The organism is Rhodoferax sp. LS1R11, from assembly GCF_056521395.1.
This window is the reverse complement of sequence record NZ_JBWMAW010000014.1, coordinates 1-54913: the sequence shown is the minus strand read 5'-3', so window position 1 is coordinate 54913 and position 54913 is coordinate 1. Positions and strand designations below refer to the sequence as shown.

Below are 54913 nucleotides of genomic sequence, written 5' to 3'. Positions count from 1 at the left end.
CCCAGACTCAAGCTGGCTCGAACCAGGTTGTGGTTAAAGCCTTGCAGTGTGGCCAGCACGGTGGTCAGGACAAACGGCGCGCCAAGGGCTGCGTGAACCAGCACCAAACCGGTGTAGGTATCAGCGAGCCCGATTTTGGCGAAGAATAGATAGGTGCTGACACCCACCACCACGATGGGCACCACCATCGGCGCGATCAGCAGGCTCATCAGCAAGCCTTTGCCAAAGAACTGAACGCGTGCCAGCCCCACCGCTGCCAGGGTGCCCAACACCGTGGCCAGCAAGGTGGCCAAAGGGGCCACGATGAAGCTGTTGCGGGTGGCACGGCCCCAGTCGTCAGAGCTGAATAAATTGTCATACCACTGCAAGGACCAGCCCGGTATGGGATATGACAGGAACGAACTGGAGCTGAACGAGAGGGGAATGATGACCAAAATCGGCAACAGCAAAAACAGCAGCACACCAATACCCAGCACGCGCAGGGCATACCAGCCGACTTTGTCGGCAAGCGTCGAGTAGGCGGGGAAGATGGGGAGGGAGAAAAAGTTCATCAAGCTCATCCCATGCTCAGTTCAGACTTCACCACACGCCGGTACAGCGCATACAGCACGAGGGTGGCGGTCAGCAGGACGGCGCCCAGCGCACAGGCCATGCCCCAGTTGACGTTGACATTGGTGTACTGCGCAATGTAGTAGCTCAGCATTTGGTCATCCGGTCCGCCGAGCAGCGCGGGGGTGACGTAGTAGCCAATACTCAAGATAAACACCAGCAGGCCGCCAGCACCGACACCTGGGTAGGTTTGCGGCACATACACCCTGAAGAATGCAGCCAGGGGTGAACTGCCCAGCGACACGGCCGCACGCAAATAGGTCGTTGGCACTGATTTCATGACGCTGTACAAAGGCAGGATCATGAACGGTAGCAGGATGTGCACCATCGCGATGATCACGCCCAGCCGGTTGAAAAGAAGTGGCAGCGGTTCATCGAAAAGCCCGATGCCCATCAAAGCCCGGTTCACTAGGCCGTTGGATTGGAGCAAGACGATCCAGGCCGCTGAGCGCACCAGAATCGAGGTCCAGAACGGCACCAGCACCAGAATCATCAGCATGTTGGCTTTGCGGGCCGACAGCGTGGACAACCAGTAAGCCAGGGGATAACCCAGTAACAGGCAAAATAAAGTGACGACCGCACTGATCTTGAAAGTGCGCACCAGAATCTTTCGGAAAGCCGCTGAGTCAGCATCAACTTGCTCAATATGGCCTTGCACGTCTCGCTTCAGGTCGAGCGCGGTCAAAAGGTAGTCCGGCGTCCAGCGCGACCCGTTCTTGGCAATGGCTTGCCAGTAGTCCAGCTCGGCCCAGCGGACATCCAGCGCCAGCATGCGGTCTTTCACCTGGGGCGGCGTCATACCGCTCTCCAGTGGCAGTGCACGATAGGTCGTCATGATCAGGGAGCGAGCGCCGCTGACCTCGCTGTTGAGGCGGCGTGCCAGTGCGCCAGCGTCCGACTGCTCTTTGATGGCAGACAAGTCTTCAATCATGGCCGCGTAGGCCGCGTCTGGCGGTGCCGTGGTGCGGTTCCAGGAGGAAAGCGCCTGAACCGTTCGGCTCAAGGTACTGGCCACTTCGGGGTTCTCTACGGCACGTACCAGCAAGGCACCAATGGGCACCAGAAACGTCACCAACAGAAACAGCAGCAGGGGCAGTGTCAGCGAGATTGCGAAAGCACGTTTGCGGCGCTCAGCGCGCCGCAGTTGGCGCGTCAAGTCACCGTTTGCCAAAGTCATGGTCTGTGCCATCGCAATCCTTCTTTTTCTACTAGGCTAGATTTACTGGGCCGCCCAAGCGGCAAAACGCTTTTCAAGCGCTTCGCCCTGGTCTGCCCAGAAGCTCACGTTGAACTGCAATGCGGTCTTGGAGTTGGCAGCCGAAGTAGGCAGATCGCCCAGCACTTTGGCGTCGAGCTTGGCCAACGCCTTGGTGTTGGTGGGACCGTAGGAGATGTTCTTGGCGTACTCAGCCTGTGCGTCCGCACTGCTGGCCATCGCGATGTATTTCATCGCTACATCCTTGTTGGGAGATCCTTTGGGGATGACCCAGAAGTCGAGGTCATAAATGCCACCGGTCCAGGTAATCTTGAGGTTTTTTCCCTCGCGCTGGGCTGCGTCAATACGGCCGTTGTAGGCAGTGGTCATGACCACATCGCCCGCTACCAGAAACTGGGGCGGCTGCGCACCTGCTTCCCACCATTGGATGTTGGGCTTGAGTTCGGTCAGCTTCTTGAAGGCGCGCTCGGCACCTTCCTTGGTGGCCAGGACCTTGTACACATCTTGCACAGCCACGCCGTCGGCCATCAGGGCGAACTCAACGTTGTAGCGGGCGCCTTTGCGCATGGCGCGTTTGCCCGGGAATTTCTTGGTGTCCCAGAAGTCGCCCCAGGTGACGGGTGCAGTTTTCAGCTTGTCAGCGTTATAGGCCATGACGGTGGACCAGACAAAAGTGCCCACGCCGCACTCGTGGACAGCCGCGGGCGTGAAGTCAGCTTTGTTGCCAATCTTGCTGAAGTCCATTTTTTCGAATAGACCTTCGTCGCATCCGCGGGCCACGTCCGGGGACTCAACCTCCACCACATCCCAGCTTACTTTTTTGGCTTCTACCATGGCCTTGATCTTGGCTTGCTCGCCGTTGTACTCAACGCCGACAATCTTGGTGCCCGTGCTTTTCTCGAAGGGTTCGAAGTACGCTTTCTTCTGGGCGTTGCCGTTGGCGCCACCGAAATTCACGACCGTAATTTGGGTCTGGGCATAGCTTGCAAATGAGGCGATGACCGCAACAGCCGCCACGATAGGTTTGAGTTTCATCGACGAGGTCCTTCTGGATGGGTAATAAATCAAGGAATCAAAGTTTGCAATCGGATCAAAGATAGATCCGGAGGTGCTCGGGGGGCAAATGCAGCCAGGCGGTTTGTCCGGGCTGGGGGATGGCATGTGCGGATAAGGGAATCTTGACGGTGGCATCCACCTGGTCTTTGAGCGTGCAACGCAGCCGCAGGTGATCACCAAAATAGATGACGTCGGCCACGCGAGTCTCGATGCAATTGCTGCCGGGCTTTGTGTCCGCCAGGTGCACCAAAATGCGTTCCGGCCGGATACAGGCCTGTACGGTGTTGGTGCTTGCAGCTGCATTGACATTCAAACCCGTCAGCACGGTACCGCAAGGCAAATGCACGTCGCACTGGGTGCCGTTCACTGCAGAAACACGGCCGTCAAAGACCGTGTTGTCACCGACAAAGCCGGCCACAAAGCGGTTGACCGGGGTTTCATACAACTGGGTCACCACATCGATTTGCTGGATGGCACCGTCATTGAAAACCGCCACGCGGTCTGACATGGTCAGTGCCTCCGACTGGTCGTGTGTGACATACACAAACGTCAGCCCAAGCTGGCGGTGCAGGGCCTTGAGTTCAATCTGCATGTGCTCGCGCAGTTGCTTGTCCAGCGCGCCCAGGGGCTCGTCCATCAAGACCAGCTGGGGGTTGAACACCAGCGCGCGGGCCAGCGCTACACGTTGTTGCTGGCCGCCCGAGAGCTGTCCCGGAAACCGATCGCCCATGCCACCCATTTGAACCATGTCCAGCGCGCGTTTGGCCTTGGCTTCCCGGTCTGATTTGCCGAGTTTTCGAACGGTCAACGGGTAGGCCACGTTGTCGGCCACGGTCATGTGTGGAAACAGTGCGTAATTCTGGAACACCATCCCGAAGTTGCGCTTGTGGGGCGGTGTTTTCGTGATGGGTTTGCCCGCCAGGAAAATTTCGCCGGCGGTTGGCGACTCAAACCCTGCCAGCATCATGAGGGTGGTGGTTTTGCCGGAGCCCGAAGGCCCTAGCAATGAGAGAAATTCCCCGCCTTGAATCTCGAGGTTGAGGTCGCGAACCACGAGCGTTTTCCCGTCGTAGGTTTTCTGAACTCCCGCAAACTTCACAAGTTCTTTGGATGACATGTTGGGCAGGGTTCTTTCGGTGTTCAATTCAGGTCAAAATAAATGGGACTAATTTACAGATTGCAATAAATATGCCTGATTTTGTCCCAAGGAAGTCAAACGGCCTGAATGGCGGTCAGCGAGGCGTCGATGATGGCCAGACCTTCATCCACAATGGCGTCACTGGCGGTCAATGGCACCAGGATGCGAATGACATTGCCGTAAGTGCCGCATGACAGCAGGATGAGCCCGCGTTGCGTGGCTTCCACGCACAGGCGTTTGGCCAGATCGGCGTCAGGTTGTTTCAGATCGCCACCCTTGCACAGTTCGATCGCCACCATGGCACCAATACCGCGCACATCGGCAATGCAGGTGTTTTTGCTTGCCATGGTTTTGAGGCTGGCAATCAGCCGTGCGCCGAGCTGGCGGCTGCGTTCCAGCAGGTTTTCTTTTTCGAAAACATCCAGCACGGCCAAGGCTGCGGCGCATGACAGGGGACTGCCTGCGTAGGTGCCGCCCAGGCCGCCCGGCGCCGGTGCATCCATCACGTCGGCGCGACCGACCACCGCAGAGATCGGGAAGCCACCGGCCATGGACTTGGCCATCGTGATCATGTCGGGCGCTACACCGCTTTGTTCCACCGCAAACCAGGTCCCGGTGCGACCTGCCCCCGTCTGGATTTCGTCGGCAATCAGCAGGATGCCGTGTTGGTCGCACAAAGCGCGCAGGCGTTGCAGGAACTCTTTCGGTGCCACGTTGAAACCGCCTTCACCTTGTACCGGCTCGACGATGATGGCCGCCACGCGGCTGGCTTCCACGTCGTTCTTGAAGATGGATTCCACCGAAGCGATAGAGTCACCAATGCTCACACCGTGCAGTTCATCGGGAAACTGTGCATGAAAAATCTCGGCAGGAAAAGGCCCGAAGCCGGTCTTGTAAGGGGCTACCTTGCCCGTCAAACCCAATGTGAGCAAGGTGCGGCCGTGGTAGCCGCTGGTAAATGCAATCACGGCGGCCCGCTTGGTGTAAGAGCGGGCAATCTTGATGGCGTTCTCTACGGCTTCGGAGCCGGTGGTCAGAAACAGGGTCTTCTTGGCAAAGTCACCGGGTGCCAGTGCATTGATGCGCTCGGCCAATTCCACATAAGGCTCATACGCCAGAACCTGAAAACAGGTATGGGTGTAGAGATCAAGTTGTGCCTTGACGGCCGCAATGATCGCCGGGTGACGGTGTCCGGTATTGAGCACCGCAATGCCACCCGCGAAGTCGACGTAGCGCTTGCCTTCGACATCCCAGACTTCGGCATTTTCGCCGCGTGCAATGAAAACTTCGTGGCTTTGGCCGACTCCACGGGGGATCGCGGCTTGACGACGGGCCATGAGGGAAGCATTTTTCAGGTGAGGTTCGCGTTGCATATCACTCCAGAAGGTCATTGAGGCGGTTAGGAAACTCCCGTGAATGTAGAACCTGACTGCGACGGCTACCATATACAGATGACATCCTTTTGAGGATGCACTGTGCAGTAAACGGCACCTATACAGACAAACCCTTGGCTTTCTTCATGTTTTCTCTCAATCCCCAGAGTTCGACGCCGCTGGTCCAGCAGATCGTCGAGGGCTTTCGCCTGATGATTCAGGACGGTTCGCTGCGACCGGGTTCCAAAGCGCCGTCCATCCGCCAATTTGCCCATGCCCACGAGGTCAGTGTGTTCACGGTGGTGGACGCCTATGACCGTCTGGTGGCGCAGGGCTACTTCGCCTCACGACCCCATTCGGGATTTTTTGTGAAACACCGGCCCGTCTCGGCTACCGAGGTGCCCGGTCATGGCCCCAATTTCAGCTTTGACTCGATGTGGTACCTGCGCCGGATTTTCGAAAACCGTGCGTTGCGCATGAAACCCGGCTGCGGCTGGATGCCCAGCGACTGGCTGTTCCAGGAGGGGGTGCGCCGCAGCCTGCGCAGTCTGGCTGCGGACAACGTGGATTTGGGGGGCTATGGTGAGCCCAAGGGTTATCCGCCGCTGCGCCAGTTGGTGCGCGACCTGCTGGCCGAGCAGGAGATTGCCGTGACCTCCGAGCAGGTGCTGCTGACCCACGGCTCCAGCCAGGCCATGGACCTGGTCGCCCGGCGTCTGGTGCGACCAGGTGACGCTGTGCTGGTGGACGACCCCGGTTACCCCAATCTGCTGTTTTCGTTGCGATTTCTGGGGGCTCGCCTGATTGGTGTGCCACGTACCCCGGCCGGGTATGACCTGGTGGCGCTGGAGCGCCTGATTCTGGAGCACCAGCCCAAGGTCTTTTTCACCCAGCCCCGGCTGCAAAGCCCGACTGGCTCCATAGCGCAACTGGCCCATCTGCACCGGGTCATGCAGTTGGCGGACAAGCATGATTTTTTGGTGGTTGAAAATGATATTTACGCGGATCTGGACCCCGAGCCCAGGCCCTCGCTGGCCAGTCTGGACCAGTTGAACCGGGTGATCTACATCAGCAGTTTTTCAAAAACCATTTCACCCAATATCCGGGTCGGGTATCTGGCCACCAACCCCGACTTGCTGGAAGATCTGGCCCAGCTCAAGATGATTTCCGGGCTGACGTCCTCCGAATTCAGCGAACGCCTGGCTTATGGGGCCTTGATCGACGGGCGGTGGAGAAAGCACATCAAGAGCCTGCGTGAGCGTCTGGCCAAGGCGCATGAAATGGCAGCCCATGCGTTGCTGAAAATAGGGTTCGAGATTTTTTTCGAACCCAAGGCGGGCATTTTCCTGTGGGCCAAACACCCGGACATCCCCAATGCTGCGGAACTGGCCTACAAGGCCGCCGAGCAGGACATCTTACTGGGCCCCGGGCATCTCTTCAGCCCGGATCTGCAGCCCAGCCCCTGGTTACGTTTCAATGTGGCGTTTTGCGACGACCCGGCCGTGTTCGCTTTTCTGGAGAGCCAGCGGATGGCCAAGTCCGGCTGAGTGGCCAGCCCCGACTATGAACGCTTTTAAAGGGCTGGAATACGCAGTTTCTGGCCTGGGTAAATTTTGTCAGGGTGGCTCAGCATGGGCTTGTTGGCTTCAAAAATAGCCATGTACTTGCCAGCGTTGCCATAGTATTCCTTGGCAATACCCGACAAGGTGTCGCCGCGCACCACGTCGTGGAACCGGGACTCGCTGGCCGCCTCGGTCACGGCCAGCATGTTGTCCACGCTGGATACACCGCTGACGTTGCCGCAGCACAGGGCTGCTTTTTCGCTGGCATCCTGGGTGGGTGCGCTGCCTTGCAGGGTGACGTTGCCGCTGGCACCGTCAAAGGCCACATTCAAACCCTCGATGCCCAGGTTTTGTGCTTCGATATAGGTACCGATGGCCGAGGCGGCGGAGGCATTGAGCTCGTCCAGCTTGGCTTTGGCAGAGTTGTCCGTGGCGGCGGTGGCCGCAGCAGCTTCTACCTCTTTGTGGCCAAACAGTTTTTCGCCAGCTTCCTTGATAAAGCTAAACATGCCCATGAGAACACCCCTTAAGTAGTTTGTGGTTACAGAATTTGACCCAAGTGACTCTACTCCAATGCCATGACAAGTCGTCGTGTTCGTCACCCTCGCAGGCGCTCGTGCAGTGAACTATTACGCAGTCTTCTGAAAACAGGGGCGGTCGTAGAATTCAGCGATAACGTTGTCCCGGGCTCACAAAGCCCGGAAAGTGGCTTTTTATAGGTTGAGCCTCATGATCAAGTCCATGCCGGACCTGTTGCTGGGAACCGAGTCCAAACAGCGTTTGCGTCTCATGCGCACGCTGGGTGCCAGTGGTGTTTTTTTGATTTGTCTGGTGATTCAATTTGCCGCCGTGGTGGGCGGTAAGGCAGAGTTGTCAGCGGCGCCGCTGTCGCCAGCTTGGCTGGCTGTCGGTTGCTTCCCTGGCGGTTGTGATGCTGGCTTGTTCGCATCGGTGGCCAGAGACATTTGACCCCACGACTGAGGCATTTAATTTTGTGCTCAGTGCGATTGTGCTGCCGGCGATTTCTTTTTTGGCTGGCGAGCTGAGTGCACTGCGCCACCAGTTGCAAACGCAGAAGAAGGAACTTCGCGATGTGTTGGAGAAAGTTCGGCAATTGGCCTCGCATGACGAACTCACCGGGTTGCCAAACCGGCGCCAGGCTTTGGAGGTATTTGCGCAGGAGGACCGCAAAGCCCACCGCCAGCAAGCCACGTTGTGTGTTTGCATCATTGACATCGATCACTTCAAACACATCAACGACACGCGAGGTCATCAGGCCGGAGATGATGCTTTGCGCATGTTTTCAAATATCCTGAGCACGCCGCTTCGCGCGGGAGACATGCTGGCGCGCTGGGGTGGCGAAGAGTTCATGTTGCTGTTGCCATCGACCTCGGTCGACGAGGCCATTCACGTCGTCGAGCGCCTGCGCCAGTGTTGCGCCGACCCGAAAAACTGGTCTCAACATCCCGAGTTGCAGGTGACCTTTTCGGCCGGTCTGTCCGCCCATGTGCTGGCCGAATCCACTGACCTGGCCGTGGCGCGAGCCGATGCGGCACTGTACGAAGCCAAAAAAACGGGTCGCAATCGTCTGGTTGTTGCCTAGTCTGGTCAATCAGGGCCCCATGCCTGGATGGCGAGGAACAATTAGCGTCGATACAGTGCCGCTATTTCGGCGGCAAAGTGCGTCGCCAGGTTGTTGCGCTTGATTTTGAGCGTGGGTGTCAGCAGCGTGTTCTCAGGGGTCCACGGGATCGAGGTCAGGTGCACGGCCCGGGGCTGTGCGTAGTGCGGAAAGCCACGGGTCAGCAAGCTGATGTGTGCCAGTACCGCAGCCCGGGCTTCGCTGTTCTCCAGACTGCCCGGCAGCAAAGGGTCGAGTTTCAAGCGGGTGGCCAGTCGCAACCACTGAGCCCAGTTGAGGACCACGACGCAGGCAATGAAGGGACGGTTGTCGCCGAACACGTAGGCCTGCTCGAACAAGGGGTCCCCGGTGATGCTCAACTCCAGGTCAGCGGGGGCAATTTTTTCGCCCGTGGAGGTGACGATGATCTCCTTGATCCGGCCCAGAATACGCACGCGCCCGTTTTCAATAGCTGCCTGGTCACCGGTGCGAAGCCAGCCATCGACAAAAGCAAGTGCGGTGTCATCGTCACGCTTCCAGTAACCGCGCATGACGCCGGGGCCGCGCACCAGCAGTTCCTGGTTGTCGCCGATGCGCAGTGCCACGCCCGTCAGGGGGCGTCCCACGGTGTCCGGGTTGTTGTCGTCCGGCGCATTGGCCGTCACGATCGGGGATGTCTCGGTCATGCCATAGCCCTGCACAATGGGCAGACCCAGCCCGAGGAAGCTGCGCGCGATGGGCTGCGACAAAGGCGCGCCGCCGCTGACCGCCACGCGCAGGCGGCCGCCAAACTGAAGCAGCATGCGCTGGGCGACAAGCGGTTCCAGCACTTGCCAGGCCAACTCATCGAACACCTTCAGACCCCGCTTCGGGACAGGCAGTCCTTGCTGGCGGCAGAAACGGCGCCACCCAACAGTCTCTGCCATGTTGAAGAGGCGTGCCCGCAGAGGGGCGCCCGCCAGCACTTCCTGCAGTTTGTCATGCACCCGCTCGTAGATGCGGGGCACAGACACCAGGATGGTCGGTCGCACGGTTTTGAGATCGTCGGCCAAGAGCGCCACTGAACGCGCAAAGGCGACACAGCAACCCGCCGCGATGGGCAGGTAATAGCCGGCAGTGCGCTCAAAGGTGTGTGACAGTGGCAGGAAAGACAGGAATATGTCGCTGGCCAGTGGCGCGACCCGGTCGAGTGTGGCGTCCACATTGGACACCACGTTGCCGTGCGTGAGCATGACTCCTTTGGGTTTGCCCGTGGTGCCTGAGGTGTAGACCAGCGCAGCGAGTTCGTCTTCGGCAGGTGGCGTCCGCGTTGTCGGGGCTGAGTTCAAGCCACCTTCAGCGGATGCCAGCCAGTTGCTGAGGGAGCGCACACGCGGGATCTCAAGCGCGTCGGAATTCTCTGGTTCATGGCGCACCACCACGACCTCACGCAAATGGGGTAGAACCCTGCCCGCTGACGCAATGGCTTGCCACTGCTTGTCAGACGCGGTAACCAGCATCGCGGCTTCGCTGTCGTCCAGGATGTAAGCAATGCTCTCGGGGTTGTCAATGGCATGCAGCGGCACCGGGACACAGGCCAGGGCAAGGGCCGCCTGGTCGATGCAGATGGCATCCAGACCATTGGGCAGCAGAATGGCAATGCGTGCGCCGCGGGGCAAGTCCAGCCGGACCAGGGCCTGCGTACAGTGCTTGACCAACTCACCCGCCTCGGCCCAGCTGGTGCTGATCCAAACCGCTGTTTGCGGGTTGAACTGACGATAGGCCTCGGCTTGCGAGGTTTGGGCTACACGCCAGGAAAATAGCTGTGCAAGCGTTCGAATGCCATCAGGCAGGGTGCGCTTGGGGTTCGAAATCATCGGCCCATGGTAGGCCGATGGCGGCTGGCCGAATTGATGAAAGTCATCTTTTGCAACGGCAGGTCAGGGCTGGTCCACACCCAGAAAATCAGCCAGCGCAGCCGTCGTCATGGCGCCCGTGTTGGTCACGAGCTGCCCCGTACGCAGGTTTTTGGCGAGGATGTAAGGTACCGACTCCACGGCCATGCTGTTAAACAGGACCGTATTTTTCTTGATGGCTTGCTCCAGTTCAGCCGGGGCGCTGGCCGAGGCTGCGGTGCCGCCGGTGCCGGCCAGAATCGATTTCTCATGCTCGGTCATGGCTTGCGCGGGATTGGCGGCTGACAGCAAGGCTGCCCCTTGAGGCGCGCTCTTGGCGTTGATGAACGCCACCGGGACCCACACGAACTTCACCTTCTTTTGCAGCGGCACCGATGCCTCCCACAATTGGCCGCAGTGGGGGCACTGGGGATCGAACATCACGTACACGGTATTGGCACTCATCAGCGCGCCTACCGCAAAGCCCTTGCCCTGGGCGGCCACAGCTTCCATGGGTTGAGCCGGCTTGCTGACGGCCGCGGTGTCCGTGGCGGGTTTTTCGGTAGACGCGTCTTTGGAGCAGCCTGTCATGAACACGGACAGCGCGACGACGAGGGGCGCGGCAAGTGGGGTGAGATTCATGTTGATTCCTTTTCTTGGGGACGATTCAGGCCGCTATTGTGGCAACCACAGATCATGGCGTGGTCTCGCGCTTGCTGCGCCGCCAGAAATAGCCCATCAGCGGTTTGACGCTGACGCCGTGCAGCAGGATGGACAGGGTCACCACAATCAGCGTCAGCTGGATCAATTGCAGTGCCAGCGATTCCTCCAGACCGTGCTGTATTGCGTACATCAGGTAATACAGCGAGCCAATGCCGCGCACGCCAAACCAGCCCGTCATGCCGCGTATGCGCCAGGTGGTGCGCGTGCCCATGAGGCCCATCAGCACGCTGATCGGGCGCGCCACCATGAACAAAAACAGGGCCAGCCAGACCGCCTGCCAGTTCCATGAGTTGATGAAAAGGGTGCCGCCTACCAGCAAGATCATCACGACTTCAGACAGGCGCTCCAGATGTTCCTTGAACACCAGCGAGCCTTCGCTTACGGTGTGCAGGGGCTCGGCGTCTGCGGCGGCATCGCGCAGGCCTTGGGCAGACTGAGAAAGTTTCAGCTCCGTCTGGCGCAGCGACACGGCGGCAAAAAACACGGCCAAAAACCCCCAGGCGTTGACCATCACGCTGAGGCCATACACAAGCCCGATCAACCCGAGGCCGAGAAAGTCGTCCATCAGTTCGTGCTTGTGGGGCTCCCGGCGCAGCGTCCATCCGACACGGGCCAGCGCAACACCGGCGGCGATGCCAATGGCAATGGCGCCCACGGTGGCCCACACCACGTCGACGAAAATCCAGCGCAACCCTGAGTCGCCCAGGTCATGCAGACCCAGCAAACCCAAGCCCAGCATGACAAAGGGGAACGCACTGCCATCGTTCATGCCGGCCTCACAGGTCAGGGTAAAGCGCAGGTGGTCCCGGTCGCCGGGGTGGCGAATTTGTACATCGGTGGCCAGCACCGGGTCGGTAGGGGCCACGATGGCGCCCAACAACACGCCAGCCCCCAGCGGAAGGCCCAGCACGTAGTAGGCAAAGGCCGCGACCATGCCCACCGTGACCGTCATGGACACGGTAGCCAGCAGAATGGGCGCCTGCCAGCGCGCGAAAGTGAAGGGTACCGGCATCTTCACACCGGCAGAAAACAGGGAAATCAGAACCGCCACCTCGGTCAGGGCTTCCAGCAGTGCAGATTCCTTGAGCGGATTGAAGTGAAAGACATTGAGCACGCTGGGACCCACCAGGATGCCCACGGCCAGGTAGATGATGGCGGCGGTCACGACTGAGTGTTTGAGAACGGTCGTTGTCAGCCCCCGCACCATCAACAGTCCTCCCACCAGCAGGAACCATTGCGCGTTAGACATGAAGGAGTGTCACAGACATGGCGGGCAGTTTAGTCCGGTAAGTTTGATGATAAACGTCAGCCAACGTAAACGGCCCCTTGTCCTACAACCTGTCGCCCCATGCGGGCGAATAATGAGCCATGCAAATCCAAATCAATACCGACCATCACATTGAAGGTCACGAGGCGCTGGCCGCTTGGGCTACCAGTGAAGTAAGCAACGCCTTGATTCACCACAAGGGGCACATCACGCGGGTTGAGATGCACCTGAGTGATGACAACGGGCACAAGACCGGCCCAACCGACAAACGCTGTGTGATGGAAGCCCGCATTGAAGGTCGCCAGCCACTGGCTGTGACCCACCATGCCGGTACCCTTTATCAGGCTATCACGGGCGCGGCGGACAAGCTGAACCGCTTGATTGAAAGCACGCTGGGGCGCGTTGGCCGGATGACCGCTGCGCCAGACCCTGTTGCCTCTGACGACGCGGACTCCTGATCGAGGCACGTTTACTTACAAGAAACTGGTGTTAGTGCGGGCAGGGCCCGCCATAATTTCAGGCTTTGCCACCCTGGAAATCACGCCATGACCGCCCTGCAAATGACACGATGGACGAATGCCTTGACGGGCTCCTTTTGGGCTGGCACCTTGGTGGCCTGTGGCGGTGGGTCTGGTGGCGATGCAGCCAGTCCCACTGCTTTGGTACCTGCCCCCGTGGTGGTGACCACGCCCGCCACAACGACCGTGACGGTGCCCGTCGTCAGCTCGCCAACGCTTGATGCCAACTGCGGGCTGAACGGCTCCGCCGGTATCCAGGCCGAGATATTGCAGAGAGTCAACGCCTTTCGGGCGGCTGGCGCCGTGTGCGGCTTTGTCACCTACGCGCCCGCAACGGCGTTGGTCTGGAACACGCCGCTGTTGCAGGCGGCGACCGGTCATTCCAGCGACATGGCGACCAACAATTATTTTTCACACACCAGCCTGGATGGCCGAACGCTGGTCCAGCGCGTACTCGCCACCGGCTATAGCTATTCGGCCGTGGGTGAGAACATCGCGGCAGGGCAGTCCAGCGTGCAAAGCGTTGTCACCGGCTGGATCAACAGCCCCGGCCACTGCCAGAACCTGATGAACCCTACCTTCAGGGACATCGCTGTGGCTTGTGTGCGCAATGATGCTGCGACCTACCGCCTATACTGGACCATGGACTTGGGCCGCAGCTGATATTTTTCAGGCGCTGGCCTTTAAAAAGACGAACCCGGCTGCTTCAGGAACGACTGCTCAGCCAGTGTCGATACCCGCCCCAAAATGGCGTTGCGGTGCGGGTAGCGGCCAAACCGGGCGATGATGGCTTGGTGTCGGTGCTCAAAGTTCAGTGCGTTTTCCAGGCCCGGCTGGGCAAAGAGTTCAGCCGCCTGCCTGTGGATAAGGCGCGACTCACTGTGCATATAGGGCATGTAGGCGAAGGTGCGTTGCGCCAGCGTCAGGGTTTGGTCTTGACCGCTGGCAACCAGTTCTTGCGCCAGCGTGAGGGCTTGTGCATCCTGCGCAAACGACTGGGGTGTGCCCCGGTAGAGGTTGCGAGAGAACTGGTCAAGTACCACAATCTCGGCCAAGCGGCCCAGGGGCGTGGCCCGCCAGCCAAACAACTCCCCCCGGCCCGCCATGATCAAGGTGGCGCCAAAGCGCTCCAGCATCATGGCGTCCAGCGCGGCATCTTTGGCGAAAAGCTGTTTGTTGTTCAGTTCTTCGAACCAGAAATGAATGATGTCTTGCGCTTGCATGAGGGGGATTGTCGACGGCCGACCGCTCTTTATCCAAGTTGCCCAGAAATTTATAAGAAAAAGCCCTCTAGCCCCCGTGTAGCGTGCGCAAGCAGCTATAAAAACAGGAGCTAAAAAGGCTGGGGCGGTACGTCAGACTGTTGAGATATCGGCAAACGAACCGGGCAGGGGAAAGTTTGTTTTCATCCATTCGGGCCTCAGGAGCAGGGCTTGCACCACGTCCTGGGGCAATTCGTCCAGCATCTCGACCCCACCGGCTGGCATATCAGCCAGCAGCATGGCCAGGTGCACGATGCCGCCCAGGCGGTCAAAGGGCCGCACCTCCATCGGGTGGGATGAGGCGTCCAGCGCGTGAACAATCTCCTTGGGGAAGTTCCAGCGGCGAGCCAGTTCGGCGGTAATCTGACCTTCGCTGAAGCCGGTCAGGCGTTCTTCGCGTTCCCATCGGCCACCGGGCAAATGAGGCAGTTTTTCTATTTCCTGGACGCTGGTGGGTTGGGCCTGGGCAATCATCAGTTCACCCAGTCGGACCATCATGCTGGCCAGCCAGGCCTGGCTGCCATCCATGCCCAGGTGCGCCGACATCCACTGGGCGTACCCGGCGCTGACCATGCAGCTGCGCCAAAAATCGGCCCGGTCCAGGCCGGGGGCCACGGGAAACGCATCGCCCATGGCGGCGGCCAGCCCGAGTGTGCGGACCCGCGACATGCCCACCAGGCTCACCGCGTCATTGAGCGTGCTCACACCGCGTGGCAGGCCAAAACTGGCACTGTTGGCCAGGCGCAGCAGCTTGGCCGTCAGGGCCGAGTCCTTGGCAATGATGGTGGCGACTTGCTCGCCCGTTGCATCTTCTGCATTGAGCGTGCGTATCAGCGAATGTGCTACCTCCGACATAACGGGCAATTTGACCGTCTGAAAAAAAACGGAGATATCTGGCATGAAGCGTCCTTTGGTTGGGGTTGTCGAGCTGATTTTTTACTATATCGGCAATTTCACGGCAAACCGTAGCGTCCATCGGACGCTGGTTCCCTCACACCAGCTGCAATGAGTTCAACTGGTTGCGCCCGCCGCTCTTGGCGTCATACAGCAACTGGTCGGCGCTTTTGATCAGCTCGTAAAGCGTGATGCCCTTGCTGGTGTTGGAAAAGTCCACACTGGCTATGCCGAAACTGGCGGTTGAACGGATGCTTTGTTCGTCAACCACGGTGACCGATGAGGCAAAGCTGGTGCGCAGCCGCTCGGCCAGCAGTTCTGCGCCACCGAGGTCGGTCTCGGGGAGGATCAACAAGAACTCCTCTCCGCCATAGCGCACGAGGCTGTCGACGCCTTCCCGCGTCATTTTCTTCAACAGGTGGGAAAAGTTTTGCAACACGGCGTCGCCTGCCGGGTGGCCGAACTGGTCGTTGACCGACTTGAAGTGGTCCAGGTCACACATCACCACACTCAGGCAAAGACCGTAACGCTGGGCACGGGAGATTTCACCGTGGAGCAGTTTTTCATGCAGAAAGCGCCGGTTGTAGCAGCCGGTCAGGGGGTCGCGAACGGCCAGGTTTTTGAGCGATACCTGTGCCCGGAACTCCTCGCGCCACAGGCGATTCTGCCGGCGTGCGGCCACGCTGCCAAAGGTGTTGGCCAGGAGCAGCAGCATCGACATGGTGAACATCTCGGCCAGCTTCAGGCTCCCTTCGGCCCAGGCCAGAAAAATGAAGACGCCGGTGGAGCTCAGCGCGATGGTCTGTGCGTACAAAAGCCGGTTGGGAATAAAGAGGTAGACCACGATGAGCATGATCGCCATGGACATCGCATGCCAGGGCAGCTCACCCGGGCGACAGCTGGCGATCAGCATGAAGGTGCCCATGCCCACCACCTCCACCGCGGTGGAGGCAAGGTGCGTGATGGCCACGGACAGGCGCGCCAAGAACAGGGTGAGCGCCGTCGGGCCGTAACCCAGCACGGCAACATCCGTCAATGAAAAGAGCAGGTAGAAGAACGAGCACAGGAGCAGGGTGGTGCGCAACTGCGCTTTTGTGCCTTCGAGATGGTGGGTCAAAAACCGTACCTCGGTGGCAGCGTCGGCAAACTCGCTGGTGCGGCGGGTCAGCGCAAAGGTGGCGGGTGTGACAGACCCGTCTTGAAGAGGAAAATTCATGGGGGTTCCTGTTGCCGCCAGACTGCGGGAGGCAGTCCCTCCAGCGTGTAGGGGCCAATGGCGGCCCGAATCAGGCGCAGCGTGGGCAGGCCCACGGCCGCCGTCATGCGCCGTACCTGGCGGTTGCGTCCCTCGCGAATCGTCAGTTCGATCCACGCGGTGGGCTTGTCTTTTCGCACCCTGATGGGCGGCACGCGCTCCCACAAGGCGGGTGGTGGGTCCATCCTGCGGGCGCGGGCGGGCAGGGTGGGGCCGTCATTGAGTTGCACGCCCTGGCGCAAGGTCTGCAGCGCGGCGTCATCGGGTACCCCGTCTACCTGCACCCAATAGGTCTTCTCCATCTTGAACCGCGGGTCTGCAATGCGGGCCTGCAATGGGCCGTCGTCCGTCAGCAGCAACAGGCCTTCGCTGTCGGCATCCAGCCGACCTGCCACATAGACCTCGGGCAAGGCGATGAAGTCTTTGAGTCCTTGCCAGCGCCCCTCGGGCGTGAACTGGCTGAGCACCCCGTAGGGCTTGTTGAAGCAGATCAGCATCGCAAGGCGGCCTAGTTGGCCTGCCGCAACGCCGCGCCCGAACCGATGAACAGGCCGCCCAGCAGATCGTGCTGCCAGCCAAGGGGAAAGAGTGAGAGATTCATGGCGATGGATTATCCGGGACGCCGGGGTGCGCCAGCGCACGGACGGAATCGGTCGGGCGATTTACAAACGGTACAGCGGCTACAGGGTAGGCCTGCCGCCCGGTTTCCCTCATCTTCTTGAAAGCAAAATCCCATGGAAAAACAACTCCTTGCCGTCGCACTGGCTCTGGCTGGCCTATTGACCGTGATGGTACCTGCCCAGTCCCAGGTGGCCGGAACCACCACTCTGAGCGTGGCCACGTTTGACCTGACCCAAGTGGCGCAGGGTTGGAGCGTCAAGAAAAGCATCATGGGCAAGACGGTCTACAACGATGCCGGAGAGAAGGTGGGCAAAGTCGAAGACCTGATCATCAATCCTGCCCAAAACATCTCTTTCGTGATCATTGGCGCGGGCGGGTTTCTGGGCATGGGGCGCCATGACGTGGCTATTCCTGTGGCGCAGATCGTCAACCAGAACGGCAAAATTATGTTGCCCGGCGCCACCAAGGCAGCGGTCAAGGCCATGCCCAAATTCGACTACGCCAGTACCTCAACCACGCAGGCGCAATTTGTCGCCAAGGCGGACAAGGAGCTGCTGGCAGCGCAAGCCAACATCGCCGACATCGAGCGCAAGGCCGCCCTGGCCACGGGTGAGGCCAAAACCAAAATGGACGAGCAAATCGTCATCCTCAAACAGGAACTGAAAGTGGCCCAGGACAAACTCGCTTCACTCAAGGCCGCCGGTGCTGAGAAGTGGAAAGAGTTCGAGGTGGATGTGAGCAAGGCCATCGAGCGCATGCGCGCGGCCATTCACAAAGCTTCCAGTTAACTGGCCGCGAGAAACAGTGCCGGGTCCACCATGGCGCGGTTGAGCATCACGCTCCAGTGCAGGTGCGGGCCGGTCACGCGCCCGGTGGCGCCCACGGCGCCCAGCCTCTCGCCGGTTGTCAGCGTGTCGCCGGGTTTCACATTGATGGTGCTCAGGTGGCAATACATGCTGAGCAGGCCACCGCCGTGGTCCAGCCAGACCGTGCCGCCATTGAAGAAATAGTCACCCGTGTCAATCACCCGGCCTGGCAGCGGCGCCCTCACGGGTGTGCCGGTGGCGGCAGCAATGTCCATGCCGCTGTGCGGGTTGCGTGGCTGCCCGTTGAAGATGCGGCGCAGCCCGAATGAACTGGAGCGCCGCCCCGGCACTGGCACCTGCATGCGCAAGGACGAGGTTGACAGCGCAGTCGGCAGGGGCTCGGTGAAGGTGGCCATCACCTGCTCCAGATGCGCGTGCTCGCGCACGTAGCGCGCCTCGTTGTCGGGTGACAGATCGACCGTACCGGGCGCCACTTTCAGGCGCTGCTCCACATAACGTTTGGGCGCCACGGTGTAGCGCACCTGCCGTTGGCCACCGTCCTCGGTCTTCACGGAAATGCTGGCTTCGCCGGGCGCGGCGGCCAGCGGAATGCCGACCACCGCCGTCCACTCAATCACATCGCCCAGCACCAGCAAGGGCACCTCACCTGCAGATGCGACGGGCCGCACCGCCGCCGGGCCGAGTGACAGGCGGGCAATGCCGCCCGGCACTTGCGACGCCTGGGGCCAGACGCCAGAGGGTGGCGCCATCGGTGCCGCCGCATGACTTGACGCGGGCAGCGCCAGCCAACCCAGGGCGCCGAGCAGGGTGTAGCGGCGGGTGAGTGTGGGGGGCGTGAAAGGGATGAGGCGTGTGTTCACAGTGTGCAAGACCGAGTGATTTATAAGAATAATGGCTTTAGTCCAGCATCTTCCACACCATGGCAACCCCAACGGCCCACAGGTCGATGCCCTCCATGGCGTTGCTGGTGAACAAGGCGCCGCGTTGGGCCTTTTCTTCGCGCAGCGCCCGCTGCCGGTCGCGCTCCACCATCACCAGCGCGTCGGCCAGTTCGGGCAGCTTGATGCCGGTGGGCCCGTGGGCGGCGGCCGCGTAGCCTTTCATGGCTTGCTCCACCGCCTGCGGGTCAATCAAGGAGAAGGCTGACCGGCAGTGCGGGCAGGCGTGGTCCTTGCGGATGTCCACCGGCGCACCGCAGCTGGTGCAGTGAATGACCGCCACGCGCCGGGCAATGTCATCAATCTCGGGGCGGGTTAGCAGCCGCACAAAGCCCTTTTCAATCATGAACGAAGAAAACGTGCTGAAGCGCCCATGCTTTTTGGCGCAGCGGTAGGTGATGTAGCGGCCGCTGCGCACCAGATCAAAACCCTGCGTCAGCGCGCTGCTGCAGCGCGGGCAGCTGATCTTCAGCGCCAGCGGTTGCCGCACTTCGTCACGGTGTTCGTGCAGCACCCGAAACAACTCCACCACTGCAGCGGGGGCGAGTTTCAGGTTCTCCTGCGGGTCAAACCAGATGCCGTGGCAGTGGTAACACAGGTCCAGCTCGACTGTGCCGCCGTTGACACTGGGCAAGACATGAACCTCCATGGGGGCCCGGCAGGAGGGGCAGGGGGGGGCGCTTGGCATGGTTTTAGGTGATGAAAATAGCACAGGCTTCGATCCTAATAGGTGCGCGCCATCAGCTTCCCAACCCGTACTTGCGCAAGCGCGTGGCGATGGCCGAGTGGGAGGTGCCCAGCCGCTCGGCCAGTTTGCGGGTGGACGGGTATTGGGGCAACAGGCGCTGCAGCAGCACCCGCTCAAAGCCCGCCACAGCGTCCTCCAGGCTGCCCACCTCGTCGGCCATCATGCCCTCATGGCTGCTGGTGGCAACACCGGCCAGTTCCAGATCGCCGGTGTCGATCACCGGCGCTTCGCTCATGGTCACGGCCCGGAACACCACGTTTTGCAACTGGCGCACATTGCCCAGCCAGGGGTTGGTCAGCAGGGCTTCACCAGCCGCCTTGCTCAGGCGCGCACGCGGCCGCCCGATTTGCGCGCAGGCTCGCTCCAGAAACACCTGCGCCAGCGGCAAGATGTCTTCGGTGCGCTCGCGCAGCGGCGGCAGCTTGAGCTGCAGCACATCGAGCCGGAACAGCAAGTCTTGCCGAAATTCGCCAGTGGCCACCATGTCTTCCAGCGCGCGGTGCGTGGCGCTGATGATGCGCACATCGGCCTTCAACTCGCGGTCACCCCCCACGCGGCGAAAGCTGCCGTCGTTCAAAAAACGCAAGAGCTTGGCCTGCAGGTAGGCCGACATCTCGCCCACCTCGTCCAGAAACAGCGTGCCGCCGTCGGTCAGTTCTAGCAGGCCGGGGCGGCCACCGCGCAGCGCGCCGGTGAAGGCGCCGGGTGCGTAGCCAAACAGCTCGCTCTCGGCCAGGCTCTCGGGCAATGCCGCACAGTTGAGCGCAAAAAAGGGCTGCTTGTTGCGCCGGCTGCCCGCGTGGCAGGCGTGCGCCACCAGTTCTTTGCCGGTGCCGGTTTCGCCGCGAATCAACAGCGGGGCATCCACCTGCGCCACGCGCATGGCGCGCTGCTTGAGCTGGCGGATGGCGGGCGACTGGCCCAGGAGGGTCTCGAACCCGCCCGCGCTGTAGTTCTGCAGCGCGCTCAGCCGCTCGCCAATGCGGTGCGGTGCGTGCAGCGTCAGCACGGCACCGGCCACGCTGCCACCCACTTCGTGCAGCGCCACGGTCTCCGGCTGGTAGCGCACGCCGCCCAGCTGCACCTCGCTGGCGGGCAGGCGCTGGCCTCGCTGGCTGGGGTCGGCGCCCATCAGCGTGTCCACCAACTGCGGGTCGCCTGTGAGCTCCTGCAGCGACATGCCGGTCAACTGCTGCTCGGTCACGCCGCTGGCCAGCACGGCGGCGGCATTGGCCACCACCACCACGCCATGCCCGTCCAGCGCGAGCACCGGGTCGGTTTGCGAGGCCAACAGGGCGTCCAGGTACAGGCGCCGCCGCGCGCCCGGCAGCATCTCCAGCTCGGCCACCGTCTGCACGCCGTCCACCTGCATCAGCTCGCCGCGCAGCGCCGCCAGGTCCAGCGCCCCCAAAGCGGGGGCTTCGAGGTAGATGTGGGGCGGGTCCACCTCCACCGCCGAGACATCCAGCGCACGGTGGGCCAATTTGGCCAGTATTTCCTGGGCGATGCCGACGCGGTCGGCGAAGCAGACATCAATTCGCATGCGGTTTTGTATTGAAGTTGATACGTTGTATCGATATTAATACGAATGGGCCAAGTGCTTGTCAATATTGGGTATTTTCTGAATGGCAAGGCTTGTGAATTGATTTTGTATTGATTTGAATACAGCCGCTTCATACAGACGCAGGCAAGCTCACGCTCCAAGTCTTTGTTTCTATTGCAGTTTTCAGGTTGAGCCGCCGATGGCACGGGCTTTGCTCATGCCTCTGGCATCGGCCCACACACGCTGCGCCTCCTGCGCGGCACCGGGCCTCATTGGAGCAACGACATGCGTGTACTCATTCTGGGCAGCGGCGTCATCGGCACCACGGTGGCCTACTACCTGGCCCGCGCCGGGCATGAGGTGGAGGTGGTGGACCGCCAGCCGGGTCCGGCCATGGAGACCAGTTTTGCCAACGCCGGTGAGGTGTCGCCGGGTTACTCGTCCCCCTGGGCTGGGCCTGGTGTGCCGCTCAAAGCCATTCAGTGGCTGCTGATGCACCACAGCCCGCTGGTCATCAAGCCCATGCTCGACCCCGCCATGTGGCGCTGGGGCTTGTCGATGCTGCGCAATTGCACCGAAGCCCGCTACCGCGTCAACAAGGGTCGCATGGTGCGCCTGGCCGAGTACAGCCGCGATTGCCTCAAAGAACTGCGTGCCGAGATCGGCATCCAGTACGACGACCGCGACCAGGGCACGCTGCAGCTGTTTCGCACCCAAAAGCAATTGGACAGTACGGCCAAAGACATCGAGATACTGAAGGAATACGGCGTGCCTTTTCAGCTGCTGGACCGCACCGGTTACCTGCAATACGAGCCCGCGCTGGCCGACGTGCAGGACAAGTTCCTCGGCGCCTTGCGCTTGTCCGGCGATGAGACCGGTGACTGTTTCAAGTTCACCAACGCGCTGGCCGACAAGGCCAAGGCACTGGGCGTGAAGTTCCGTTTTGGCGTGGACATTCAAAGCGTGCAGCGCAGCGGCGGGCGCATCACGGGCGTGCAAACAGACGAGGGCCTGCTGACGGCGGACCGCTACGTGCTGGCGCTGGGCAGCTACTCCACGCGCATGCTGGCGCCGCTGGGCATTCGCATTCCGGTGTACCCGGTCAAGGGTTTCTCCATCACCGTGCCCATCACCAACGCTGCCAAGGCGCCTGAGTCCACCGTCATGGACGAATCGCACAAGGTGGCCGTCACCCGCCTGGGCGACCGCATCCGCGTGGGCGGCACGGCGCAGCTCTCGGGCTTTGACCTCGCGCTGGATGAAGAGCGCCGCCGGACGCTGGAGTTTGTGGTGAGCGACCTGTTCCCCCAGGGCGGCGACGTGAGCCAGGCCGAGTTCTGGACCGGCCTGCGCCCCATGACGCCCGACGGCACACCTATTCTGGGTGAAACGCCAATTGAGAACCTTTATCTGAGCACCGGCCACGGCACCCTGGGCTGGACCATGGCCGCAGGCACTGGCCGCGTGATGGCCGACCTGATCTCCGGACGTCAACCCGAGATCAGCATGGAAGGGCTGACGGTCGCGCGCTACGGCTGACGCCCTGCCTGGCCGGGACGACCATCCATTCAATCCGCGCCCCATAATTCGATGCAGCAGCAACATGCGAGAATTCAAGCGCAGGGACCGTGCCGATAATTCAATAATAAAAAAAAAGGCTTTCATTCCCTTAAAAACATGATTCAGAGCCGGCTTTTTTTTCTGGCCCTGGGCTACCTGGTGACGGGCTGGCTGGGGCTTCAGATGCCTTATACGGAAGCCCACATCACGCTCGTCTGGTTACCGACAGGTATTGCGGTTGCCGCATTGCTCTTGTGGGGGCGTGAGGTCTGGCCTGGCGTCTACCTGGGTGCATTGCTTGTCAATCTGGCGATTGGTTCGCCCTGGTATCTTGCTGCCGGGATTGCCGTGGGCAATACGCTCGCCCCGCTCATGACCATGAGATGGCTCCACCGCGTTGGATTCGAGCCTGCATTCAACCGTCAGGCTGACGTGGGTTCGTTCGTCATCGCCGCGGGTGTGGGCATGGCCGTGTCGGCCACACTGGGCGTTGCCAATCTCTATGTGGCCGGTTTGATGCCCTTCACCGCGCTGGGGTCAGCATGGCTGTCCTGGTGGATGGGAGACACCGTCGGGGTCCTGTTGATTGCCCCCCTGTTGCTGAGTTTGACCCGCAAAAACATCGAGCAACTGGGTCGCGGTCGCCTGGCCTTGCTGGGTTGGCTGTTGGTTGCTGGCCCGGTGATGTGGCTGGTGTTCATCCATGACTTTGGCCCGCAGGGCCGGTCTTTGCCTCTGGCATTCCTGACCTTTCCGTTGTTTGCATGGGCCGCGCTGCGGTTTGGGATTACCGGCGCGGCCATGGCCGGATTGATTTTTTCAGTGGTTGCTGCCTGGGGAACCATCACGGGCCACGGGACTTTCTCATTGCCCGACACCCATGTCAGCCTCTTTCTGCTCTGGAGTTACATGGCCAGTACTGTGGTCACGGGGCTGCTGATCACCGCCTTGCAGGCCGAGCGCAAGGTGGCTGAAGAAGTGGCGATGAATCTGGCCTTTTACGACCCGTTGACCCAGCTTCCAAACCGGCGACTGCTGATGGACCGGCTCTCACAGGCGATGGCTTCCAGTGCACGAAGCGGGCGCCCAGGGGCCATGCTCCTCATTGACCTGGACAATTTCAAGACGATCAACGACACCCTGGGTCACGACATGGGGGACCTGCTGCTGAAACAAGTCGGGCAACGGCTGGTTGCCTGCATGCGCGTAGGCGATACCGTGGCGCGTCTGGGCGGCGATGAGTTCATCGTGATTCTTGAAGTTTTAAGTGAGAACGCCGAAGAAGCGGCCAACCAGACGGAGGCCGCGGGTGCCAAAATTCTCACGACGCTCAGTCAGCCGTATCGGCTGGCCGGGCACGCGCACCGCAGTACGCCCAGCATTGGCCTCACGCTGTTTTCAGGCCACCAGAACTCTGTTGATGAACTGCTGAAGCAGGCCGATCTGGCGATGTACCAGTCCAAGACGGCAGGGCGCAACACGCAGCGTTTCTTCGATCAAAAGATGCAGGCCGTCGCAACCGACCGTGCTGACCTGGAAACCGACTTGCGCGAGGCATTGCGACAGCAACAGTTCGTGCTTTACTTCCAGCCGCAAGTGGTCGATGCGGGTCGCCTGACCGGTGCCGAAGCCCTGGTTCGCTGGCAGCACCCACAGCGCGGCCTGGTGTCCCCCGCCGAATTCATTCCCATGGCCGAAGAAACCGGCCTGATCCTGCCATTGGGGTACTGGGTATTGGAAACCGCCTGCGCCCAACTGGTGAACTGGGCCGCCCAGCCCCACATGGAGCATCTCACGCTGGCGGTGAACGTCAGTGCCCAGCAGATGCAACAGTTGGACTTTGTCGATCAGGTGCTGGAAGCACTCGGCAAAACCGGGGCGAATCCGCAACGACTCAAGCTGGAACTGACCGAGAGCTTGCTCGTCTCCAATGTGGAAAGCACCATCACCAAGATGGCCGCACTGAAGGCGCACGGCGTGGGTTTCTCACTAGATGACTTTGGTACCGGCTACTCGTCGCTTTCCTACCTGAAACGATTGCCGCTGTACCAACTCAAAATCGACCAGGGTTTTGTGCGGGACATTCTGACCGACCCCAACGACGCTGCGATTGCCAAGATGGTCATTGCGTTGGCCGAGAGCATGGGGCTGGCCGTCATCGCAGAGGGCGTGGAAAACGAGGCGCAACGACACCTCCTTGCGTACATGGGCTGCGTTGCCTATCAAGGCTATCTTTTTAGCCGCCCGCTGCCCATCGAAGAATTCGAGCTGTTTGCACAAAGGGTTCGTCACCGCTAGATGGCCCCGCGAACCTTGCTGAAGCTGTCCCTGTGCTAGAGTGAATTTCAAACACAGGAGCACCCCATGAGTCCCCATCCCACCCCCGCAGGGCTTCAGCTTCGGTCGCTGGTCAAGCCCGATGGCGAGCTGGAAATATCACTGCTCCAGGTCGAAACCCCCAGTCCCGCGCCAGACGAAGTGGTGGTGCGCATGGAAGCCACGCCCATCAACCCCTCGGACATCGGGCTGCTCTTTGGCGCGGCCGACATCAGCACGGCCAGGGTGTCCGGCACGCTCGCCAGCCCGGTGGTCACCGCCCACATTCCTGCGCGGCTGATGAAAAGCATGGCGGGCCGACTGGGCCAGTCGCTGCCTGTGGGCAATGAAGGTGCCGGTGTGGTGGTTGCAGCGGGCTCTTCGGAGGCGGCACAAGCCTTGGTGGGCAAGACCGTGGCCGTGCTGGGCGGGGCGATGTATGCGCAGTACCGCGTCATCAAGGCTGACCAATGTCTGTTGCTGCCCGAGGGCACCACGCCAGCCGAAGGCGCCTCCTGCTTCGTCAACCCGCTGACCTCGCTGGGCATGGTGGAGACCATGCGGCGCGAGGGTCACACCGCCCTGGTGCACACGGCCGCGGCGTCCAACCTTGGGCAGATGCTCAACAAAATTTGCATCAAGGACCACATCGGCCTGGTCAACATCGTGCGCAAGCCTGAGCAGGCGGCGCTGCTCACGAGCCTCGGTGCCCCCTATGTGTGCGATACCTCCTTGCCCACCTTCATGGAGGACCTCACCCAGGCGCTGGTGGACACAGGGGCCACCATGGCCTTCGATGCCACCGGCGGCGGCAAGCTGGCGGGGCAAATTTTGACCTGCATGGAGGCGGCTTTGAATCGCACCGCTACAGAGTACAGCCGCTACGGCTCCACCACCTATAAGCAGGTTTACATCTACGGCGGGCTGGACACCGGCCCAACCGAGTTTGTGCGCAACTTCGGATTTGCCTGGGGTATGGGTGGGTGGCTGTTGTTTCCGTTCCTGCAGCGCATCGGTGCGCAGGCCGCACAGGCACTGCGGGAGCGTGTGGCGGCCGAACTGAAAACCACTTTTGCCAGCAGCTACTCCAAAGAAATTTCGCTGGCCGAGGCGCTGCAACCCGAGGCGATGGCTGTCTATGGTCAGCGGGCGACGGGCACCAAGTACCTGATCAATCCCAGCAAGGCGCCCAAAATCAGTGGGTGACGAACTCGTAAGCCACTTCTTCGCTCTCGACCATGTCCAGGATGTCGTTCAGGGCATCGTCGTTTTCGGTGCTGGTCCAGGTTTCTTCGGGGTCGGTGGCAAACAGCGGCTCAATGGCCAGGTCCAGAAACTGGTTGGTGGGCAGCTTCAACACTTGCCCGCCCTCAGACGTTTCGACCAGCTCCCAGTCATCAGGCACGGACATTTGCAGCTTGATGGTGACGTTTAGTTTTTTCATGGTGTTCCTATTGAAGTGAGGCGGCGAGGTTAACCCAATGCACGGGGCCAACCCGCCGTCATCGACGCTTAGTTCACTTCGGTCACGAACTGTTCAAGCGGGCGGCGCACCTTTTTGAGGTTCACCAGCCAGTCACCCGCATCTGCGCGGTAGCCCAGGGGCAGGATGGCCACGCTGCGCAGGCCGCGAGCGCTCAGGCCCAAAATTCCGTCCAGCGCCTTGGGGTCAAACCCCTCCATGGGCGTGCTGTCCACTTCTTCAAAGGCCGCCGCAATCAAGGCCGCACCCAGGCCAATGTAGGCTTGGCGGGCTGCGTGCTCGAAGTTCACCTGCGGGTCACGCCCGGGGTAGGTGCTCAGCAGCATCTTGCGGTAGTTTTCCCAACCCTCGTTGGTGCCGCCACGCTGGGCGTTGGTCATGTCAAACATCTGGTTGATGCGCTCGGCGGTGTAGTTGTCCCACGCGGCAAACACCAGCAGGTGGGAACAGTCGGTGATTTGTTCCTGACCCCAGGCGATGGGCTTGATCTGCTCGCGCACCTCTTTGCTGGTGACCACGATGATCTCGAAAGGCTGCAAGCCGCTGGAGGTGGGCGCCAGCCGTGCGGCTTCGACAATGCGGTCCACTTTGTCCTGGGGCACCGGCTGGGCCGGGTTCATTTTTTTGGTGGCGTAGCGCCATTCGAGTTTTTGCAGCAAATCAGACATGGGTTGGTTCCTGGAAATTAAAAGGTCGCTGCGTTGCGCAACGGACTTGATTCAAGTCAGGGTTCCGCCGTGTTTCGCAAGTCCCCCAACCCCCGTTTTTTCAAGCGCAAGACAAAACCTAGGGTTTACCCTATACTGCACTGCAACATTACTACTTTTGCCAAAGGAACTGTTATGTCTACAACAGCACTTCGCCCCACACATCTGGCGACCGCACCCACTTCTGATATTGGTTTGGCCCTGCGTGAGTTGGCCGTGGCCACCCACCACCTGGTTGCCGCGCTGGTGGCCACCGTGTCCACACGCCAACAGGCGGCCAGCCGCGCACTGACCGCCAGCGAAGCCGCCGATCAACTGCGCGACTACGCCAGCACCCTGCCACGCAGTGAGCGCGGCTTTGCCGACGACCTGTACGCAGCCGCCGACCGGCACGAGTTCGGCCAACACCGCTAAGCCCGCGCAAGCGGCCACAGCCAGGCCTTGGCCGCCGTCAACAAGGCCCCGCATCAAGACCCCCGTTTGACGCTCCAGGCCGCCTACTACCTGTTTTTCTTGAACGACTACCAGGCTGCGGCTGCGATGCTGGAAAACCAGCTCACAGTCACACCCGATCATTTTGAGACCCTGCTGAACCTGTCGATTTGCTACGCGCGCCTGGACCGTTGCGCCGAGGGCGTCGACCTGGCCCAGCGCGTGCTGGCCATCCAGCCCGATAACTTCGCCGTTCTTGACGGGCTCACCTTCTGCCTGTACCGCCTGAAGCGCTATGACGAAGCGGTTGCCGCTGGCACCCGTTCGCTTGCGCTGAAAGACCGCCGCTGCGACGCCTCCGCCGCCAAAGGCTGGGCCTTGCCCACCGGCCGCCCGCAAGACTTTGCCGGGCAGCCCGGCAAACGCCACGTCATCTCGTACTCGCTCTGGGGTGCCCAGCCCACCTACCTGCGCGGCGGCCTGCGCAACCTGCTGCTGGCGCCGGACATTTACCCCGGCTGGACCCTGCGCTTCCATGTGGATGACTCCGTACCGGCGCCGTTCATCGGCCTGATCAAACAGTTGGGCGGCGAGGTGGTCATGCAAAACGCCAACGCAAGCCCGCGCGACAAGCTGTGCTGGCGCTTTGAGGTAGCCAATGACCCGGGCGTCGGCTGCTTTCTGGTGCGCGATGTGGACTCCGTGCTCAACCTGCGCGAGGCCCAGGCCGTGCAGGCGTGGCGGGCATCGAAGCAGTGGTTTCACCTCATGCGCGACTGGTGGACGCACACCGACCTGATGCTGGCCGGGCTATGGGGTGGCGTGGCCGGTGTGCTGCCGAACCTGCAAACCCTGCTGCGCAACTACCGCCCTGGTGCCGTAGAAACGCCCAATGTCGACCAATGGTTTTTGCGCGACCAGGTGTGGGCGTATGTGCGCCAATCGTGCCTGAGCCACGATCGCCTCTTCAAGGCCTGCGCCGCCGTGCCGTTCCCCGGCCCGACCCTGGCGCCCGACCTGCATGTGGGCCAGGACGAATACGCCGCCCACGGCCCGCGCCAGGAGCAGCAGTTGCGGGCGTGGATTGAGCAATACCCCTGCCTGGGGCCGTTGCGGTGGATTGAAAATAATACGAAGTAGGCACAAAGGCCTACTCCAACGGTCGCCCCAATGTCTCAGGCCAACGCTGAAATCTGGTTTTTCAGCGTGGGCAGATCTTGCTGAATGGTTTGCCAAACGATGGCATGGTCCACCGTGAAGTACCCATGTGATAACGCGTTACGCATTTCATAGGCAAAGCCCCAAGGAACCACTGAATGTTGTTGATGGCTTCAAGAATATGTTGCAGATAGTCCGCAATACGCAACGGGTCCGCCCGACTCATACGGGCCGCGCCTCGCGCAAAACTTGATCCCGAAACTTGGCGGGTAAACCGTTCGGCGTAAGCACGTCAACCTCCAGCCCCAACAGTTTTTTCAACTCAAAGCGGATGGCGCCAATGTCCATCATGGTTGTCTGCGCGGTGGGCTCTACCAGCAGATCCAGATCACTGCCTGCGACATCGTCACCATGCAGGGCAGACCCAAACACCCGCACACCGCTTACGTGATGACTCAGCGCAATCTCACGGATGCGAGTGCGGTGCAGGGAGAGGGCTTCTGAGGGGCGCATGAGGCGCAGTTTAACTGTGTCAATCCCGCCTAAGCTAATTGCGCCGCCTGTTTGGCGTGCAGCTTGGCCGCTATGTATTCGCCGTGCGTCACGTGCAGCAGGCCTGCGATCTTGCTGATCAGGTGGTTCTCATTGGCGTCCAGGTGGCCGTCGGCATAGGCCACTTGCCACATCAGTTCCACCACATGAATCTTTTGCGCTTGCGAGAAATGCTCGTTCATACCGCTGGTGAAGCTGAAGTAGTCATTGGCGCCCTGGGCCTTCTGCTCGGCCAGCACCATCAGCTCATTCACTTCGTCATCCGCCAGGGCAAATTTCTGACGCAGTGCCGTCAGCGTGGCGGTGCGCTCCGTGGCATTGATGGTGGGGTCGGCGCGCATCACCTCCACCAGCAGCACCGCCGTGGCCAATTGCAGGCGATGCGTCAGGCTGGCGGGCGAGCCCGCGGCGTCGGGGGAGATGAAACTGGTGAGCAGGTTTTTGAGGATGTTCAGCATGGGGTGGGCGTTAAGGGCTTGACCTGATGGATATGCGGTTGATGCTGCTGTTTTCCAGGTTTTTACTGCGGGAAAACATAGCCTCGCGACACTTAAATTGACGCGAAAGCACTTATTGCGACAGTTCAAGTGTCGCGATTCTCAGCCGTAAGCGCTTGGATTCGGTTGCCGGAACAAGATATGGTCAACCAATTTATATGAAATTGGTCTCTAGCCCAGGTGAAACGTGCGGGGGAAGCTATTAAAACAGTAGCACTTTCGGCTCTATTTGCCCAACGCGTCAGCCACTGCCTGCGTGGCTGTGATCAGGTCCTTGACCAAGCGCTCGTCCACGTCGAGCAAGCCTTCATACTCACCCAAGTTGCGAGTGTTGTGGCATTTGTCCAGCACCCGCCAGACTTCGGGCCCCAATCCCAGCGTGTGCGGCAGCACCTGAAACACGATGTACCGATTGCCTGCGCGATAACCCATGCGGCGCAATGCGGCCAGGCTCAGGGAGTGAGCCGCGTTGTAGGCCAAGTCAAACTGGCTTTCAAGTGCCAACGTGGCGTTGCGTGCGTCTTTGAGCCGTGCGGTGCCGCTGCGCAGCAAACCCGCAAGCTCGTTGGCATCAGGGGCCTCAAGCTGCAGCGGCTTGCCGGGGCCGCACAGGTTGTCAAGTGGGTTGGGCATTGAGTTGATCCTCGTTTCCTATTAGCCATATCTTGGGCTGCTGCAGCACACGCGTGACAAACGCGTTGTCCTGGCTGATGCGTTTGGCAATTTCTGCGGGCGAATACAGCGTGGGGTTGACCTTGCGGCCCAGCGTGGCGGCGGCGCTTTCCAAAGCGCCAAAGACATCGGCGTACCCCAGGCTCGGGCTCACGATCATCACGTCAATGTCGCTGTGAGCGGTGTCCTGCTGTTTGGCCACAGAGCCATAAACAAAAGCCAGGTCAATTTGGCTGCCCAGCGGCGTCAGGGCGACGCGCAATACATCGGTCAGCCCCATCGTTTTGAGCACCAGCGAGCGCAACTCGGCAAACACTGGGGCATCCGCATTGGCCTGGTAATGCTTCTGGTTGCCTTGTTTGCTGACCGTGAGCAAACCCGCCTCAGACAAAGAGAGCAGCTCGCGCTGCACCGCCCCTGTGCCCGACTGCGCGAGCGCAATCACTTCGTTCGCATAAAAACTGCGCCCGGGGTTGCCAAACAATACGGCAAGCACCCGCTGCCGCCCCTTTGGAAAGAGGGCGTCTGCCAGATTGCCGGAGGTTTGGTTGCTACTTGAAATACCCATAATGGGGTTGATAATACCCGTATTGGGGTTTTGCATGAGGCTGCCAATCGATTTGCCGTGTTGACGGCTTCAATCTGTATAAGAAATTTGTACGTTTTTAGCCTCTAGCCCAGGTAGAACGTGCGGGAGTAGCTATTAAAAGAATAGCAAAAATCTACCGTAACGCCGCTACCAGACTTTACCCTTTGCCCGTTTTACGCAACGCGGTTGATGCGGTAGAAGACTTCGTAGGCGCTGGACTCGTCTTCGCTGTAGTAGTTGCGCTTTTCCTTGTACTGGGTCGCCAATTTTTCAAGTGGCGTCGTGTCCACCACAATGCCGCCGCCGGTGGTGAAGTGCAAGCTTGGGGGCACGTCAAAATTGGGGCTGGTGAGCTGTGCCAGTTGCGTGAGTGCATAACCCGTCGGGTCTTCGATGATCAAGTCGGCTGGCGCCCAGGCCGCGATGATGAGATCAATCGCCAGTGTCACGGCAACTGCAATGGCCGCCACCACGATTTGCAGCGTGCTCAGCGCTTTGAGCGCGGCGGCGGTAATGCCCGCCGCCGAGAGCCCGCCCGCGATGAACTTGGCCTGCTCCTTGACCAAATCGACAAAAATATCGGTGACCGACGTGACCATGTTGTTGTAGGCATCTTCGCCATCAACCTCGTGGCCGAGCACCATCAACGCCACGCCAGCCATCGGCGCAGTTTGGTCGAAGATGATTCGGTCGATGTCTCGGTTGTCGCCCGAATCCACATCGCCAAAGCGGATTTTGGCCTCTTGCAGCGGACCTGTGGAGAGGTCCGCGTTCAAGGCCATGGCGAGGAAACGCAGGCCGACTTCATCCGATCCGAACGACGCGGGCGAGGTTTCGCCGCGGCAATGCAGCTTTTCGGCCGTGATCTGGAAGCGCGCGGTGACTGCGGGCAACACCTCGATGACCTGCGAGTTCGACACCAGACTATTGCCCAGCGCGGCGATGCCCGTGATGTTGGGGACGGATACGCTGATGTAGTACAGCGCTGGCGGCAGATCGGCGGGCAAGGTGACGCTGATGCGGTCATGCACGCGGCAATCGTTGACGAGGCGCGTTTGCCCGTTCACCGTCTCGTTGACGGGCGTGTCCAGATCGCCCACGACGTGGCAATCCAGTTCAAACGACCCTGAGGCTGGCGCGCGTGCAGCCAACAAGACCTTGGCGTTCACGCTGAAAAAGTTGACACCTTGCAGCAAAACGCCGTCGCCAGCCACGACGCTGGGCACGGTGAGGCATTCGCCTCCCGTGCTGGTATCGCCCAAACAATTTCCCGTGCGTACCTGGCAGGTGACTTTCGGTTCGTTATTGACCAACGAAATGACGCAGTCTTTCGCGATCTCCTCCGGGCGATAAGCGCCGGGCGCGACCGGGGGAATGAAATTGCCGGTGCGCAGACCATTGATGCTGCAAATGCGCACTTGAGAGAAAAAGTCTTCGCCCACCGGCTCGTATACCCGAATCTTGCCCGGCCGCTCGTCGACATCCGCGTCGCCAAAGGCAGCAATACCCGCGCGTTGCACGATTTCGGCACCAAACATTTTGTTGAGCCGAACCGGGTCGAGCGCCTCGTCGGTGCCCAAACCCAAAATGCGCGTGTCAAACAAATTGCTGCGCAGTTTGTCGCCCAATCCGTCAACCTGTGCGGCCGCACAGGCCAGGGTTTGCCGCAAGGCTTGCGGCGGTTGCGCGAGGCGTGCGAAGGCGGCTTGTTCGAGCGGGTTGGCCGGGCTGGCGTCGGCCAGAAACCGCCGCACCAAATGCATCGCACCGGCAGCCAACACGCTGGGCACCCGGTTGCTGGCGGCGAGTTTGGCAAATTTTTGCGCCGGGCTGGCCTTGTGTTTTCGCCCGGCGATGGGCGGCAAGCACGTGTTGCCCGCGCCATTGGGCGCGCAGCAGGGCGCGGGTTCTTTCACAGGCGGGTTTGGTGCCGTCTCGCCTGCACAGTGATTGTGAATGTGCAGGTCGCCTTTGACCTTGATTTCAAACGCGAAGCCACAACCCTTGGGGGCTGCAGGATCAGGTTTGGGTTCGCTTTTAGTGTCAGTGCAACTGACTTCAGCTTGGGTGATGGCGTTGTTCATGCTGACTCCTTGACGGTGTGACGGGGCAGAAACTTTTAGCGCGCCAACTTCAATTCTTTGATCGATCCGGCATTCCCCATGCGCTTTGGGGGCGTCAACGTTGACGCTCAGAAATCCTAATTCCCCCGCTTTGTTTTGGCAAGGTCTACTTTGATTCGATTGGTAACTGGGGGGGGGCGACGCGAGTTCTGGGCTTGATGCTTGGCGAATTGCATCATGGCCTTTTGTGTATCTTGACCAGTACCGAATGTTCGTCAAACTCAAATTCAGCAGCTGGGTTGCCGTTCTCGGCCAACAACGCTTGCGCCCGCTGCACACCGTAGCCGAAGCGGTTCACGAAACCCAGCGACTTGAGCGCTTCTGCAATTACCGGGTTGCGGTAGCTATTGCGGGTGGGGAAGTTGGCTTGTGTCGCCTCGCCATACAAACCGCCCGGGTTTTGAATCTCGACGCGATCGGCAAACACGTAAAACCGGACCGGCGAATTGCTGTTGTAGTTGCGATGCATTACCGCGTTCATCAACAGCTCGCGGATAGCACCCTCGGGGTAGTTAGGTACCAGCTTCTCCTGCAAGGGATTCAGTTGCACCATGGACGTCTTGATCAACAAACGCACACGCCCCAGCAATTCTTTAAGCACGCTTTGCAGATCGCCCGCCACTTCTGCCTGATCGACAGGGACTTCCGTCAGCGAGGTGCCCGGCAATTCCAGATATTGCACATAGGCACCAGGCATAAAAAAGCGGGGATTCTTGCCAACCACCAACAAGCCAGCGTGGGTGGCGCAATGCCGGTCTGGATCGTACAAGCGCAAAGACGCCAGTTGTTGCTCCAGCGGGCGGTGGTTGGCGGCAATGGTTTCTGCATCTACGGTCTCGCGCCGATAGGCGTCGAACTGACCAAGTGCCAGGTCGGCAATTGTGGATTCTGAGCAGGGTTGGGCATCAAACGACTTGGCTTGCGCGACGCGCCGCTCCGACAGTGAGCGCTCTTCTTGCTCGTTTGCTATCGCCTTTCGTGGGCCAACCCGGATATGCACGCGCCCCTTGTAACGCACCGGTGGAAGGTCAGACGGATGCACCTCCACTACCGCCACGTCGCCGTCTGGCAGAGAAAACTTGGCCACATTCATCATCGGTTGTGGAAGGATGTTGCCGTCGGAGCGAATGCCCGCGAGATTTTTGAGCAAATCATCCGTCACCTTGATGCCTGCCAAAGTGCCGTTGTCCTTCACGCCCACCAGCAAATAACCGGGCCGCCGGTGGTTGGGCAAGTCATTGGCAAACGCGCAAATCGCTATCCCAAACTTGTCGGTGTTGTTCGTCGATTCGGTGCGTTCGGCAGTGTCTGACTCAAGTTCAGCCATCAGTGCCTTTAACTGTTCTTCATTCAGCATGGTGTTCTTTTTTTAGCGGGGTGGCTGTAATGCAGTCAACTATTTTGTCGTTTTAGGCCTCTAGCGCTCGTGAAACAGGCGCAAGAAGCTATACAAACTATAGCGTCTGTATACCCGCCACGGCCAGCAAGGCTTTGGTCTGATCAGAGACCGCGCTTGATCATGGCCACGAGTTGATCCAGCGCCGCCCCCCAACCGGCCTCAAATCCCATCGCCGCGTGCGTTTGGCAACCGGTTTCGTCCGCATGGACCACGGTCGCGGTGTAGCGCGTGCCCGGCCCGTCGTCGGCCAATTCAAGCATGGCGGTGAACATGAAGCTGGTGTCATCGGAGCCACAGGTTGTGGTCAGATTGCTGGGCCGGTAGCCGGGCAGCAGGGCGTTGGTCCAGACCAGCTTTTCATTCGGCACGACTTCAAGGAAGCAACCCGCATTGGGAAATTCGACGCCCTCCGGTGACTGCATCGTGGTGTGAAAAATACCGCCTGGGCGCAAGTCGATTTCACAGGCGATCGTTTTCCACGGCAAGGGGCAGAACCACGGTTTCAGCAGCTCCGGATCGGTCCAGGCGCGCCACACCAGCGCTCTGGGCACATCGACCACGCGGGTAAAAGTGAGATCGAGTTTCGGGTTGAATTGATACGTTGGGTTCATGACTTAAGCCGCCGTGTGAATGTTTGACAGTTCATGGACCTTGGCTGGCGAAATCTCCAATCCATTGGGCCAGCACAATGCGCCCGCGTCTATGAACAAACGCGCAAAGTAATCGGCCTCGCGCAGCTTGTCCAGCAAAGGCCCGGAACGGGCCGCAAGATATGCCGCACCATCAAACACACCTTGCGTGTGGTCCGAAAAGTCGACTTCCAGCGTGAACGGGGCAGTCAGCCGGGCATTGAGAACTTTAATCACGATCAGCTCCTTGGATTCTGTCCAGCGGTTCAACCCGCTGGGCGCGTTGCTAGAGATGGCATAAGTCCAAGTTTACCGGCGGGAGCTGTTTTTGTGTCAAATTGGCCTCTAGCCCATATAAAACGTGCGGGAGTAGCTATTAAAAATATAGCGAAATCAGTCGACAACTTTCACCGACTACCGCTTTGCCTTGGTCAGCGTCTTGCCGTTGGGGGCGACGCGGGTTCTGGGTTTCATGCTTGGCACGACAACACCAAAGGCCGCCGCCAATCGTTGTGCCTGCTCAGCGGATTGCGTCAGTGCTTTTTCCAGCGCTTTGGGTGAGGGCATCAGTCGGCTTTGCTGAGTCTGTGCCACTTTGCCATTTGCGTCAGAGGGACTCGGTTCGCTGGTTTGGCCGCTACGTGCCGCGATTCGCTGTGGCAAATCAAGCTGTCCGGCCAGCGGGCTTGCCACCGAGATGTCTTCATCGAGGCGAACTGCTTTAGGCGAAGTGTTCATTTCAAATCCTTTCACAGAATTTCTGGCACAAGCCAGTTATATGCCAAATGGTGTCGTAGCCCTTATAGAACGTGCGGGAGTAGCTATTAAAAATATAGCAGCTAACTGCCGCAACGCCGCCGCCATTGGCAACCGCGACTTGCACCTGGGGTAGTCGCTGCTCTCCCAAAACCCCGCGCCGCCCTTGGTGGGCGTGCGCTCCACCAACTTGATGCCGCAGCTCGCGCAGGTGGGTCGTCAATTCAGCAGCCCTTGAAAATACGTCAAGGCGGTAGTACCAAGTTCATAAATTTCTTTGCCAAACTTGATGGTTTTTGAACCTTTGTCTGCAACTTCTGCCACCTTGCCAATCAACGCCATGCCTTGCTTCAGCACCTGCTTGACTTCGGGCCCGCCAGTCTCAACTGACGCCACCAGTTCAGAGGAGGCAGTTGTCAATTCGCCAAAAGAGTCGGCAACCACTTTTCGCAGCGGCGCGACACCTTGAATTTTGTAGAGATGGAGCGCACGACGCAATGCGGCGGTTTGGCGCTCCAGCATTTCGCGCAAGCCTGCGGGCAAATCGGTTTCTTGCAGGAGCTTTTCTTGCTCTGCCAAGCTGGTTCGCAAGGACTCCATGGCCTCGTCGTCAATTTCATTCTCATCAAACTGACTCAACGCCCATGCTGCCCATTGAAGCGCCAGCGGTGTTGCACGCTTGACCATTTGCTCTCGATGCGCACTCCATGCTGTGGCTAGTTGGGTAGGTGAGAATCCAGCTCGAAGTTGAGTGACACAATCTGTGTATAAGTTGGTAGGTGCGCCGATTTCCTTAAGCTTTGCCTCCACCGCTCGAATTTCAGCAAGCACTGCCTGAATCACGTCCAGCACTTCATCCTCGGTCAATGGCGCCGATGCTGCACCCATGTACTTTTCCCACACCTCTTTGATTGCGGCGTTGGGATTTGCTGAATTAAAAAACTCGACGAGATCGTTGAGTCGTGATGCTGGGTTCATGCGTGATCCTGAGATTTTGGTTTTCGGATTTTGGTCTTCTTGGTATCCGCAGGCAGCAGGCTGGTGAACCGCTGATACAGCTCAAACAGAAAGGCCACGCGCTCTGCGTCGCTCTTGTAACTCTTCTTGCCGCCGCTGGCCTCGTAGGCTTTGTCCACAGCGGCATCGAGTTTTTTGTGTGCTTTGAGCAACTCAGGCGGCATGGTCAGCGGGTCGTATAGGTCGGCCAGCGTAGCCGGTTGGTCGCCAGTCTGGAATTTGGCACGAACGTCGAGCACCGTTTGTGCTGCAGTTTCGATAGCTGCCTGCGCTTTATCCACGGGGGCTGGAAGTTGATTTTGCTTAAAATTGTGCTGAAACTCCGGCCAGGGGAAGTTGTTGTAGACGATGCTGGCTGAGTATTGATAGTCACTTTTCATGCGTCCGGCAGTTGCACGCATCCAGGCCATATGCATGGAGGATTGCAGAACGCCCAGTTCGAGTAATCCGGCTTGTGGCACGACCAGTACAGACGGATTGATGATGACGTTTGGCTCGAAAAATCCCAGGGGTACGTAGTCCCGACTTTCAGAACTGACTTTGGGAATCAGTAAATAAGGCGTGGATGGTTGCCGATCTTCGCCAAACTCGGCGGGGATTTTTGCAAGTTCTCGCGTAGGTGCTTTCACGCTTTTGAGGCGTTCTTGTTTGACGGCTTCAACTCGTTTCAGCACTTCCGGCATGGCACGCAACTGAGCAGGCGCAATGCCCTTGAGCCACAGGCAGAAGCGTTTGGAGCCATTCAGAAACTCTTCACCACCAATGTATTCGCGGATGTAGGGCTTCGCTTGCTGCTCCTTCGCGAGGAAACCGGGTAGTTCAGCCTCGTCCAGAATAAAGTGACCAAAATCAACGGCCTTGCTGCCAAACACAATCTCTGGGACCGGGCTGATGGGTCTGGATCGCTTGGCAATCAGCACAGATGCGGTATCAGTCAGGTAAGGGGAGATGTTGCTTGCAGGCACCGCGTGCGGATCGCCCTTGATGTCGTCGTACTCATAAATTACTTTGCCCTGGCGGTCTTCCAGCCCGAAACCAATGATGACGCAATGCACTGCCGCCTTGCCTTTGGCTTCGTTGTTCCAACTGAAAGTACGGTGTGCAAACTGAATATGAACGCCCTGCGCTAATAACCAACTCCAAAGCACACCGACCTGCTCCCCCTGCGTGATGCTGTTGGTCGACACAAACGCCACTTGTGCCCGAGCTGATTGCGCCTCAGGCAACTGTCCCGCGCTCGCCGGTGCCGAGCCACGAAGGTAATGCGTTGCCTTCACGTACCAAGCCGCTACCAAATCCAGCACACCGGAACCGCCAATGGGAGCGAACACCGGGGCCAAGTCAGCTTTTTGGGCTGTTGATTGCTCCTTCTTTCCCACAAACGGCGGATTGCCCAGTACAAAGCTGCAGCGCTCGACTGGCAAAACCTCATTCCAGTCCAACCGCAGCGCATTGTCATGCACGATACGCGGACTGGTGCGTAGCGGAATGCGAGCAAAGTACAGGCCAAACTCCTCGCTCACGCGCAAGTTCATCTGGTGGTCCATCAACCACATGGCGACTTGCGCAATCTGAGCCGGAAACTCCTCAATCTCAATGCCGTAGAACTGGTCAACGTCGAGGCCAATGAGTTGATGCACATCCACGGCCAACTGGCCTGAGACATGAGAGGCTCGCAGCACAGCCAGCTCCAGTTCGCGCATTTCCCGGTAACTGATCACCAAAAAGTTGCCACAGCCGCAGGCCGGGTCAAAAAACGTGAGTGTGCGCAGCTTCTTGTGAAACTCAAACAGCCGGTTCTTGTTGCTTTTGACCTTCTCAAATTCTGCCCACAGCTCATCCAGAAACAGTGGCTTGATGAGCTTGAGAATATTCTCCTCAGACGTGTAATGCGCGCCCAGGTTGCGCCGCGCCTTCTCGTCCATGATGCTCTGGAACAGACTGCCGAAAATGGCCGGGCTGATGGCCGACCAATCGAGCGCGCAGGCATCCAGCAAGGCCTCGCGCATGGCGCTGGTGAAATCGGCCATGGGCAGCGTTTCGGAAAACAGCTTGCCGTTGATATACGGAAATGCCGCGACTTGCTCGTCCAACGCTTTGCTGCGTTTGGCTTCATCGGTGTTGAGCACCTGAAACAGCTGACCCAGACGCGAACCCAGGTCTGAGCCGTCTTTGACGGTGCGCTCTTCAATGAAGGTGCGAAACGACTGTGCTGGCTGAAAAATGCCGGTGTCATCCGCAAACAGGCAAAACAGCAGGCGAACCAACAGTACCTCTAGCGGGTGCTCGATGTAGCCGCTGGCCTTCAAGGCGTCGTGCAGCCGTCCCATGCGTTCGGCGGCTTTGATGTTGACGGGGTCTTGCGGCTTGATCTCCAGCGTTTTATAACCCGCGACAAAACCAAAGAGCCGGATGTGCTTGTGCAGGTCTTTGAGTGAAAATTCAATCGTTTCGCCGGTGGTGAGCCGGTGGACCCGAAAGCGCGCAAAGTCGCACACGATGATGATCTGCGGCAAATCTCGCTCGACGATGCCGGGAAAATAAGACAGCGCCTGAGTAAGGGCGACGTCCAGATTTTTGCCACGCGACTTTTGCTCCACCAGCAGCATGCCGGGCCAAAACAAGTCAACAAAACCATCCGTTTTTGCCTTGATGCCGGGCAGTTTTTTGACCGCATGCTCGAAGGTAGCGACCCGTTTGTCGGTGATGCCAAAGATTTCAAAGAAATCAATCCAGAACGGTTTGCCCTGGCTGTCTTCATTGGCGGCGTCAGCCCAGGTACGGCTGAAGGTGAGCGCGCGGGATTTTATTTCGTTCCAGGATAGAGGCATGGCGAGTTCAATGTTTCTTTTCTTGGGGACTGTCAGAGCGGCGGATTGCCACAATAATTTATACGTTTTAGGCCTCTAGCCAAGTCAGGACGTGCGGGGGTAGCTATTAAAAATATAGCGAATTCAGTCGACGATTTTCACCGACTGCCTCTTCACCTCATCCAGAGTCTTGCCTTGTGGGGTCTTCCATTCGACCCAGCCGTTCGCCGAACGACCCATGAGCGCCATGGCGGCCATGCTGGGGCTGGGGAACAAATGGTCACGGGTAAAGACGTAAATGCCGTTTTGCTCCGTCATGATGTTTTCCGTCACTAGTTGCTCGCGCAGGCGCACGTTAGAGGTGCCCTGAATGGAGGCCACGTTTTCCACGCGCCCGCGTGAACCTTTGAGCACCACAAAGCCCTCGGTCGTGTACTCGCCCACACCGTCTGCGCCCGAGCCCTTGCAATAGAACAGCTCTTTCTCGCCTCGGGCCGTTGGCGCGTTCGTCAGCGGTTCAAAAATGGGCTGACCCAGCGTGGCCAGCAGGGTGGCCGCCGTTTCGTGAATCTCGTGGCAGTCCGCCTCCAGCGGCGCGGGCGTGTGGGGCCGTGCGCCGGTGTTGCCGTTCTCCAGGCTGTAGCGCCCGGCCTTGGTCGCTTCGGATATGGCAAACCACTCCAGAAACAGCGCGTGCGTTTGCGTCATGCTGTTGGTGAGCGAAATCACCACCAGCGCCCGGTTCCAGAAGTCCTTGCTCTGGTTGTGCTGCACCAGCCGGTTGCCCACGCTGCCGGACTGCCCGATGTACACGCGCGGCAACCCGGCCTCAGACAACTCGCCCATCAAAAAGTAAACCGCCACCTGCTGCGCCTCGGATGTCTTGATGAACTCGGACAACTGGCTGCGTGGCACTTCGATCACGCGAACAATCCGCGTCGTGATTTCGGCTACGCGCATACCGCGCGGGTCACCGGCGGGTAGGAAGATTTGGATGGTTTGGGGGCGCATGCTCAGACAGAGAATTTTTCTACCAACTGTGCCAATCAAGTATCAAACCGCCTGATCCAACGTCGATTACTTGTTCTTGATTAGTATTGGCCTCTCCAACCGCATACGCTAGCGCTTCAAACTTTGACGGAAACGTACAAAGCACGACCTTACTTGCTGGAGACGTTTGAGTTGCGGGTTGTATTCGATATGCCTCGTAGCTATCTGATAGAGCAGGGTATTCCTCGATGAATAGTAGCTTGATGTGGCTGGCATCAATTTTGGGTTCCAGTGCTTTGCCGGGAATGCGTCCGAGGTTGTGTACCGACACAGCATGGGACAACAGCATATCGAATCCCACAGCGAGCCCTCTTATTGTTTGTATTGAACTAGCCAGATCACCGTATGGAACGCTAGCAGTAACTTCATGTGCTGAAGCGTGACGTGTCTGCTTGATTTTTATGAATTGCGCTTTGGCATCAAGTAACCCACCCATCCCGGCTCGCTTAGCCACGTCTGTAATGTTGGGCCAAGGCTTGTCCACTCCAAAAGACTTCAGAATTTTTGGAATATCTTCCTCGTCGAGGTTCGCCTTATCGCTTCCAAAAGAAAGCTGAGAAATATTTTTAAGTGAAGTGTCCGATGACGCAATAGCCTTTAGTTGCTCAAGTGCCCAAGTGTGTCTGTTTTCCGGGTCCTCAAACCGAAACCGAAAAAGAAGACCTCGAGTTGCACCAATGGTTGCTGCTTCTTGTATAGCGTCAGATAGATCCGCAAACACCACAACGTTCGGATCGAAGCTTTTCATGCACTCTGCTGTTCGCTCTCGTATAAATGACTCAAACGCAGCAAACGTTAGAACAGCCAAGCCCTGACGCATCATTCCAGCAACTTGATTGCGCACACGTTCGGTTGGCGGACCATCGCTAAGGTTCGCCTCTTTCAAGCACGCCAAAAGCGTGTCAATCCGCACCAAAAAGTCTTGCTTTGCAACTGACATTGCTGCCGATCTAGGCAAGGCTAAGCAACAAATCTTTAACGGCTTGTACCCGATAGACAAGCTTGGATGGAGTGTTCGTGGAAACGCGGACTGCGTTCTCGAATCTATCGTCGGCGAACAAGACTTTCATAGCCTTAGTTAAGCTAGCCTTAGCCGATAGAATTTTTTCAAATTGTGCTTCAGTCAGTTCGCTAGCGGCAACCATTTCAGCATCGAATATGGCGGCAAGAAATTGATCACGATAGTCATTTTGAGCGTACCTTCTAAATGCGTGGTTGCCCCATAACTTTTCGCATCTGCTCAAGGCCGTCTTGAATTTGTTCCGGAAATTCAAAAGCCTTGATCTGGATGAACCTTTATTGGCGCCCATGAACTCATCAAGTGTGCGACGCATGTCGCCACTAAATTTCTCCCAATTCTCACTGATGCATAGAAACCTTAGAACTGATTCAACATCTTGCATTTCTTTGAACGCCGCTTCCTTTTCCGACTTTATTTTCAACTGCTGACGTAGGAATTTTTCCTGACTCAAGTCATAAATCAAATCGTTGAGAGGACCGCGGAAAATTGCATTGCGAATCTCTTGAGCGAGTAAAGGTTCTCCGCCTGTATTCAATCTCGTGAAAACCTCGTATTTGAGGTCAGGGTTTGTCTGCTTCAACAATGTGACGACTCGCAAATAGGGTCGAATAGACAACGCGTTTTGTAGTTGTCGAGGCAGTTGTTGAAATTTCATACCCGACACCTCTGAAAATTTAGGAAGTGTGCCGAGAGCGAATTCGTTTCGCAAAAATCTCCTGATAGTCGTTATTCGCTGTTTCCCATCGATAACTGAATAGGTGCCAAAATCGTCCTCCGCCAAGTAAACGGGTGGAACTGGGACATTCAGCAGGAAAGATTCAATCAGCTCCGATTGAGCCTGCGAATTCCAGCGATCACGTCGTTGATATTTTGGAGCAAGGTCAATGGCCTTCGAGTCCACCATTTGTGCGATGGTTTCAAGAGAAAGATCGGAAGACTGCAATACAAGTGCGTCTTGCGAGCTTTCAAATTTTTTGACGACCTCGGTCGCTATTACTGCTGGACTTTTTGCCATTGTTGCCCCTGGATTTTGTTATTGAATTGTCGTGAATGTTGAAGCATCAATTGTTGATCTTTACTTCCCCCAACTATCCTTCAACCCCACCGCCAAGTTAAACACCGGCCTCCCAGCCGCGTGATCCACCCGGTCGGCCACAAAGTAGCCATGCCGCTCAAACTGAAACTTCGCATCGGGCGCAGCGCCAGCCAGTGACGGCTCCGCCATCGCGGTCACTACTTTCAGGCTGTTGGGGTTCAGGCCTTCAATAAAGTCTTTGCCGCCCGCATCGGGCTGGGCCTCCAGAAACAGACGGTCGTACATGCGCACTTCAACCGCCACGCCGTCGTCCACGCCCACCCAGGTGATGACGCCTTTGACCTTGACGCTGTCACTGCCGGGCGTGCCGCTCTTGGTGTCCGGTATCAGCGTGGCCAGCACAGACGTCACCTTGCCTGCATCGTCTTTGGTGGCGCCGGTGCATTCAATGACGTGGCCGTATTTCAGGCGCACCTTGTTGCCGGGGAACAGGCGGAAGAAGCCTTTGGGCGGCGTTTCTTCATAGTCGGTGCGCTCAATCCACACTTCTTTGCCAATTTTGAATTCGCGTTTGCCCAGCTCGGGGTGGTGGGGGTGAATGGGGGCGCTGCAGTGGTCCAGGGTGCCTGCGCCCATGACGTCGTCCCAGTTGGTGAGCACGAGTTTGATGGGGTCGAGCACGGCCATGGCGCGGGTGGCGCTGCTGTCCAGCGTTTCGCGCAGGCAGCCTTCCAGCGTGCTGTAGTCAATCCAGCTGTCGCTCTTGGTCACGCCAATGCGTTCGGCAAAGAGTTGCAGGCTCTCGGGCGTGTAGCCGCGGCGGCGCAGGCCCACGATGGTGGGCATGCGGGGGTCGTCCCAGCCGTTGACCTTGTGGTCGTACACCAGTTGCGCGAGTTTGCGTTTGCTGGTCACCACATAGGTCAGGTTCAGGCGGGCAAACTCGTACTGGCGCGGGGGCGGGGCGCTGAAGAGTTTGCCTTCAATCAGGCGCTCCAGCAGCCAGTCGTAAAACGGGCGCTGGTCTTCAAACTCCAGCGTGCACAGGCTGTGGGTGATTTGCTCCAGGGCGTCCTCAATCGGGTGCGCAAAGGTGTACATGGGGTAAATGCACCATTTGTCACCTGTGTTGTGGTGTGTGGCGCGGCGTATGCGGTAGATGGCGGGGTCGCGCAGGTTGATGTTGGGCGAGGCCATGTCAATCTTGGCGCGCAGCACCATGGAGCCGTCCTCGTGCTGGTGGTCGCGCATTTCCCTGAACCGGGCCAGGTTCTCGGCCGGGGTGCGGGTGCGAAACGGGCTGTCCACACCGGGCTTGGAAAAGTCGCCCCGGTTGACGCGGATTTGCTCAATGGTTTGTTCGTCCACGTAGGCGTGGCCGGACTCAATCAGGCATTCGGCGGCTTTGTACATGAAGTCAAAGTAGTCGCTGGCCTGGTAGGGGGCTGCGTCCGCACTGCCGTTCCAGTCAAAACCGAGCCATTTGACGGCGTCGATGATGCTGTTGACGTATTCGGTGTCTTCTTTTTCGGGGTTGGTGTCGTCAAAGCGCAGGTTGCATACACCACCATAGTCACGCGCCAGGCCAAAGTTGATGCAGATGCTCTTGGCGTGGCCAATGTGCAGGTAGCCATTGGGTTCGGGCGGAAAGCGGGTGCGGATTTTGGCAGGGTCCGGTTGGCCCGCGGCGTGCAAGGCGGCGTCGCCGGGCTGGCCTGCCCATTGGCGCTGGGCGTAGGTGCCGTTGGCCAGGTCATGCTCGATGATCTGGCGCAAAAAGTTGCTGGGTTTTCCTGTGGAGGAAGTGGCTTCCGGGGCTGCAGAAGCGGCTGTTTTGGGGGTGGCTGGCGTAGGGTGGCTCATGCGCCCGATTCTAGACGCCTACCCCTCGTGCCACCCTGTCAACTGCACCAGCCGCTCCAGTGCAAAAGCGCCCAGCACGGAGTTGCCTTTGGCGTCCAGTTCAGGGGCCCAGACGCTCACGGTGCCCCGGCCCGGCACGATGGCCACAATGCCGCCGCCCACCCCGGTTTTGACCGGCAGGGCGTTGACGCGGCGGGCCGCCTCGCGGGACAAAAACTGCTCTCCGTGGCGGGCGTCTTTGCCGATGTCGAGCCCGTCGTTGGCCAAAAACAGGGTGGCCTGGGCCAGTTGGGCGCAGCTCATCTCGATGGCGCACTGGCGGCAGTAGTTGTCCAGCACCAGCTCGGGCGCGTTCACAAAGTTGCCGTAGCTCTTCATGAAGTAGGCCATGGCCATGTTGCGGTGGGCGGTGTCGCGCTCGGACTTGGCAATGTGCGTGTTCCAGTTCAGGGCGGGGTCGTCGGTCAGGCGGCGCAGGGCGCCGAGCAGGGCGATGTCCAGGTGGGCGTAGCGGGTGGTCAGGATGTCGGTGATGACCAGCGCCCCGGCGTTGATGAAGGGGTTGCGGGGAATGCCTTTTTCGGTTTCCAGCTGCACCATGGAGTTGAAAGCCGCGCCCGAGGGCTCGCGGCCCACGCGGGTCCACAGCTCGTCACCCACCAGCTTCAAGGCCAGCACAAAGGCAAACAGTTTGGTGATGCTTTGCAGCGAGAACGGCGTGTGCGCGCTGCCTGCGGTGTGGGTGCTGCCGTCGGTCATGGCCACGGCCATGCCGAACTGGCGCGGCGGCACTTGCGCCAGGGCGGGAATGTAGCTGGCCACCTGGCCGCGGCCAAACAGGGCCTGCGCCTCGGTCTGGATCTGGTCCAGGATGGGGGCGAGGGGCGGGCTGTGGCGGCGGTTGGGCGTGGTGGCAGGCGTTGTTTTGGGCGTTGGCATGGCCAGAATTCTAGGGGCCTGGGGCGTGCAGTAATATGTAAAAAGAACATGGGATAAGAGCAAAACGACATGATTAACGATGACCCCCGAGACCGCCCGCCGCACACGGTGGCCGTCAGCCGCCGCGATTTGCATGCCGCTGTGCAGGCGGGCATTTTGTCCACCGGGCAGGCGCAGCAACTGTGGTCGCGCTGGAATGCACCCGGCTTGGCCGCCGCCGCGCTGGCCAGCGCCGAGGCGGCGCGCGATGGGCACCGGGGCCCGGGCTTTAGTTTTACCAACACCTTGTATTACTTTGGCGGCATGGTGGCCATTGGCGCCATGACGCTTTTCATGACCTTGGGCTGGCAGGCCTTTGGCGCGTGGGGGTTGATGGGCATCAGCGCGGCGTACCTGGTGGCTTGCCTGAAGGTGGCGGACCACCTGAAAAAACGCAAACTGTCTGTGCCCGCCGGTATTCTGGCCACGCTGGCGGTGTGCCTGGTGCCGCTGATTGTGTGGTGTGTGCAGCAGGCCATGGGTTTGTGGCCGCCGGGTGGGTCGCAGAGCTATTCGGCCTACCACACGCACATCAACTGGCGTTGGATCACGCTTGAATTTGCCACGCTGGCTGCTGGCGTGGTGATGCTGTGGCGCTACCGCCTGCCCTTCATGGTGATGCCGATTGCGGTGACGCTGTGGTACCTGAGCATGGACGCGGCCAATGCCTTGATGCAGGACGGCCCGCATTGGGACTGGACTTTCATGCGCGATGTGTCGCTGGTGTTTGGCATTGCCACCTGCTTTATCGCCGTGTGGGTGGACGTGCGCAGCCGCCGCGCCACGCTGCCCGACTGGCGGCAGGACTACGCGTTTTGGCTGTATCTGTTCGGTGCACTGATGTTTTGGGGCGGCCTGAGCCTGCGGGACTCCAGCTCTGAGGTGGGCAAAGCGCTGTATTGCCTGATCAACCTGGTGATGGTGTTTGGCGGCGCGGTCATCGGGCGGCGGGTGTTTACCGTGTTAGGTGGCTTGGGCGTGGCGATGTACCTGGGGCATTTGTCGCACGAGGTGTTTGGTGACAGCCTGCTGTTCCCGTTTGCGCTGACGCTGATTGGCTTGGGCGCGGTGGCCTTGGGCATCTGGTGGCAGCGCCATGAGGAGCGCATCAACGACACTCTGGCGGGCTGGGTGCCCAAGGCGCTGCGCCGCGCTTGAGGCAAGGCCGCTGACGGCGGCCTGTTACATCTGGCAATGTTTGTGACACGAACGCTGCCATCCTTGTGCGCAGGCGCTGCGTTGTAGATGCAGGGTGCTTTTTTGGCCCCGCGTCTTTCTTCACAGGAGAACTCTTAATGACAACAATTCGTTCAACCTCATCCCTGTTGGCCGCAGGTGCCTTGGCCATTGCCGCCTTGGGCATGACGGGTGCCGCCCGGGCGGATGATGTGTATTGGTCGGTGGGTGTGTCGTCACCCGGCGTGCAGGTGGGTGTGGCCAATGCCCGCCCTGTGGTGGTACACCAGCCGGTGTACAGCCAGCCTTACCCGGTGTATCACCAGCCACGCCCGGTTTATGTGGAGCCCCGCCCGGTGGTTTACGTGCGGCCCGCACCGGTTTACATGCCACCACCACGGTACATCCGGACTGAATGGCAGTACCCAGGTTACGGCTGGGGCCGGGGCCAGGAGCGCGGCCATGGCCGACATGAAGGCGGTTGGTCAAGAGACGAGCGTGGCCGGGACGACCGTGGAGGCCGTGGGGACTACGGCAATCACGGCGGCGGTGATGGCCACCGGGGTCGCTAGTCCAGTAGCGTTGACGCAAAGGCGTTGATGGCCGCCACGTCGGGCGGCAGGGAAGTGAAATGCAGGCCTTCGCGCTCCAGTGTGGCGCGCAGGCCGCGGTCAATCTGGCGGGCCTCGTCTTCATCCTGAAAACGGCCGGTGTGCACATACTTTTTTTCACCCCGCTCGACCAGGATGTTGACGTTGTTGTGCTGCTTGTACCACTTCAATATCTGCGCGCGGGTTTTGGTGATGTCGCAGATGTTCTCGGGGTAATGGTCGTTGTAGTACAGCACCTGGGGCAATGAACACTCGGTAATCAAAAACTGCACCTGGCCGTCGAGCAGGTTGAGCATTTCATATTGGCGCTGGGCGATGAAATACTGGTTTTTAAGCACTTCAAAGTTGCGCTGCCACACCAGTGACTTGGCATAGTCGGGAATGGTTTCGACCGTTTTTTGGTGCAGGTTGAGGTGCAGGATGATGGCCGCAGAAAACAGGGACTTGTCGCTGCCCGGCCCGCCAATGATGTTGATCACCTTGGTGGGGTACAGGCGCATTTTATTTTCCGGCAGCACGTCGTTGACGGTGGTGAAGTGCATGGTCATGTCGTGTCTCTCTCTTTTTTATAAATCTTGTTTCAGCTCAGGTGGCAATGCCATTGCGCGTCAGCAGGTCGTTCACCAGCTCCAGCCGCACCAGGGGGTTGTCCAGTTCCATCAGTCTTTGTTTAAGCGCCGGTGGCAGGGGCAGTAGCTCGCACCAGCGGTTGGCGACCCAGGCGCAGTCGTCCAGCCGGTAGGGCGGGCGCAGGGGCATCTGGTCGGCGGGTATTTCCCTGTTTTGCAGGGTTTTGATCACTTCGCCCAGGGCGGTCGCCACGCCTTTCAGGTCGTCGGGTACTTCAACCGGTAGATCGTCTGCCATGACAGTTACATCGGCAATCCACAGGCCATGCTTGAGCTTTTCTTGGCGGGAGACGCGAAAACGCTGGGTGCCGGTGCAATGAATCACCATCAAACCCGCCTGCGGTTTGGAGAGTTCGGTGATTTTGGCGAGCGTGCCCACCGCATGGAAGGCCTCCTGCGCGAAACCGTCGCCGCTGGGCGCATCGGGGTCGGGCTTGCGCACCTCGGTGCCCTGCGTCAGGGAGACGATGCCGAAGGGCGCGCCAGCTTTGTGGCACTTGCCAATCATGTCCAGGTAGCGCACTTCAAAGATCTGCAAGGGCAGTGAGCCACCGGGAAAAAGCACGGTCCCCAGGGGAAACAGGGGGAGCGACAAGAGGGTGAGCGGTTCAGACATGTTGAGTGTCAAAGTGGATGTGAAAAGCATCATCCCACGAACCCACCCCGGGTGCGCGGCCTGGCTACATGGCCTTGAACAGGTGGGCGTACAGGCGGCTGACCGGCAGTTTGTCGTCCCGATCGCGCAGGGTCACGGTGAGTTTGCCGGCGTCGTCGCGCACCACGGTGTCAAGGTGGTTGGCGTTCACCACGGTGCCGCGGTGGATTTGCCAGAAAGCGCCACTGTCGAGCTGGGGCAGCAGGTCTTTGAGCGGGGTGCGGATCAGGTATTCATGGCGGGCGGTGAGCACGCGCACATATTTATCGGCCGCTTCGAAATAGACGACTTCGTCAATCGGCACCAGGCGAATGGCGTTGCCCACACTGGCCTGGATCACCTTCAAGGGCAGTTGGTTGGGCCGCGGCTCGGCGCCCAGCAGGCCCCGGAGTTGCCCCAGGGTTGCTTCAAAATTGATAGCTGCTTGCGCACGGTTGGCGAGGGCTAGCTGCACTTTTGACACTGTTTTTTGCAACCGGGTCGCCTGAATGGGCTTGAGCAGGTAGTCCATGGCATGCGTCTCAAAGGCCTGCACGGCGTACTGGTCGTAGGCGGTGACAAACACGAGGGCAGGAAAGGGCTTGCCTTCCACGGCTTCGGTGTTCCACGCGTCGATCAATTCCGCTGCGGCGTCCAGCCCGCTCAGGCCGGGCATGCGAATGTCGAAAAAGAGCACATCGGGCAACAGGCGCAGCGCCTGCGCAACGGCCGAGGCGCCGTCGCCCACGGTGGCGACCACCTGCAGCGCGGGCCACGCGCGGGCCAGTTCGGCCTGTAGGGCGGCGGCGAGCAGGGGCTCGTCTTCAGCAATAAGTGCTGTGTGAGTCATTTGAATAGGGGTTGGGCGCTGAATTTATAGGAAATGTGGCTCTAGCCCAGGTACCACCTGCGGGAGTAGCTATTAATTCAATAGCACCCTGCGGGCCGTAGGTGGTCACCAGCCGCTCGCGCACCTGGGCCAGGCCAAAGCCGTCGTCGCTGAGGCGCCCGGGGTCCAGGCCGACACCGGTGTCGAGCACGTCCAGCGTCATCAGCGTGCCGTCCAGCCGGGCCCGCACGGTGATGCTGCCGCCTTGCACCTTGGGCTCCAGCCCGTGTTTGATGGCGTTTTCAACCAAGGGTTGCAGCAGCAGCGGCGGCAGGGGCAGGGCGGCCAGTTCGGCGGGCAGGTCCAGCGTGTACTGCAGGCGCGGGCCCATGCGCACGGCCATCAGTTCAAGGTAGTCGCGCAGGCGGTCAAATTCGGCTTGCAGGGGGTGTGCGCTGACGCGCGACGACCCCAGCGTGGCACGCAGGTAGGCAATCATGCGGTCCAGCATGTCCTGCGCACGGGCCGGGTCGGTACCGATGAGGGCGCGCAGGTTGGCCAGCGTGTTGAACAACATGTGCGGCTCCAGCTGGGATTGCAGCAGCTTGAGTTGCGCCTCCGCCGCCAGGCGCTGGGCGGCTTGCATGCGGGCATACAGATAGGCGGTCTTGCCCCGGAAAAAGAAGTAGGCGCTGGCGGCGACACCTGCCACGGCAGTGACGAGCCAGGAGACCCGGTGGTTGTCCCCCACATGGCTCCAGCCCGCCCGGCCGAACCACAGGTTGCCCGCATAGGTGCCTATGAAATAGCCCGAAACCACGGCAAGGGTCACCAGCAGCGGGCCGCCCCAGCCGCGAGGCCAGCCTGTATCCGGGTTGGGCAGCAGCACCAGGCGGCCAAATTCGATGATGGCCCAGATGGGAATGCCGATGGCGATGGAGTAAACCAGTTGATGCTCGTACGGCTGGTCCGGAAAGCCCAGGTACAGCAGGGCGGAAATCACCAGACTAAAGGCCACCGTTTCCAGAAAACGGCGCAGGGTATCAACCCGGTTGATGCGCATGGCCGGTCAGACGTCGCCGGAAGGTTTGGTCGTGTCGCCGGATGCGTGCTGACGCAGCAATTTGTCGCGTTCTTGTCGGTACATCTGCTCACGCAGGTCGCTGCCCGCGCCCAGCATCCAGACCGACACCCCATGCAGCGCCAGGCCCAGGCCCCAGCCCAGGGCCGGGAACAGCGACCAGCGGTGCAAGCCCAGGCTGGCCAGGGTGAACATTGCCGCGTTGACGCAGACATACACCAGGGCGTGGACATACCAGCGCAGCTTGGCGCCCGCGCGCTTGCGGGCAATTCGGTCGATTTCTTCAGGGCTCATGTGGAGAATTTCACCACGGATCGCGCTGGCTGGCCAAACGGGCGCGCTCTTGTTGCAACAGGCGCTCATGCAAACCGCCGCCGGGCATCGCCAGCCACACGGCGAGGCCGTGCATCAACAGTCCCAAACCCCAACCCAGGGCCGGGAATATCGCCCAGTGGCGCCCGGTGCTGAGGGACGCGGTGATCAGCGCGAGGTTGACGATGACGTAAACCGTCGCGTGGACGTACCAGCCCATGCGGGCGCCCACCCGCTTGCGGGCGAGTTGCTCCAGGTCATCGTCGGTCGAATGCTTGGGGTAGGTGGTGGACATGAGAGTTCTCCTTGGTGATAAAACGGTGAAACAGGTGGTCAAAGCAGGCCGAGCCATGGGCCCCAGACCAACTGGCCGAGGTAGCGGCCCGGCAGCAGGGTGAAAATGCCCGCGCCGATGCAGGCGCCGTAATACAAGGCTTGCATGCTTTTTCGGTGACCTGCGTAGTTTTTGCGGGCCAACTGCCTGAAGGCGCCAAACAAGCCCAGCAACACATAAGGCACAAACAGGTGAATGGGCGAGTAGCCAGCGATGTTGGGCAGCTGGTAGTCACGAATGAAGAGGGCGGACAAAGCGGCGAGGAGCATCAGGGTGACCCAGGCGTAGCCAAACGCGCGGTGCATCCCTGGCCGCTGAATCGTGCCTTGGCGTGCCCACAGGGCGACGGGTCCAATGACCAGCGCACCCAGGGCGGCAGTCATGTGAACGGCGATGACGGGGGTGAGTTGCATGGTGGGGCTCGTGTCATGAAGGATGTGTCGGTGGGTGAACTGTGCCCAGTCGACCGCCTGCCCACCAGCAGGGTGCGACGAAATGCCGATCTGCCGGTGTGAAACGCGTCGGCGTGGCGTGAGAAGCGTCACATGCGCCTGTGATAATCCAGCGTCACACTTTCAGGATTAAACGTGGATATTGCATTGCTGATCAAAGCCGCCATCATGGGCATCGTCGAGGGGTTAACGGAGTTTTTGCCCATTTCTTCCACTGGCCACCTGATCCTGGCGGGTGCTCTCTTGAACCTGCATGACGAAAAAGCCAAGGTGTTTGAAATCGCCATTCAGACCGGCGCCATCTTTGCCGTGATCCTCGTTTACTGGCAGAAGTTGCGCGACACGGTGGTGGCGTTTCCTTCAGACAAACAGGCCCAGCGCTTTGTGTTGAATGTGTTCATTGCCTTTCTGCCCGCCGTTGTCTTGGGTCTGCTGTTTGGCAAAGCCATCAAGGCGCACCTGTTTACGCCCGTGGTCGTGGCCAGTACCTTCATCATTGGCGGCTTCATCATTTTGTGGGCCGAACGGCGCCAGCAAAACAACCCAACGCTGGCACGCATTCAGGACGTGGAGACGATGACGCCGATGGATGCGCTGAAAGTCGGGTTGGTGCAGTGTCTGGCCATGATTCCTGGCACCAGCCGCAGCGGCGCAACCATCATTGGCGGTATGTTGCTCGGCCTGTCGCGCAAGGCTGCCACCGACTTTTCTTTCTATCTGGCGATTCCCACCCTGATTGGTGCCGGTGCCTACAGTCTTTATAAAGAGCGTGCGTTGCTGTCCATGGCCGACTTGCCCATGTTCCTCGTCGGGTTGGTGTTGTCGTTCATCAGCGCCTGGCTGTGTGTGCGCTGGCTGCTGCGCTTTATCTCCACCCACAGCTTCGTGGGGTTTGCTTACTACCGTATCGTCTTTGGTGTGGTGGTGTTGGCCACGGCCTGGAGCGGTCTGGTCACCTGGGCGGCCTGAACGCTGTGACCGCCACCCGGGAACCGATCCGGGGTGGTAGGCCCCCTGGCCTGTCTGCTTTAGGCCAGTGTCTGCAAATTGAGCAACGCCGCCTCAATCGCCGCGGCCGTGACCTCCGGCTTTTCCATTGGAAAGAGGTGGCTGCCGTCGAGCATCATGATGCGGCCTTTCGTCACTTTTTCGGTCATGGCCATCCCTATCTGCTTCATCTCCGCCGAGTGTGTGCCGCCCACAAATGCGACCGGGCACTTCACGGGGTGATGTTTGAGCAGCGCATCCAGGTTGTGGGGCAAGGTGTTGTAGATGGCCGTTTCCACATCGCGATCAAAGCTCAATACCCGCTTTTTCTCGTCGCCTTGGCCTTCGTCATGGGTGCCGTGCGCAATGTAGTCCTGCAGCACCTGCGGGTCCCATCGGGCAAAGGCCTTTTTGTGGCGAAAGTGCGCCAGTGCGGCCTCCTGGCTGGGCCAGCTATTGCGACGGCGACGGCTCACCGCCCCCGGTGACACCGACCCCACCAGTTGCGTGCTTTTGATCACGCCGAGCGTGGCGGCGCGCCAGCCACCCAGAATCGGCGAATCCAGCAGCAGCACGCCTCGCGCCAACTCTGGCGCCCTGGCCGCAGCCATCAGGCTCAAAAAACCGCCGAGTGAATGGCCGACCAGGAATGCAGGTTGTCCTGCTTTCTCCACTTCTTTTCGGGTGAACTCGATCAGTTGTTGGACCAGGTGTGGCCAGTTGTTCGTGACCGGGTGCTGGCTGTCATGGCCAAATTTGTCCAGCGCCTTGACCGTGAACCCCCGCGCTTTCAGGTTTTTGAACAAAACGCCATAGGTGCTGGCGGCAAAACTGTTGGCGTGGGAGAAGACGATAAGGGGCATGGTGTTAGATCAGTTTTTCCTGAGGTGTTGATATCTTCTTCAGCGGTCGGTTGCGGCCTGACTGCATCATGAGCGGGATGTCGGTTTGTTCGCCGTTCCACATCGGGTCTTCAATGCTGTCAAAGACTTCCCGCAGTTTTTGCCCCCAATTGCCGTGCAGCATCCTGAAGTAAGGGTTATTTTCATCAATACACACCACTTTGTCTGTCTGGTATTTGTCAGCTTCGTAGACCACCAGGTCCAGCGGCAAACCGACGGACAGGTTGGACTTGAGTGTGGAGTCCATCGACACCAAGGCACATTTGGCGGCTTCGTCCAGCGGCGTTTCGGGCGTGATGACCCGGTCCAGCACCGGTTTGCCGTATTTGGATTCGCCCACCTGGAAGTAAGGCGTTTCGGGCGTAGCCTCAATAAAGTTGCCGGCTGAATACACCTGAAACAGGCGCATGCCTTCGCCCTTGATTTGACCGCCAAAGATGAGCGAGACGTTGAATTCAACGCCCGCTTGCTTGAGAGAGGCGGCGTCGCGGTCATACACATGGCGAATGGCGGAGCCCAGCACCCGCGCAGCATCAAACATGCTCTTGGCATTCCATATGGTGATCGGCTCGCTGTCCTGGTGCTCCTTGAGTTGCTCGATCTGCAGAATCTCGCGCACCGACTGTGAAATGCTCAGGTTGCCTGCCGAAAGCAGCACCATGAAGCGATCCTCCGGTTTTTCGTAGACGATCATCTTGCGGAAGGTACTGATTTGGTCCAAGCCTGCATTGGTGCGTGAATCGGAAAGAAAAACCAATCCGGCGTTGAGTTTGATAGCGACGCAATAAGTCATAGGAGTGTGTTCAATAGATAGGGGATTCGAAGGCAGTCACTAAGCAACTTGAGTGCCATACAGGATTGTGCGTCCAAAATTGATGATGTTGCGCCGCATCCCAATTGGCAGGTGGGCGGGCCATGTCCGCACTTTGCACTATGTTCGAGGGACGTTTCTTGATGGTTTTTTAACGTCTGCTTGCGCGGAGGCTAAAAAGCGTGCCATAATTGAAGGCTTCGCTACTGACACTTGATAAAAGTGTGGTGGCAAGAGCAGAGGCTGATTCAAGAGTTGGCTGATGCGGGTTTTGAGACTTTTGTGTTTTGGGATTTCGAAGAAATCTGGAGATGGAAAAAGTTAAAAAACTTTGATAACGCAGTCAAAAGCGTGTCATAATTCAAGGCTTCGCTGATCACAGTGAAGCGAGAAAAGCGAGACGAAAGTCGAGTTTTTGATCATTAAAAATATACAGCCGATAAGTGTGGGCGTTTGAAGGCG

At 59.4% G+C, this 54913-nt stretch carries 58 protein-coding genes (1 of these 58 cut by a window edge); 14 read left to right on the top strand and 44 right to left on the bottom strand.

All coding sequences use genetic code 11. The annotated features are described in order from the left end of the window. The 5 genes from AC097N_RS16090 to gabT all read right to left on the bottom strand — a co-directional run. On the bottom strand, positions 1-551 hold the 5' portion of the coding sequence (locus AC097N_RS16090) for an ABC transporter permease (RefSeq protein ID WP_479582729.1). 274 nt of this gene lie to the left of the window's left edge; 551 of the gene's 825 nt are visible here — the first part of the coding sequence; it begins with the start codon at positions 549-551; its stop codon lies beyond the left edge, outside the window. 5 nt (positions 552-556) lie between these two features. Continuing rightward, positions 557-1786: an ABC transporter permease gene (locus tag AC097N_RS16085; protein WP_479582727.1), complete on the bottom strand. Its 1230-nt coding sequence runs from the start codon at positions 1784-1786 to the stop codon at positions 557-559. Positions 1787-1828: 42 nt separating this feature from the next. Then, positions 1829-2860: an ABC transporter substrate-binding protein gene (locus tag AC097N_RS16080; RefSeq protein ID WP_479582725.1), complete on the bottom strand. Its 1032-nt coding sequence runs from the start codon at positions 2858-2860 to the stop codon at positions 1829-1831. A 55-nt stretch (positions 2861-2915) separates the two neighbouring features. Then, positions 2916-3998, bottom strand: a complete 1083-nt coding sequence (locus AC097N_RS16075) for an ABC transporter ATP-binding protein (RefSeq protein WP_479582852.1) — start codon at positions 3996-3998, stop codon at positions 2916-2918. 95 nt (positions 3999-4093) lie between these two features. Then, on the bottom strand, positions 4094-5392 hold the full coding sequence (gabT, locus tag AC097N_RS16070; RefSeq protein ID WP_479582723.1) for a 4-aminobutyrate--2-oxoglutarate transaminase: 1299 nt from the start codon (positions 5390-5392) through the stop codon (positions 4094-4096). Positions 5393-5538: 146 nt separating this feature from the next. On the opposite strand from gabT, the gene AC097N_RS16065 reads away from it, so the two are divergent. Beyond that, positions 5539-6939 (top strand): aminotransferase-like domain-containing protein, encoded by a 1401-nt coding sequence (locus AC097N_RS16065; protein ID WP_479582721.1) that lies wholly within the window; start codon positions 5539-5541, stop codon positions 6937-6939. A 26-nt stretch (positions 6940-6965) separates the two neighbouring features. On the opposite strand, the gene lysM is transcribed toward AC097N_RS16065, so the two are convergent. After that, complete coding sequence (gene lysM, locus AC097N_RS16060; protein WP_479582719.1) at positions 6966-7469, bottom strand: peptidoglycan-binding protein LysM; 504 nt, start codon at positions 7467-7469, stop codon at positions 6966-6968. A 214-nt stretch (positions 7470-7683) separates the two neighbouring features. On the opposite strand from lysM, the gene AC097N_RS16055 reads away from it, so the two are divergent. Next, entirely contained in the window at positions 7684-7923 is a 240-nt protein-coding gene (locus tag AC097N_RS16055; protein ID WP_479582716.1) for a hypothetical protein, read from the top strand. A 25-nt stretch (positions 7924-7948) separates the two neighbouring features. Further along, positions 7949-8557 carry a GGDEF domain-containing protein gene (locus tag AC097N_RS16050; protein WP_479582714.1) on the top strand — a complete coding sequence of 203 codons (609 nt, stop codon included), beginning with the start codon at positions 7949-7951 and terminating at the stop codon, positions 8555-8557. A 41-nt stretch (positions 8558-8598) separates the two neighbouring features. On the opposite strand, the gene AC097N_RS16045 is transcribed toward AC097N_RS16050, so the two are convergent. The 3 genes from AC097N_RS16045 to AC097N_RS16035 form a co-directional block, all read right to left on the bottom strand. Beyond that, positions 8599-10431 carry an AMP-dependent synthetase/ligase gene (locus tag AC097N_RS16045; RefSeq protein ID WP_479582712.1) on the bottom strand — a complete coding sequence of 611 codons (1833 nt, stop codon included), beginning with the start codon at positions 10429-10431 and terminating at the stop codon, positions 8599-8601. A gap of 63 nt (positions 10432-10494) precedes the next feature. Continuing rightward, positions 10495-11091: a thioredoxin fold domain-containing protein gene (locus AC097N_RS16040; protein ID WP_479582710.1), complete on the bottom strand. Its 597-nt coding sequence runs from the start codon at positions 11089-11091 to the stop codon at positions 10495-10497. 52 nt (positions 11092-11143) lie between these two features. Next, the gene (locus AC097N_RS16035) at positions 11144-12421 is read right to left on the bottom strand and encodes a cation:proton antiporter (RefSeq protein ID WP_479582708.1); all 1278 of its coding nucleotides are present in this window, start codon (positions 12419-12421) and stop codon (positions 11144-11146) included. Between the two features lie 119 nt (positions 12422-12540). Between AC097N_RS16035 and AC097N_RS16030 the strand changes: the two genes are divergently transcribed. Together AC097N_RS16030 and AC097N_RS16025 are read left to right on the top strand one after the other, a co-directional pair. Next, positions 12541-12897, top strand: a complete 357-nt coding sequence (locus tag AC097N_RS16030) for an HPF/RaiA family ribosome-associated protein (protein WP_479582706.1) — start codon at positions 12541-12543, stop codon at positions 12895-12897. Between the two features lie 87 nt (positions 12898-12984). Further along, entirely contained in the window at positions 12985-13620 is a 636-nt protein-coding gene (locus tag AC097N_RS16025) for a CAP domain-containing protein (protein WP_479582704.1), read from the top strand. Positions 13621-13640: 20 nt separating this feature from the next. Here the strand turns inward: AC097N_RS16025 and AC097N_RS16020 are convergent, their stop codons facing one another. From AC097N_RS16020 to AC097N_RS16005, 4 genes are all read right to left on the bottom strand, one after another. After that, the gene (locus tag AC097N_RS16020; RefSeq protein WP_479582702.1) at positions 13641-14180 is read right to left on the bottom strand and encodes a DUF924 family protein; all 540 of its coding nucleotides are present in this window, start codon (positions 14178-14180) and stop codon (positions 13641-13643) included. A gap of 132 nt (positions 14181-14312) precedes the next feature. Next, a complete protein-coding gene (locus AC097N_RS16015) occupies positions 14313-15119 on the bottom strand; it encodes an HDOD domain-containing protein (protein ID WP_479582700.1) in 807 nt (268 codons plus the stop codon). Positions 15120-15210: 91 nt separating this feature from the next. Then, a complete protein-coding gene (locus tag AC097N_RS16010) occupies positions 15211-16329 on the bottom strand; it encodes a GGDEF domain-containing protein (protein WP_479582698.1) in 1119 nt (372 codons plus the stop codon). Then, entirely contained in the window at positions 16326-16865 is a 540-nt protein-coding gene (locus AC097N_RS16005; RefSeq protein ID WP_479582695.1) for a pseudouridine synthase, read from the bottom strand. Before AC097N_RS16005 ends, AC097N_RS16010 begins: the two co-directional genes overlap by 4 nt. 237 nt (positions 16866-17102) lie before the next feature. On the opposite strand from AC097N_RS16005, the gene AC097N_RS16000 reads away from it, so the two are divergent. Further along, positions 17103-17777 (top strand): PRC-barrel domain-containing protein, encoded by a 675-nt coding sequence (locus AC097N_RS16000; RefSeq protein WP_479582692.1) that lies wholly within the window; start codon positions 17103-17105, stop codon positions 17775-17777. On the opposite strand, the gene AC097N_RS15995 is transcribed toward AC097N_RS16000, so the two are convergent. From AC097N_RS15995 to AC097N_RS15985, 3 genes are read right to left on the bottom strand one after another with little or no spacing between them, the layout of a single operon-like run. Beyond that, positions 17774-18676 (bottom strand): peptidoglycan DD-metalloendopeptidase family protein, encoded by a 903-nt coding sequence (locus tag AC097N_RS15995; protein ID WP_479582690.1) that lies wholly within the window; start codon positions 18674-18676, stop codon positions 17774-17776. The two genes, AC097N_RS16000 and AC097N_RS15995, sit on opposite strands and share 4 nt — an antisense overlap. A gap of 37 nt (positions 18677-18713) precedes the next feature. Continuing rightward, positions 18714-19442, bottom strand: a complete 729-nt coding sequence (locus tag AC097N_RS15990; RefSeq protein ID WP_479582687.1) for a TFIIB-type zinc ribbon-containing protein — start codon at positions 19440-19442, stop codon at positions 18714-18716. A gap of 52 nt (positions 19443-19494) precedes the next feature. Then, the gene (locus tag AC097N_RS15985; RefSeq protein WP_479582685.1) at positions 19495-21045 is read right to left on the bottom strand and encodes a sigma 54-interacting transcriptional regulator; all 1551 of its coding nucleotides are present in this window, start codon (positions 21043-21045) and stop codon (positions 19495-19497) included. Positions 21046-21330: 285 nt separating this feature from the next. Between AC097N_RS15985 and AC097N_RS15980 the strand changes: the two genes are divergently transcribed. From AC097N_RS15980 to AC097N_RS15970, 3 genes are all read left to right on the top strand, one after another. Then, entirely contained in the window at positions 21331-22584 is a 1254-nt protein-coding gene (locus AC097N_RS15980; protein WP_479582683.1) for a D-amino acid dehydrogenase, read from the top strand. A gap of 138 nt (positions 22585-22722) precedes the next feature. Continuing rightward, a complete protein-coding gene (locus AC097N_RS15975) occupies positions 22723-24903 on the top strand; it encodes a putative bifunctional diguanylate cyclase/phosphodiesterase (protein WP_479582681.1) in 2181 nt (726 codons plus the stop codon). A 66-nt stretch (positions 24904-24969) separates the two neighbouring features. Then, on the top strand, positions 24970-26127 hold the full coding sequence (locus AC097N_RS15970; protein WP_479582679.1) for a zinc-binding dehydrogenase: 1158 nt from the start codon (positions 24970-24972) through the stop codon (positions 26125-26127). On the opposite strand, the gene AC097N_RS15965 is transcribed toward AC097N_RS15970, so the two are convergent. Together AC097N_RS15965 and AC097N_RS15960 are read right to left on the bottom strand one after the other, a co-directional pair. Continuing rightward, positions 26117-26365 (bottom strand): hypothetical protein, encoded by a 249-nt coding sequence (locus tag AC097N_RS15965; protein WP_479582677.1) that lies wholly within the window; start codon positions 26363-26365, stop codon positions 26117-26119. The genes AC097N_RS15970 and AC097N_RS15965 overlap by 11 nt on opposite strands. Before the next feature lie 68 nt (positions 26366-26433). Further along, positions 26434-27072 carry a nitroreductase family protein gene (locus AC097N_RS15960; protein WP_479582675.1) on the bottom strand — a complete coding sequence of 213 codons (639 nt, stop codon included), beginning with the start codon at positions 27070-27072 and terminating at the stop codon, positions 26434-26436. A gap of 174 nt (positions 27073-27246) precedes the next feature. Here AC097N_RS15960 and AC097N_RS15955 point away from each other — a divergent pair, with 174 nt between their 5' ends. Both AC097N_RS15955 and AC097N_RS15950 read left to right on the top strand, forming a co-directional pair. Continuing rightward, complete coding sequence (locus AC097N_RS15955; protein WP_479582673.1) at positions 27247-27525, top strand: hypothetical protein; 279 nt, start codon at positions 27247-27249, stop codon at positions 27523-27525. Between the two features lie 27 nt (positions 27526-27552). Continuing rightward, the gene (locus tag AC097N_RS15950) at positions 27553-28683 is read left to right on the top strand and encodes a tetratricopeptide repeat protein (protein ID WP_479582671.1); all 1131 of its coding nucleotides are present in this window, start codon (positions 27553-27555) and stop codon (positions 28681-28683) included. A 35-nt stretch (positions 28684-28718) separates the two neighbouring features. On the opposite strand, the gene AC097N_RS15945 is transcribed toward AC097N_RS15950, so the two are convergent. The 17 genes from AC097N_RS15945 to glsA form a co-directional block, all read right to left on the bottom strand. Then, positions 28719-28829: a HepT-like ribonuclease domain-containing protein gene (locus AC097N_RS15945; RefSeq protein WP_479582669.1), complete on the bottom strand. Its 111-nt coding sequence runs from the start codon at positions 28827-28829 to the stop codon at positions 28719-28721. A 94-nt stretch (positions 28830-28923) separates the two neighbouring features. Beyond that, a complete protein-coding gene (locus tag AC097N_RS15940; protein ID WP_479582668.1) occupies positions 28924-29214 on the bottom strand; it encodes a nucleotidyltransferase family protein in 291 nt (96 codons plus the stop codon). Positions 29215-29243: 29 nt separating this feature from the next. Continuing rightward, a complete protein-coding gene (locus tag AC097N_RS15935) occupies positions 29244-29711 on the bottom strand; it encodes a tellurite resistance TerB family protein (protein ID WP_479582666.1) in 468 nt (155 codons plus the stop codon). Between the two features lie 264 nt (positions 29712-29975). Next, positions 29976-30383: a hypothetical protein gene (locus AC097N_RS15930; protein WP_479582665.1), complete on the bottom strand. Its 408-nt coding sequence runs from the start codon at positions 30381-30383 to the stop codon at positions 29976-29978. Beyond that, positions 30367-30990: a transcriptional regulator gene (locus AC097N_RS15925; protein WP_479582663.1), complete on the bottom strand. Its 624-nt coding sequence runs from the start codon at positions 30988-30990 to the stop codon at positions 30367-30369. The genes AC097N_RS15930 and AC097N_RS15925 overlap by 17 nt, the downstream gene beginning before the upstream one ends. 194 nt (positions 30991-31184) lie before the next feature. Continuing rightward, entirely contained in the window at positions 31185-33095 is a 1911-nt protein-coding gene (locus AC097N_RS15920) for a hypothetical protein (protein WP_479582661.1), read from the bottom strand. Positions 33096-33309: 214 nt separating this feature from the next. Next, positions 33310-34491 (bottom strand): RNA-binding domain-containing protein, encoded by a 1182-nt coding sequence (locus tag AC097N_RS15915; RefSeq protein ID WP_479582659.1) that lies wholly within the window; start codon positions 34489-34491, stop codon positions 33310-33312. Between the two features lie 143 nt (positions 34492-34634). Then, entirely contained in the window at positions 34635-35144 is a 510-nt protein-coding gene (locus AC097N_RS15910) for an SRPBCC family protein (RefSeq protein ID WP_479582657.1), read from the bottom strand. 3 nt (positions 35145-35147) lie between these two features. Further along, positions 35148-35399 (bottom strand): DUF2442 domain-containing protein, encoded by a 252-nt coding sequence (locus AC097N_RS15905; RefSeq protein WP_479582655.1) that lies wholly within the window; start codon positions 35397-35399, stop codon positions 35148-35150. Between the two features lie 177 nt (positions 35400-35576). Continuing rightward, positions 35577-35900: a hypothetical protein gene (locus AC097N_RS15900; protein WP_479582653.1), complete on the bottom strand. Its 324-nt coding sequence runs from the start codon at positions 35898-35900 to the stop codon at positions 35577-35579. 237 nt (positions 35901-36137) lie between these two features. Then, entirely contained in the window at positions 36138-36896 is a 759-nt protein-coding gene (locus AC097N_RS15895; RefSeq protein ID WP_479582651.1) for a hypothetical protein, read from the bottom strand. Then, positions 36893-39766: a DNA methyltransferase gene (locus AC097N_RS15890; protein ID WP_479582649.1), complete on the bottom strand. Its 2874-nt coding sequence runs from the start codon at positions 39764-39766 to the stop codon at positions 36893-36895. The genes AC097N_RS15895 and AC097N_RS15890 overlap by 4 nt, the downstream gene beginning before the upstream one ends. Before the next feature lie 123 nt (positions 39767-39889). Next, positions 39890-40756: a GIY-YIG nuclease family protein gene (locus AC097N_RS15885; RefSeq protein WP_479582647.1), complete on the bottom strand. Its 867-nt coding sequence runs from the start codon at positions 40754-40756 to the stop codon at positions 39890-39892. A gap of 19 nt (positions 40757-40775) precedes the next feature. Then, entirely contained in the window at positions 40776-41735 is a 960-nt protein-coding gene (locus AC097N_RS15880; protein WP_479582645.1) for a HEPN domain-containing protein, read from the bottom strand. A gap of 10 nt (positions 41736-41745) precedes the next feature. Then, positions 41746-42831: a GmrSD restriction endonuclease domain-containing protein gene (locus AC097N_RS15875; RefSeq protein WP_479582643.1), complete on the bottom strand. Its 1086-nt coding sequence runs from the start codon at positions 42829-42831 to the stop codon at positions 41746-41748. A gap of 60 nt (positions 42832-42891) precedes the next feature. Next, the gene (locus AC097N_RS15870; RefSeq protein WP_479582641.1) at positions 42892-44715 is read right to left on the bottom strand and encodes a glutamine--tRNA ligase/YqeY domain fusion protein; all 1824 of its coding nucleotides are present in this window, start codon (positions 44713-44715) and stop codon (positions 42892-42894) included. A gap of 18 nt (positions 44716-44733) precedes the next feature. Continuing rightward, positions 44734-45654 (bottom strand): glutaminase A, encoded by a 921-nt coding sequence (glsA, locus tag AC097N_RS15865; protein ID WP_479582639.1) that lies wholly within the window; start codon positions 45652-45654, stop codon positions 44734-44736. Between the two features lie 69 nt (positions 45655-45723). Here glsA and AC097N_RS15860 point away from each other — a divergent pair, with 69 nt between their 5' ends. Together AC097N_RS15860 and AC097N_RS15855 are read left to right on the top strand one after the other, a co-directional pair. Beyond that, positions 45724-46851 (top strand): DUF2157 domain-containing protein, encoded by a 1128-nt coding sequence (locus AC097N_RS15860; protein ID WP_479582637.1) that lies wholly within the window; start codon positions 45724-45726, stop codon positions 46849-46851. 137 nt (positions 46852-46988) lie between these two features. Continuing rightward, on the top strand, positions 46989-47441 hold the full coding sequence (locus AC097N_RS15855; RefSeq protein WP_479582635.1) for a hypothetical protein: 453 nt from the start codon (positions 46989-46991) through the stop codon (positions 47439-47441). Here the strand turns inward: AC097N_RS15855 and AC097N_RS15850 are convergent. From AC097N_RS15850 to AC097N_RS15820, 7 genes are all read right to left on the bottom strand, one after another. Beyond that, on the bottom strand, positions 47438-48028 hold the full coding sequence (locus AC097N_RS15850; protein ID WP_479582634.1) for a hypothetical protein: 591 nt from the start codon (positions 48026-48028) through the stop codon (positions 47438-47440). The genes AC097N_RS15855 and AC097N_RS15850 overlap by 4 nt on opposite strands. Positions 48029-48065: 37 nt before the next feature. Next, positions 48066-48725: an LON peptidase substrate-binding domain-containing protein gene (locus tag AC097N_RS15845; RefSeq protein WP_479582632.1), complete on the bottom strand. Its 660-nt coding sequence runs from the start codon at positions 48723-48725 to the stop codon at positions 48066-48068. A gap of 64 nt (positions 48726-48789) precedes the next feature. Then, on the bottom strand, positions 48790-49593 hold the full coding sequence (locus AC097N_RS15840) for a LytR/AlgR family response regulator transcription factor (RefSeq protein ID WP_479582630.1): 804 nt from the start codon (positions 49591-49593) through the stop codon (positions 48790-48792). Next, positions 49568-50635: a sensor histidine kinase gene (locus AC097N_RS15835; RefSeq protein ID WP_479582628.1), complete on the bottom strand. Its 1068-nt coding sequence runs from the start codon at positions 50633-50635 to the stop codon at positions 49568-49570. The genes AC097N_RS15840 and AC097N_RS15835 overlap by 26 nt, the downstream gene beginning before the upstream one ends. A gap of 6 nt (positions 50636-50641) precedes the next feature. Next, complete coding sequence (locus AC097N_RS15830) at positions 50642-50947, bottom strand: 2TM domain-containing protein (RefSeq protein ID WP_479582626.1); 306 nt, start codon at positions 50945-50947, stop codon at positions 50642-50644. Between the two features lie 10 nt (positions 50948-50957). Further along, positions 50958-51260, bottom strand: a complete 303-nt coding sequence (locus AC097N_RS15825; protein WP_479582624.1) for a 2TM domain-containing protein — start codon at positions 51258-51260, stop codon at positions 50958-50960. A gap of 38 nt (positions 51261-51298) precedes the next feature. Continuing rightward, positions 51299-51712, bottom strand: a complete 414-nt coding sequence (locus tag AC097N_RS15820; RefSeq protein ID WP_479582622.1) for a DUF2306 domain-containing protein — start codon at positions 51710-51712, stop codon at positions 51299-51301. A gap of 174 nt (positions 51713-51886) precedes the next feature. Here AC097N_RS15820 and AC097N_RS15815 point away from each other — a divergent pair, with 174 nt between their 5' ends. Continuing rightward, positions 51887-52720 (top strand): undecaprenyl-diphosphate phosphatase, encoded by an 834-nt coding sequence (locus AC097N_RS15815; RefSeq protein ID WP_479582620.1) that lies wholly within the window; start codon positions 51887-51889, stop codon positions 52718-52720. A gap of 59 nt (positions 52721-52779) precedes the next feature. On the opposite strand, the gene AC097N_RS15810 is transcribed toward AC097N_RS15815, so the two are convergent. After that, positions 52780-53601 carry an alpha/beta fold hydrolase gene (locus AC097N_RS15810; protein WP_479582618.1) on the bottom strand — a complete coding sequence of 274 codons (822 nt, stop codon included), beginning with the start codon at positions 53599-53601 and terminating at the stop codon, positions 52780-52782. A gap of 4 nt (positions 53602-53605) precedes the next feature. Beyond that, positions 53606-54433 (bottom strand): proteasome-type protease, encoded by an 828-nt coding sequence (locus AC097N_RS15805; RefSeq protein ID WP_479582616.1) that lies wholly within the window; start codon positions 54431-54433, stop codon positions 53606-53608. Positions 54434-54913 lie beyond the last annotated feature (480 nt).

Excerpts from the sequence above, each read along its gene's own strand:
- AC097N_RS15820 (WP_479582622.1), bottom strand. The coding sequence starts at position 51,712 with ATGCAACTCACCCCCGTCATCGCCGTTCACATGACTGCCGCCCTGGGT.
- AC097N_RS16055 (WP_479582716.1), top strand. The coding sequence starts at position 7,684 with ATGATCAAGTCCATGCCGGACCTGTTGCTGGGAACCGAGTCCAAACAG.
- AC097N_RS16085 (WP_479582727.1), bottom strand. The coding sequence starts at position 1,786 with ATGACTTTGGCAAACGGTGACTTGACGCGCCAACTGCGGCGCGCTGAG.
- AC097N_RS15930 (WP_479582665.1), bottom strand. The coding sequence starts at position 30,383 with ATGCCCAACCCACTTGACAACCTGTGCGGCCCCGGCAAGCCGCTGCAG.
- AC097N_RS16005 (WP_479582695.1), bottom strand. The coding sequence starts at position 16,865 with ATGCTGATCTGCTTCAACAAGCCCTACGGGGTGCTCAGCCAGTTCACG.
- AC097N_RS15985 (WP_479582685.1), bottom strand. The coding sequence starts at position 21,045 with ATGCGAATTGATGTCTGCTTCGCCGACCGCGTCGGCATCGCCCAGGAA.
- glsA (WP_479582639.1), bottom strand. The coding sequence starts at position 45,654 with ATGCCAACGCCCAAAACAACGCCTGCCACCACGCCCAACCGCCGCCAC.
- gabT (WP_479582723.1), bottom strand. The coding sequence starts at position 5,392 with ATGCAACGCGAACCTCACCTGAAAAATGCTTCCCTCATGGCCCGTCGT.
- AC097N_RS15835 (WP_479582628.1), bottom strand. The coding sequence starts at position 50,635 with ATGCGCATCAACCGGGTTGATACCCTGCGCCGTTTTCTGGAAACGGTG.
- AC097N_RS16080 (WP_479582725.1), bottom strand. The coding sequence starts at position 2,860 with ATGAAACTCAAACCTATCGTGGCGGCTGTTGCGGTCATCGCCTCATTT.
- AC097N_RS16035 (WP_479582708.1), bottom strand. The coding sequence starts at position 12,421 with ATGTCTAACGCGCAATGGTTCCTGCTGGTGGGAGGACTGTTGATGGTG.
- AC097N_RS15810 (WP_479582618.1), bottom strand. The coding sequence starts at position 53,601 with ATGCCCCTTATCGTCTTCTCCCACGCCAACAGTTTTGCCGCCAGCACC.
- AC097N_RS15980 (WP_479582683.1), top strand. The coding sequence starts at position 21,331 with ATGCGTGTACTCATTCTGGGCAGCGGCGTCATCGGCACCACGGTGGCC.
- AC097N_RS15975 (WP_479582681.1), top strand. The coding sequence starts at position 22,723 with ATGATTCAGAGCCGGCTTTTTTTTCTGGCCCTGGGCTACCTGGTGACG.
- AC097N_RS15875 (WP_479582643.1), bottom strand. The coding sequence starts at position 42,831 with ATGGCAAAAAGTCCAGCAGTAATAGCGACCGAGGTCGTCAAAAAATTT.
- AC097N_RS15880 (WP_479582645.1), bottom strand. The coding sequence starts at position 41,735 with ATGTCAGTTGCAAAGCAAGACTTTTTGGTGCGGATTGACACGCTTTTG.
- AC097N_RS15945 (WP_479582669.1), bottom strand. The coding sequence starts at position 28,829 with ATGCGTAACGCGTTATCACATGGGTACTTCACGGTGGACCATGCCATC.
- AC097N_RS15855 (WP_479582635.1), top strand. The coding sequence starts at position 46,989 with ATGACAACAATTCGTTCAACCTCATCCCTGTTGGCCGCAGGTGCCTTG.
- AC097N_RS15890 (WP_479582649.1), bottom strand. The coding sequence starts at position 39,766 with ATGCCTCTATCCTGGAACGAAATAAAATCCCGCGCGCTCACCTTCAGC.
- AC097N_RS16045 (WP_479582712.1), bottom strand. The coding sequence starts at position 10,431 with ATGATTTCGAACCCCAAGCGCACCCTGCCTGATGGCATTCGAACGCTT.
- AC097N_RS15960 (WP_479582675.1), bottom strand. The coding sequence starts at position 27,072 with ATGTCTGATTTGCTGCAAAAACTCGAATGGCGCTACGCCACCAAAAAA.
- AC097N_RS15935 (WP_479582666.1), bottom strand. The coding sequence starts at position 29,711 with ATGCTGAACATCCTCAAAAACCTGCTCACCAGTTTCATCTCCCCCGAC.
- AC097N_RS15830 (WP_479582626.1), bottom strand. The coding sequence starts at position 50,947 with ATGAGCCCTGAAGAAATCGACCGAATTGCCCGCAAGCGCGCGGGCGCC.
- AC097N_RS16075 (WP_479582852.1), bottom strand. The coding sequence starts at position 3,998 with ATGTCATCCAAAGAACTTGTGAAGTTTGCGGGAGTTCAGAAAACCTAC.
- AC097N_RS15925 (WP_479582663.1), bottom strand. The coding sequence starts at position 30,990 with ATGGGTATTTCAAGTAGCAACCAAACCTCCGGCAATCTGGCAGACGCC.
- AC097N_RS15845 (WP_479582632.1), bottom strand. The coding sequence starts at position 48,725 with ATGTCTGAACCGCTCACCCTCTTGTCGCTCCCCCTGTTTCCCCTGGGG.
- AC097N_RS16025 (WP_479582704.1), top strand. The coding sequence starts at position 12,985 with ATGACCGCCCTGCAAATGACACGATGGACGAATGCCTTGACGGGCTCC.
- AC097N_RS15965 (WP_479582677.1), bottom strand. The coding sequence starts at position 26,365 with ATGAAAAAACTAAACGTCACCATCAAGCTGCAAATGTCCGTGCCTGAT.
- AC097N_RS15895 (WP_479582651.1), bottom strand. The coding sequence starts at position 36,896 with ATGAACCCAGCATCACGACTCAACGATCTCGTCGAGTTTTTTAATTCA.
- AC097N_RS15900 (WP_479582653.1), bottom strand. The coding sequence starts at position 35,900 with ATGAACACTTCGCCTAAAGCAGTTCGCCTCGATGAAGACATCTCGGTG.
- AC097N_RS15860 (WP_479582637.1), top strand. The coding sequence starts at position 45,724 with ATGATTAACGATGACCCCCGAGACCGCCCGCCGCACACGGTGGCCGTC.
- AC097N_RS16065 (WP_479582721.1), top strand. The coding sequence starts at position 5,539 with ATGTTTTCTCTCAATCCCCAGAGTTCGACGCCGCTGGTCCAGCAGATC.
- AC097N_RS16015 (WP_479582700.1), bottom strand. The coding sequence starts at position 15,119 with ATGCCAGATATCTCCGTTTTTTTTCAGACGGTCAAATTGCCCGTTATG.
- AC097N_RS15910 (WP_479582657.1), bottom strand. The coding sequence starts at position 35,144 with ATGAACCCAACGTATCAATTCAACCCGAAACTCGATCTCACTTTTACC.
- AC097N_RS15970 (WP_479582679.1), top strand. The coding sequence starts at position 24,970 with ATGAGTCCCCATCCCACCCCCGCAGGGCTTCAGCTTCGGTCGCTGGTC.
- AC097N_RS15840 (WP_479582630.1), bottom strand. The coding sequence starts at position 49,593 with ATGACTCACACAGCACTTATTGCTGAAGACGAGCCCCTGCTCGCCGCC.
- AC097N_RS15870 (WP_479582641.1), bottom strand. The coding sequence starts at position 44,715 with ATGAGCCACCCTACGCCAGCCACCCCCAAAACAGCCGCTTCTGCAGCC.
- AC097N_RS15990 (WP_479582687.1), bottom strand. The coding sequence starts at position 19,442 with ATGCCAAGCGCCCCCCCCTGCCCCTCCTGCCGGGCCCCCATGGAGGTT.
- AC097N_RS15920 (WP_479582661.1), bottom strand. The coding sequence starts at position 33,095 with ATGAACAACGCCATCACCCAAGCTGAAGTCAGTTGCACTGACACTAAA.
- AC097N_RS16040 (WP_479582710.1), bottom strand. The coding sequence starts at position 11,091 with ATGAATCTCACCCCACTTGCCGCGCCCCTCGTCGTCGCGCTGTCCGTG.
- AC097N_RS15955 (WP_479582673.1), top strand. The coding sequence starts at position 27,247 with ATGTCTACAACAGCACTTCGCCCCACACATCTGGCGACCGCACCCACT.
- lysM (WP_479582719.1), bottom strand. The coding sequence starts at position 7,469 with ATGGGCATGTTTAGCTTTATCAAGGAAGCTGGCGAAAAACTGTTTGGC.
- AC097N_RS15850 (WP_479582634.1), bottom strand. The coding sequence starts at position 48,028 with ATGACCATGCACTTCACCACCGTCAACGACGTGCTGCCGGAAAATAAA.
- AC097N_RS15825 (WP_479582624.1), bottom strand. The coding sequence starts at position 51,260 with ATGTCCACCACCTACCCCAAGCATTCGACCGACGATGACCTGGAGCAA.
- AC097N_RS16030 (WP_479582706.1), top strand. The coding sequence starts at position 12,541 with ATGCAAATCCAAATCAATACCGACCATCACATTGAAGGTCACGAGGCG.
- AC097N_RS15885 (WP_479582647.1), bottom strand. The coding sequence starts at position 40,756 with ATGCGCCCCCAAACCATCCAAATCTTCCTACCCGCCGGTGACCCGCGC.
- AC097N_RS15805 (WP_479582616.1), bottom strand. The coding sequence starts at position 54,433 with ATGACTTATTGCGTCGCTATCAAACTCAACGCCGGATTGGTTTTTCTT.
- AC097N_RS15915 (WP_479582659.1), bottom strand. The coding sequence starts at position 34,491 with ATGCTGAATGAAGAACAGTTAAAGGCACTGATGGCTGAACTTGAGTCA.
- AC097N_RS16000 (WP_479582692.1), top strand. The coding sequence starts at position 17,103 with ATGGAAAAACAACTCCTTGCCGTCGCACTGGCTCTGGCTGGCCTATTG.
- AC097N_RS16020 (WP_479582702.1), bottom strand. The coding sequence starts at position 14,180 with ATGCAAGCGCAAGACATCATTCATTTCTGGTTCGAAGAACTGAACAAC.
- AC097N_RS15940 (WP_479582668.1), bottom strand. The coding sequence starts at position 29,214 with ATGCGCCCCTCAGAAGCCCTCTCCCTGCACCGCACTCGCATCCGTGAG.
- AC097N_RS16010 (WP_479582698.1), bottom strand. The coding sequence starts at position 16,329 with ATGAATTTTCCTCTTCAAGACGGGTCTGTCACACCCGCCACCTTTGCG.